We start from the raw sequence: 56,736 nt of genomic DNA on the forward strand, positions 1-56,736 counted from the left end.
GCGGCGGTCAATGGCAGCTTTTGCAATCAGATCGTTTGTCATCGGACTTTCAGGCATAAAAAAACGGGCGCGCGGCCCGTAACAAGTATCGGTGGAGCGTTTGGTTTGGACCCGAACGCACCGCTGTTGAAGTCGATATACGCTCAGCGCGGCGAGTCTGCAACCCCTGATCGCGTCAGCCCATCCACCAACGCTCGGCTGCGCGGAAATTATCCAATGGTGCGCGGGTACCCACAGCCAACGGCATGCGCAGCTTCTCATGCGCGGCAGTGCTGGCATGGCGCGCATCGGGCAGCAATGCGAACCCTGCCAACCCCTGCGACAAATCCGTGCCTGACACGTCCGCCACATCAACAAACCCGTCCTGCAAGGCCTCGATCCGCACCAGATCCGACGGGATAGACACCAATTCCACCGTATCAAACCACCCGGCCGTGCCGTCTTTGTAGTGCCGGTCAACCCGCTGGCCAATCACCTGCCGGCCGGGCAAAAACCGGTGCAGGCGGTATACCCCGGTGCCGATGCCATCCCGCATCGCCTGTTCGACATCATCAGCAGGATAGATCACCAGCCGCGCATCGGACAGACGGTAAGGAAAATCGGAATCCGGTAATTTTAGATGTATGCGCAATTGGGTATCATTGATGGTCTCGATCCTGTCGAGATCCGTCAGCAGCCCCGCGCGATGCATTTCAAGTGACGCCGCGACATCGCGCGCCGTAAAATGCGCCCCATTGTGGAACTGCACAGCGCGGCGCAGGTCAAATGTCCAGCTTCGGGCATCGGCGCTGCCCTGCCACGCCGTCGCAAGCTCACCACGCAACGTGCCGTCGGCTGCAACCTCGGTCAGGGTATCAAACACCAACCCAGCCATCGCGACCTGCATGAACACGCCCATCTTCAGCCGCGAATCGAACTGGTCTGTGCGGGCAGCGCCCGACAATGCCATGCGCAAACGACCACCCCGCACCGGCGATGGCCCCGCCGACACACCGGTGGCCGCCAGCAACGCCGCCGCCGCACCCGACGCAAAAAGCGCGCGTCGTTCGATATGTCGGGACGCGCGGCTCACTTGCCTGCGATCCTATCCATGGTGCGCACCAATTCTGCGCTGATGCCCGGCTCTGACAACGCGTGCCCCGCATGGCGCACCATCTTCAAATCGCAATTGTCCCAGCTTTGCGCCAAGGCATATGCACTGTCGGGGGGGCAAATCATATCGTACCGGCCCTGTACGATCACGCCAGGGATATGCGCAATACGCCCGACATGTGCCAAAATCTGGCCGTCAAATTCCAGAAAACCTGCGTTGATGAAATAATGGTTTTCCAACCGGGCAAAGGCGCGTGCATAGTCGCCAGGGCTGTCGCCCATGGACCCGGTGGATTGGATCGACGCCAGCGCATTTTCCCAGGCAGACCATGCTTTGGCAAACCGGGTTTCAATACTGATATCGCCCGAAAACAGCCGCCGATGGTAGGCTTGGATCAGGTCGCCGCGTTCGTCTTCGGGTACCAGCGCCACAAACCGCGCCCAAACCTCGGGCCAGAATTTACCGGCTCCACCACCGTAGAACCAATCCAATTCGGTGCGGGTCATCAAAAATACACCGCGTAAGACGATATGACGCACGTGGTCGGGATGCGCCTGCGCATAGACCAACGCTAGCGTCGCACCCCAGCTGCCGCCAAAGACGATCCATTGATCAACGCCCAGTTCGCGGCGGATCAGTTCGATGTCATCAACCAAATGCCACGTGGTGTTGTGCGTCACGCTGGCATGAGGCCGCGACCGTCCGCAACCGCGTTGATCAAACAGAATCACGCGGTACACGTCTGGGTCAAAATACCGCCGCATCGCAGAGCTGCACCCACCGCCCGGACCGCCGTGCAGCACCACAACAGGGATGCCCTGCGGATTGCCGCATTGCTCTACGTACACCTTGTGGCCTTGGCCAACATCAAGCATCCGTTGATCAAACGGATCAACCGGCGGATACAGATATTGGACTGCGCGCTTTTGGTCCGGGTATTTGTCCATTACAGGCCTATATAATACGAAACTGCACTTGATCATATGGAGACCAGAATGCAAGCGCCCCAAACCACAGTTGACCCATCTGAAATCGCAAAATTTGAGGCGATGGCGGCCGATTGGTGGGATGAAAACGGTAAATTCAAACCGTTACACATGCTGAACCCGTGCCGGTTGGATTATATCACTTCCCAGATTGCTGCTGAATTTGACCGCGATCTGACGGCGCCAGAGCCGTTCAAGGGACTGCGGATTCTCGATATTGGGTGCGGCGGCGGGCTGTTGGCCGAACCGATGGCGCGGTTGGGGGCCGATGTCGTTGGTGCCGATGCCGCCGAGCGGAACATCCCCGTGGCGCAAATTCATGCCGAACAATCCGGGCTAAAGATCGACTACCGCCACACCACCGCCGAAGACATGGCCGACGCGGGCGAACAATTCGATGCGGTGCTCAATATGGAGGTCGTTGAACATGTTGCGTCCCCCATCGATTATCTGGTGGCCTGTCGCATGCTGTTGAAACCCGGCGGGCTGCATATTTGTTCGACGTTGAACCGCAATCCAAAATCCTACGTTGTGGCGATCATTGGCGCCGAACACGTCATGCGCTGGCTGCCCAAAGGCACCCACGACTGGACGAAATTCATCACACCGGATGAACTATATGATTTGCTGCAAAATGCGGGCCTTGATCCGGTGGATCGCAAGGGGTTTGTGTTTAACCCGGTTGCGTGGTCTTGGCGGCTGTCGGATCGGGATCTAAGCGTGAACTACGTGACCGCCAGCGTAAAGCGGGCCTAAACTTCGCTGCCCAATTGGCGACGCATCTCGCGCAAGATCGGCAGGGCCTCGCGGACTTTGGTGTCGCCCAATTTTTCAACCACCTGGTTGATAAGCGGGGTCAACGCGCCCACCGCATGGTCGCGCGCCTGCCGGCCTGCAGGGCTAATCGCGATCATCTTGCGCCGCGCGTCGTCCCAATCGGGGCGGATATGCACGTACCCCGCCCATTCCAATTTGCTCAGCGTGTTGGTCATAGCGCCGCGCGTGACGTGAAATGTTTCAGCCAACTGCGCGGGCGTTCGTTCAACCTGCGCGCCTGCAAGGTGGTTCAGCACCGAAAAATGAGAGATCTCCATACCCTTAGGCAACACCTTGCTCAGCCGGGCGCGCACCATCTGGTCCGCGGCCAATACCTCACTAAAAAGTGCAATCGCCAAAGAGTTTCGGTCGTCGTTCATTAAGGTCCATCGAATGGTCGTGCGTTTTCAAGACTGGGGACACGGCCCCGCGCCTTTGACACTTCTCCCATATCGAGGTCTGTCATGTAAACGCCCGGCGCGACACCTGCGTCCATTTGGATCTCTCCCCAAGGGGCGACAACCAAGGAATGGCCATAGGTTCGGCGGGTCTTGTGGTGGGCACTTGCGTGTTCGCCGGTTTGGGCAGGCGCCAGTACAAAACACCCTGTTTCAATGGCGCGTGCGCGCAATAACGCGTGCCAATGTGCAGCACCAGTGACCGGCGAAAACGCCGCCGGAACCGTCAAAATTTGCGCCCCGGCATTGGCCAAGGCCGCGTGCAATTTCGGAAACCGCAAATCGTAGCAGATCGTCAAACCGATCGGTGCAAAAGGCGCCGTAGCCACAACAGCCTGCGCGCCCGGACGGTATCCTTCTGATTCGCGCCAGGTTTCTTCGGGGCTGACATCCACGTCGAACATGTGGATTTTATCGTAGCGCGCAACAATCGTGCCATCCGGCCCAATCAGGAAACACCGGTTGGCAAACCGCCCGTCCGCGTCGGCGGTTTTTAACGCCAACGATCCGATCAACAGCCAGATACCGTGCATCTTTGCCTCGCCGCGCAAAGCGGCAAGGGTGATGTCGTCGTCTTCGTGCTGCAAAACGCTGTTTTGATGGACCCGGCTGGTCGAAATGCAATTCGTGACCTCGGGGGTCAGAATAAATTCCGCCCCCGCTTCGGCGGCCTCGCGCACGTAGGCCAAGGTCACCGCAAGATTGGCCGCCGGGTCATCCGACACGTTCAATTGCAGCAGCGCGGTTTTCATCAAGCCGCGAGCAATGCGTCGAGTTTACCTGCGCGTTCCAGTGCGTACAGATCATCACACCCGCCAACATGGATATCGCCCACGAAGATCTGCGGCACTGTGCGCCCGCCATTGGCACGTTTGATCATCTCGGGCTTGCGGTCTGGGTTGCTCAGAACGTTTACCTCAGAAAAGGAAACGCCCTTTTGGTCTAGCAGACGTTTGGCCGCATGACAGAAACCGCACAGAGGCGAGGTATAAATATCGACAGTTTGCATCTTCGTTCCTTGCTGTGTCTTGTATCACGAAGGTATCTAAGCATCCTTGACCGCCCGCGCTAGTGTTACGACGTAAACAGGGCCTGATCCCGCAGCAAGACAGGCATCCGCGGCCACTGCAAGGGTCGCACCAGACGTCAGGACGTCATCCACCAACAAAACCGGACGGGACACCAATCGGTGCCGCCGTCGCGGGTGGATCGCAATGGCCCCCTTGACCGATGAAAACCGAACCTCGCGGGTCATTCCCTCCAACGGGGCGGTTCTGGTGGGGCGTTGCAACAGATCCGGGCACACCGGCAGCCCCGTATGTTTCGCCAATGCCTGCGCCAACAACGCCGATTGATTATACCGACGTTTGACCATGCGGGTCCAATGCAGAGGTACGGGTGCTACAATCATGTTTTCTTTTGGAAAATCGGCAATAGCTTGGGCCATCCATTGCCCTGCGGGTTTTGCGATCTCTTGACGGTCGCCGTGTTTCAGCGCCAACACCAAATTGCGGCCATTCCCCTTATACACCAACGCAGATCGCCCGCGGGTCCAGGGGCGCGGCGTGCGCATGCAGTCATCGCAGGTCAAATTTTCGCCCTCATCCTGACCGGGCAATGGCGTGCCGCAACAATCGCACACAGCACCACCAATAAACAACGTATCACGCCAACATGTGCCGCACAGGCCAAAGTCGCTCATGACTTTTCCACCGCACCCCAGACAGCGCGGCGGATAAATTGCTGAAACTGCCGTTTGAAAATTCAACGCCACCGTCCTATTTCCCCCATATGAATGACCCAAGAATATTAACTGATGTCACCGCCCTGCAGCAGCACCGTGCGCAGGCCAAAACGTTCTTTTTGCAAGAGGCGGCAGCCGACGAGGTCCAAGATCGCCTCTCCATGGTTAACAGGGCGTTTAATTCGTCGGCGGTCGTGACGCCTTTTCCAAATCTTTGGACGCCCCGAATGCCCAGCGCTGAAATATGCGCCGATGGCGATGTTTTGCCCCTGCAAAAGGGCCAGCACGACCTTGTTATACACGCGATGGGGCTGCATTGGGCCAACGACCCAGTGGGACAAATTATCCAATGTCGCAGGGCGCTAAAACCCGATGGCATGTTGATCATGGCGACGCTGGGCGGGCAAACCTTGCAAGAACTGCGCGCCTGTTTGGGTCAGGCAGAGGCCGCGATCACCGGCGGCATGTCGCCCCGCGTCGCCCCAATGGGAGAGATTCGCGATTTGGGCGCATTGCTGCAACGGGCGGGGCTGGCCTTGCCTGTGGCAGACAGCCTGAACCTAACCGCGGAATACCGTGATGCTTGGCACCTGATGCACGATCTGCGTGCCTTGGGCGAAAACAACGCGCTGGCCGCCCGGCAGCGTCATCCCACCAAACGGCAAATTTTCGAAGAAACCGCCCGGCTTTATTCTGACCATTACGCCACCGCCGAAGGCCGTATCTCTGCGACATTCGAACTGGTGTTCCTGACCGGCTGGGCACCCGACGACAGCCAACAAAAACCCTTACGGCCCGGCTCTGCCAAACACCGCCTTGCAGATGCATTGGCCGTACCAGAAACCCCGCTGCGCGATTGACCCGCGCGTAAAACCGTCTATCTCAGGCACAACTTTGCTTCACAAGGACACCCAAGATGCTGGACAGCAGCGACTCTGCGCCCCTGGCCGTTCGCCCACCGCACGCCAAAGACGATCATCCCGCGATCACCAAGCCCAAGGTGGGGATCCTGCTTGCCAATCTCGGCACGCCGGACAACTACGACTATTGGTCGATGCGGCGCTATCTGAACGAGTTTCTATCAGACCGCCGGGTGATCGATTACAGCCCGTGGATCTGGCAGCCGCTGTTGCAGTTGATCATCCTCAGCAAGCGCCCGTTTTCCAGCGGGGCCGCGTATAAGTCGATCTGGAACGAAGAGGCCAACGAAAGCCCCTTGATGACCATCACCAAGGCGCAAACCATCAAGATCAAAGCCGAGATGCAGCAGCGTCACGGGGATGACGTGATGGTCGATTATTGCATGCGGTATGGCAACCCATCCACCCGCTCCAAAGTGGCCGAAATGACCGCCGCCGGATGCCGTAAGATCCTGTTTTTCCCACTGTATCCGCAATACGCTGGAGCAACATCCGCCACCGCCAATGATGAATTTTTCCGGGCGTTGACCTATGAAAAATGGCAACCAACGACCCGCACCGTTGATCCGTATTTTGACCGTACCGATTACATCGACGCCTTGGCGCAATCAATCGAACGCGCCTACGGGATGATGGACAAAAAGCCCGATATTTTGGTCTGTTCCTATCACGGTGTGCCCATTCGCTACCTGATGGAGGGCGATCCGTATCATTGCCAATGTCAGAAAACGACGCGGCTGTTGAAGGAACGTCTGGGTTGGGAAGACACCGAAATCACGACGACGTTCCAGTCTAAGTTCGGCCCTGAAGAATGGCTACAGCCCTATACCGTCGAAGAGGTCGCGCGGTTGGCCGAGGCTGGCAAAAAGAACATCGCGGTCTGTGCACCTGCGTTTTCGGCCGATTGCATCGAGACGCTCGAAGAGATCAACGAAGAGATCAAGGAGAGCTTTGAAGAGGCCGGCGGCCAGCATTTTACCTATATCCCGTGTCTCAATGATGATGATGCCCACATTACAGCGCTCTCAAATATTATCGATGAGAATATTGTTGGTTGGACAGGCTAATCCTTGATGAAACGAAAAAAGGCGGCGCACTGGGCACCGCCTTTTTAATAAGTAGAACCGAGTTCCGATTAGGAAACGGCAGCAGCAACAATCAGCAGCAGCAGGATTGGCAGCAGTACGCCTGTGGACGAACCTTCTGCTTCTTCTACGATGACCACTGGTTCAACAACTGGCTCGGCCAGCGAACCGGCGTATGCTGTCGAAGCGGCGGCTGTCAGTGCAGCGGCGAGAACGAGTTTCTTCATATCATAACCTCCAGAAAAGGCGTGCGACACAATGTGGCGGCACGCACCTAAAACTAACCTCGTGAGTGCCGGTAAAACATCATAAGATGATGTTTGTAAACTTGTTTCCCAAAGAGCCTCACATATCCGGTTTGATGTCGTCAAATTAGCAACACTTGCGTGCCAACTTTAGTCAATTCAAACAGCTCTGCGATGTGCTCGTTGTACAGCCCAACACACCCATTAGAGGACTGCCGCCCGATTTTGCGGGTGTCGTGCGTGCCGTGGATACGGTAGTATGTCCAGCTCAGGTAAAGCGCGTGTGTTCCCATTGGGTTATCCGGGCCGGGGCCGATAAATGCAGGCCACTCGGGGTTGCGTTCCAGCATGGATGGGGTCGGCCGCCAGCTGGGGCCTTCGACCTTGCGCACGATTTTGGTACGACCACGGCGCGTTAGCTCTTCTGTCAGCGGCACACTGGACGGGTAAAGCTTGTAAAAGCTCTCATCCTCGGCCCAATAGTGTAACGCGCGGCTGTCGATATCGACCAAAACGGCGCCATTCTTGAGGTCAGAGAAATAAGGCTGCCAATCAAGCGCCCGGAAACTAGAGATATTCCGCTGCACCGACTCGGTCAGGTCGCGTTCTCCCTGCGTGGTGTCCGCCGAATTGACAGACGTCGTATCTTGGGCAACGGCGGGCGCGGCCACCATCGCGGCGCTCCCGGCCAAAAACGACCGGCGGCTGGGTTTCAAAAAGCGTTGATCAGACATCGACGGCCTCCATGGCTAAGTGGTCGGGTAGAATTGCTGCGCAGTTTATTGCGCGAAAGTCGCGGTCGCAAATCAAACACTTGTCATCCTCGCCAAGGACGCTGATGTGCGTTTGAAATGCAACGCATTGCGCGGTATGCGTTGGGTTAACGTTTTAGGAGTACGAAATGATCCGTTTGATATCCATTTTTTTCGCATTGGGCGTAACTTTGGCGGCCTGCGGGCAAAGTACCGGAACATTTGACGGGTCAAGCAACGGCGGTGTCTATCGAATTGGCCGCGGTGATGTCGACAAAGTCCAGTTCCGGATGCTGGATTCGGTTAACGCCTTGCGCAATGCCTCGGGTCAGGCACCCCTTGTGTTTGACGCCAATCTGAATGCCGCCGCCGCAACGCATTCGCGCGACATGTCCATTCAAAACCGCCCTTGGCATTTTGGATCTGACGGCTCTTCGCCCATCGACCGGGTTCAGCGCGTTGGATACGGGGGCACATTGATTGGCGAAAACATCTCTGAAACCTACGAATCAGAGCTGGAAACGCTGGCGGCCTGGATGGAACAACCCGACACGCGCCGGGTGATTTTATCGGCAGATGCGACGCAAATGGGGTTTGCGTGGTTTCAGGAAGACAACGGTAAAATCTGGTGGACGATGGTCACCGGGGCGCCGGCTGTCGTGCCTGCCCCCGTGTAAAAATCACGGGTTGATGGCGATCAACGTGTCATTGGCAACCATCGCGTAGATTTCTTCGATTTCTTCGTTGGTGACTGCAATACAGCCCCACGTCCAATCCCCTGACGACAGCTTAAAGGGATTTTTCTGGCCGTGAATAAAGATATCACCGCCCGGTGATTGACCCAGCGCCTTGGCCGCAGCGACATCATTTACGTTGGGGTAGTTGATGCCCAACGACAGGTGAAATCGCGAATTCGGATTGCGGCGGTCGATGCGGTACACCCCTTCTGGGGTCTTCCCGTCGCCCTCGATCTCTTTGTCACCAATCGGCGCGAACCCAAGCTGAATATCGTAGCTTTTCAACACGGTATCATTGTGCAGCAAATGCATCCGCCGCTGCCCTTTGTTGACCACCACAAACGTGACTTCGGGGCCGTCGTACCGGCGGAATTTCGACCCACCGGCACATCCCGCCAACACCATCGCGGCGGTGGACGTGAGTATTAATTCTCTGCGACGCATTTTATGCTGTCCTGTATGTCTTTTCGACGTTCTGCTCTTGTGTCACGGCTACCATGGAGAATTGGTTAAACCACTTCACAAATTTGTTAAGTATCCGATTTATCCGCAAGCTGCTTTTCGATCGCGATCAACCGGTTCAACACCTCATCTCGGTAGGCATCGGTCACGGCGCCCGCCTCTTCTTGGTGGGCATCTTGCATCGAATTCACGATCAAACCCACCAACAAATTCACCACCGCAAAGGTCGTGATCATGATGAAAGGCACGAAAAACGCCCACGCGTAGGGGTATATTTCCATCACCGGGCGCACGATCCCCATCGACCAGCTTTCCAAGGTCATAATCTGGAACAACGTGTACCCGCTCGACGCCAGTGATCCAAACCATTCGGGGAAACTGGCCCCAAAGAGCTTGGTTGCGATCACCGCACCGATATAGAAAATGATCGCCATCAGCAGGAACACGCTGGCCATGCCCGGCAGTGCGGTCACAAACCCTTCGACCACGCGGCGCAATCGTGGTGCCACCGAAATAACGCGCAACACGCGCAAAATGCGCAGCGCCCGCAGCACCGACATGGTTTGCGATCCGGGCACAAGCGCCGCGGCCACGATGGCAAAATCAAACAGGTTCCAGCCGTTTTTGAAAAACCGCCCACCCCGCGCAACGATTTTCAGCAAGATTTCAGCGATGAAAAATCCCAGACAGGCCACATCCAACGCGACGATCACCGGGCCCATCTGCGCCATGACTGTGGTGGATGTTTCCAGCCCCAACAGAATGGCGTTAAAGATAATCACCACCATAACCGTGGTCGTAACCCAAGGCTGGTCCAGCCAAATGTCTAGTTTTTTCCGCAATGTCATGTCTGGCCTCCCACGGGTTATGTGCGCGTATCAGATGGCGTAAAGCTGGCCACCAGTTCCACATGTGCGGCCCAACGAAACTGATCCACGACTTGGATCCAATTCAGGGTAAAGCCCGCATCCACAAGCGTTTTTGCATCCCGCGCAAAGCTCACCGGATTACACGAAACATAGGCGATACGCGCAACGTTCGACTGGCACAGCTCTGCCACCTGCGCTTCGGCACCCGCGCGGGGTGGGTCCAGAACGACCGCCTGCGCATGGCGCAATTCATCGGACATCAACGGGCGACGAAACAAGTCGCGTGCGACCGCAGTGACGGTTTTGAGGCCCGGCGCCCGGCGCCAGCCCTGATCAAGAGCCGCGATCATATCGGCGTCACCTTCAACCGCATGCACTTCGGCATCCCGCGCCAGTGGCAACGCAAATGTGCCGCACCCCGCGAACAGATCAACCACCTTGGCCGCATCGCCGGTAATTTCACGCACCGCGCGCAGCAACGCGGCCTCGCCATGGGCGGTGGCTTGCAAAAACGCACCGGGCGGCGGGGCGACATCTATGCTATCAAACCCGTGCGTTGGTGGGTTTTCCATCGCGATGATCTCATCGTCCCACGACAAGCGCGCCAGACCGAATTGCGTGCAAATCATCGGCAATTGTTGCCGCAACGGCCCATCCAGCGGTTTGCCATTGGTGACAGCGACATCCAAGCCGGTTTTGGTAGCCGTGACCATCACCGACAGCGCCGCCTTGCGGCTGGCCCCGATCATGGCCAAGGCTTCGGCGATCTTTGGGCCATTGCGCAGATCGGGATCGATCAATGTGCAATCGGGAACCGGGATAATCGTGTCTGATGCCCGCCCATGAAACCCGGCCAAAGCGCCCTTTTTTGTCCGCCGCGCAGCAAAACCCGCGCGCCTGCGGGATTGGGGTGGCGATGTTTCGATGGGCCTAAAAACAGTCTCTAATCCGTGGGCGGCGATCGCCCGGCGCACCAGATCAACCTTCCAATCTGCTACAAATTCATCATCCGCATGCTGCAACTGGCAGCCACCGCAAGATTTAAAATGGCGGCAGGGCGCGGCGACGCGGCGGTCAGATGGCTGCACCACCTTCACGTCGCATAGTTTGGCCCCGTCGACCCGGCCTGTGACGGTTTCGCCCGGCAATGTCAGCGGCGCAAAAAGAGGGCCGTCGGCGACGCCATCCCCCTGCATACCCAAATGTTTGATCAATATGTCTGTCATACCGTTGCAGTACGGGAGGACGCACGCAGACAAAAGCCCCTATTCTGCGGCTTGCGTCCGAATGAACCCACCCGATTGTCTGTCCCAGTATTGCGCATAAAGTCCCCGTTTCTCCAACAGGTCAGTATGGCTGCCATCTTCAACGATCTGGCCTCCGTCCATCACAATGATCCGGTCCATTTCAGTCAGGGTCGAGAGACGATGCGCGATGGCCAGCACGGTTTTGCCCTGCATGACCCGGTCAAGAGCCGCCTGGATTGACGCCTCGACCTCACTGTCGAGCGCGCTCGTTGCTTCGTCCAAGATCAATATGGGCGCGTCCTTAAGGATCGCCCGGGCCAGCGCAATCCGCTGGCGTTGCCCACCCGACAGCTTCACACCGCGTTCGCCAAGGTGCGCGTCATATCCGGTGCGCCCTTCGTGATCGACCAGATTAAGGATGAACTCATGCGCTTCGGCTTTGCGAGCGGCCGCGATCAGATCATCGTCGCTGGCATCTGGGCGGCCATATAAAATGTTATCGCGCGCCGACCGGTTGAACATCGCCGTTTCCTGCGTGACCATCCCGATATTGTGGCGCAAACTATCCTGCGTGACCTCGGTAATGTCTTGACCATCAATTTCGATCACGCCTTTTTCGGAATCATAAAGCCGCAGCAACAGGGCCACGAGAGTCGATTTGCCCACCCCCGACGCCCCGACAAGCCCCAGTTTTTCGCCGGGTTTCATCGTCAGGTTTACGTCATGCACGCCACCAGTTTCGCGCCCATAGCTGAACCCCAAACCGCGCAGTTCGATCTGCCCAGAGGTGACCTGCAAGGGGGGTGCATCGGCGCCGTCTTCGACCCGGTTGCGGGGGGTCAGCGTGCGCATGCCGTCTTCAATCTCGCCGATGTTGGAATAGATCTGCATCAGGGTAAAACTGACCCAGCCGGTCATCTGCGCAATGCGGATCGCCACGGCCCCTGCGGCCACGATATCGCCCTGCGTGGCCTGCCCCGCCTGCCACAACATAACCGTGCCGCCCATCAAGACCACCGGCAAAATCCCGGCCATGGTCATCAATACAAACCGGAAGCCTGCGGCCAGATAGCCGAAATTCACGGCGCGCGTGCGGAACCTTTGCATGGAATCCAACGCGGCTTGGTCTTCGTGATCCGCGTGGGAAAACAGCTTGACCGTCTTGATATTCGTGATTGTATCAACCACTTGACCCGACACCATCGCCCGCGCGGCGGCACGCCCCGCCGACCGTTCGCGAATGCGCGGCAAGAACCAGTTGATCATCGCGAAATAGCCGACCAACCAAACGCCGAACCCCAGTGCGACGCGCCAGTCGATGGCCAACAGCAACAAAACCGACCCCGCCAGCGACGCCAGTGCAAAAGCGACCACGTTGATCACCTCTGACACCACGTCCGTCACCGCGCGCGCCGTTTGCATTTGCTTTTGCGCGATACGTCCGGCGAAATCATCGTCAAAAAACCCAACCGTCTGGCCCAGCGTCCACCGATGGAGCCGCGACAACACCAACGGGTTCACATTGGGCTGCACGATGATCGCATTGGCCGATGCAGACAGGCCAAAAAACAACGGGCGGGCGATCAAGAAAAACGCGATCGACCCCAAAATCAACGCAGCATTTGCGCCATCAAAGACCCCATCAGGCCCGGCAGAAGACGTCGCATCAATGACATGACCCAAGATCAACGCCGTCACTGCTTCCATCGCGCCTGCGGCTGCCGACAAAACCGCAGCCAACACCAACGCGGGCCACGCCCCCGACAAACACCACCGGAAAAAAGCACCCAATGTCTGGGGCGGTGGCCCTTCGGCGGGGCGAAAGGCGTTGATCCAATTCGATATATTCAAGGTGTATCCTCGGTGTTTTCGGTGGCCAGAAATCCGCCCGACTGCCGGGCCCAAAAATCTGCGTAGAGTCCGCCCTGCGCCAAAAGCGCGTCGTGGGTGCCGTCTTGCACGACCTGCCCGCGATCAAGCACCAAGATACGGTCCATTTGCGCAATGGTCGAGAGCCGGTGCGCAATGGCGATCACGGTTTTGCCCTCCATCATGCCATAAAGCGTGTCTTGAATCGCGGCTTCGACCTCGCTGTCTAGGGCGCTGGTGGCTTCGTCCAACAGCAAAATCGGCGCGTCCTTTAAGATAACACGCGCCAAAGTGACCCGTTGCCGTTGCCCGCCAGACAGCTTCACGCCCCGTTCACCCACCTGCGCATCATACCCGCGCCGGCCTTGTGGGTCCTGTAAATCAAGGATGAAATCATGGGCCTGTGCCTGCCGCGCGGCTGCGTAAATGGCATCATCGCTGGCCTCGGCACGGCCATAACGCAGGTTGTCGCGCACCGATCGGTGCAACAACGAACTGTCCTGTTGCACCATGCCAATCGCCAGACGCAGGCTGTCTTGTTGCACCTGCGTGATATCTTGCCCGTCGATTAAAATTTGACCACTTTCAGGGTCGTAGAACCGCAACAGCAGCTTGACCAACGTGGATTTACCCGCGCCTGACCGCCCGACCAGCCCGATCTTTTCGCCGCGCCGGATCGTCAGGGTGACATTTTCCAGCCCCCCGGCGCCCCGCCCATAGTGATGCGATAGCCCGTTGATTTCAATGGTACCGTCGGTCAATGCCAGAGGGGTGGCATCTGCGGTATCAGTCAGGGTAATCGGCTGCGCGATGGTTTCCATGCCTTCGGCCACCACGCCCAATTCGCGGAAAAACGTGGTCAGCGCCCACATGATCCATCCGGTCATTGCATTCAACCGCAACGTCAGCGCCGTGGCTGCCGCGACAACGCCGACGCTGGCCGTGCCCTGCATCCACAAGACCAACCCCCAACCGACCACACCAATGATCAGCAACCCGTTCAGAAACACCAACGTCACGTCCATGACGGTGAAAATCCGCATCTCGGACTGAAAGGTTGTGCGGGTGTCTTCGATGGCCTCTTTGGCATAGTCGAGCTCTTGGTCATGATGCGCAAACATCTTGACGGAATGGATGTTGGTATAGGCATCCACCACACGGCCGGTAACCACCGACCGCGCGTTTGAGGCCGCCTGCGACGCGGGGCCCACGCGCTTGATCGTCCAGCGCAACAACAGACCATAAAGCGCAAACCACACCAGCAGTGGGATCAACAACCGGGGGTCAGACGACGACAGCAAGATCGCCGCACCCAACAAGTACGCCAACGAAAACGAGATCGCGTCAAACACCTGAAAGACGACCTCGCCCGCGGCGGGGGGCGTCTGCATAATGCGGTTGGCCACGCGCCCGGCAAAGTCGTTTTCGAACCACCCTACGGATTGCCGCAACACCTGTCTGTGCGCCCGCCAGCGGATCATCGTGCCAAAATTCGGCAAGATCGCGTTGTTCAGCAACGCCACATCAAGTGCCTGAAACAGCGGCCGCATGATCAGGATAAACAGCGCCACAAGGATCAATTCGGTGCCGTATTGCGCCCACATCATGTGCGGGTCGCCATCCATCAGGTCAACGACCCGCCCCATGTAAAAGATCAGCCAAATCTCGACTGCAGCGACAACAACCGACATGACGCCTGCCAGAATAAACACGCGTTTAAAGGGCTGTGCGTATTGCAACATAAACGGCCAGAGCCGCTGGGGTGGGTGATTTGTTTCGGGATAGGCGCAATAGGGGTCAACAAGACGTTCGAAAAAGCGGAACATGGCGGGGGCCTTTGGTCGAATATGCGAAATGATCAGGCGCTGCGGTGCAGGCCATCGGGTAACGGTTTATGGCAAATTCAGCCGAACCAGATCCCGCGATACATTCCGTATTCCTCCCTCTTGATGGGTACTATCTATACAAGAAAAATGTGTTTGTCGACCATCTCAATCAGATGCCAATAGCGCGTCACGGGTCAGGGTAAAACCAGACGCTATCCACCTGTTTTCTAGCGTCGCCAAACGATCGCCCAGCGCCTTGCCCGACAGACCCGGCATGAGATCTTGCGCCGTTAGGGGCAACCGCGCTTGCGCCGCATGCTGCAAGGGCTGCAGCATATCTTTGCCCATGGGTTGGTTGGCCATAGCCCCGCGCAAAATGGCGACCTGAACCGCGCGGTCAAAACCATGCCTGTAGGCGATCTCATGATCAGGCGTCATGGCCCCTAACATCTCGCGCATTTGTGCCACGGCTTTGGCGTCTTTGTTGGTCAGCCGCAAACGGTCTTGCAGGTCTTCGCCACCCAGCGCGGCCAGCCGCAACCGCCAATCTGGCGGCAAGCACAGATGATCGGCCAGATGCACAACCGGGCCCAGAAATGTCACGTCACTGCCGGGCAAGATCTGCGGCAAGACGCCAATCTGATGCATCACGGCCACTGCGGGCATGGGGTCAGGTGCAGCCAACAGGCGGCACAGTTCTTGGCCGACCCGTTCTGCAGAAAGTGTCTCTAACCCTGCGGAATTTGACGCGATGGCGGCCAGTGCATCAGGGTCAAACCCCTGCGCCGGGTCCGCATATCGGGCATGAAATCGGAAGAACCGCAGAATACGCAGGTAGTCTTCGCGAATACGGGTTTCGGCGTCTTCGATGAACCGAATGCGCCGGGCGTGGCAGTCGGGCAGCCCCCCCAGCGGGTCAACGATATCACCCGCCAGCGTCGCATAAAGCGCGTTGAGTGTGAAATCCCTGCGCCGCGCGTCTTCGGTGATGTCATCCGAAAACGCCACGACGGCACGCCGCCCATCGGTGGCAATATCCTTGCGAAAGCTCGTGATCTCAAACCCGGTGCCGCCCGCGATCACCGTGACTGTGCCATGGTCAATGCCAGTTGGCACCACCTTTAACCCAGCCGCCTGCGCCAGCCGCGACACCTCTTGCGGCAAGACAGGTGTAGCCATATCGACGTCAGACCCAGCGACACCCAAAATGGCATCGCGCACACAGCCACCGACCATGTAAATCGGCGCCCCCTGCGCGGCAATCGCCTGACACACTGCGCGCACTGACGGGTCCGTGAGCCATGGCGTATTTGCAGGGATCATTGTGATAGTTGGTCGGTCCATGCCCGCAACATACGCGCAGTTGCGCCCCAGATGTAATAGGGTCCGTAAGGCACCGCAAAATAGGACCGCATCTGCCCACGCCATTGCCGCGATTGCACCACAAAATTCTCGGGCGTCAGCACGTGTTGCAGGGGCACTGTGAACACCTCGTCGACCTCTCCGGGTTCGGGGCGTATGTCAAAGGGGCGCGTGACGTGGCCAATCACCGGGGTCACGGTGAACCTCGTCACCGTTTCATGCGGGGACAGTGTGCCCAACACATCAACCGCGTCTTGGGGCAGGCCGATTTCTTCGTGCGCCTCGCGCAGGGCGGCGGCGACCACATCGCGGTCGGCTTCATCCTGCTTGCCACCGGGAAAGGCGATTTGGCCGGGGTGGTGTTTGAGCGCGGACGATCGTTTGGTCAGCAGTAGTTGCCAGACGCCGTCCTTGTGCATGATCGGCACCAAAACCCCCGCAGGCCGCAATTTGCGCCCCGCAGGCAACACCGTTTCGGGGTTGAGATCAAAGTCAGATGACGGACGACCCGGCTGGCGAAAGCCCGTGCGGATCGTCTCTAGGTCAAGCGTCATCGCCGTTTGCGTCTGCCTCAAACCCAACGGTTGCGGGGTCAAGGTCGTAGTGCGCACCGCAGAACTGGCAATCAGCCGTAACGCGGCCCGCATCGGTGGTCATCTTTTCGATGTCGCGGGCTGAATAAATCGACAGGCTTTGACGCACACGGTCTTCGGAGCAAGTGCATCCAAACCGGACGATCTGTGTGTCGAACACCCGCGGCGTTTCGTCGTGGAACAACCGCAACAACAGATCATTGGGTGCCAATGTCGGGCCGATCAATTCGATATCTTCGACCGTATCGAGCAAAATGTTCACGCGGTTCCAATTTTCGGCCTCGTCATCCTGCACCAGATCGTCGGCAGACAGGACCTCGCCTGCACCTTCGCCTTGCGCAACAAAGGGCGATGCCTTGGGCATGTGTTGCAACATCACGCCGCCGCCGCGCCAATGTTCGGGCACGCCCGGTTCAGTGGATTTGCCAAAGCTTAGCGAAAAGCGGGTGGGCAATTGTTCGGACTGCGCAAAATAGGTCTCGGCGCAGGCGGCCAGCGACCCGCCTTCTAGCGGGGTGATGCCTTGATAGGGCGTCATACCCTTGCCTTGGTCGATCATGATCGCAAAGTAACCTTCGCCCACCTGATCAAATGGCGCGGCATCCGTCAGCCTGTCGGCGTCATAGCTGGCATAGGCCCTGATTCTTGCCGGTTCGCCGTCTTTTTCGGGGCCGTAATAATCCGTCGCAATCATCCGCACAGCCCCTTTGGACTGCACCTGCAACTGAAGTTTCCAGCGCAATTTGATGGTTTGACCGATCATCGCAGTCAATAACGCCATTTCGGCCACCAAGGCTTCGACCTGCGGCGGGTAATCGTGTTGTTCCAGAATACCATTCAGGGCGCCATCCAACCGTGCAACACGGCCGCGAATGTCGCTGGCATCAAGTTGAAAGGGTAAGACGGTATCGTCCCACGCGATCTGCTGTCCAAGTGTCATGGGGGTTTCCTTATCGCCACCGGGTTGGCATACCGACCCCATATAACCGTCTTGGGTCCGTTGAAAAGAGGGCAAGCCAGAATGATGAGACGTGTCGGCCATGCGCCCCATGCAAATCAACGCTATGTTCAGCGCCCCGGCGCCTATGCGATATTGCCCTTGGGTGGGTCTGTTTTGCTGACTGCGCAACTGGGCGATACGGTCGATATTCAGTTGCCCGGCGGGGGGATCGACCCCGGTGAAAGCGCGATCCATGCGTTGCACCGTGAGGTAATGGAAGAAACCGGCTGGCGCATTGCCGCGCCGCGCAAGCTGGGGGCGTTTCGGCGGTTTATCTATATGCCCGACTACGGATTTCATGCTGAAAAGATCTGTCATATCTATGTCGCCAGACCTGTGCACCGGCTTGGCCCACCTCTGGAGCCGGGCCACGAAACAATCGTAATGTCGCCCAGCGCCGCGGTGGCCACCCTAGGCAATGACGGCGACCGGTTGTTTTTGGCGCGCTATTTCGCCTGACCGGCGCCGTGGAATTCAAACAAAAGCCCCGACACATCGTCAGGAAATTCGGTCAGGCCTGATAATTTTGTCATTGCCGCCAAAATTTCGGTGAACAGCGCAGGCCCCTTAACTGACTGCAGATCATTCAGAATTTTCTCAAGACCTTCTTCTTCTAGCAGCGCGCCTTTGGTGTCGGGGCATTCCGTCACGCCGTCCGACAAAATCAGCAAACGATCGCCCGGCGAAAGCTGTATCTCAAACTGTGAAAAGCTAACGTTTGGCATCAACCCAACGGGGAAGCCCCCCGTGCCGTCCTGTTCCAACGTGCCATCTGCGCGCTGGACAACCGGGTGCGGATGGCCCGCCTGCCCGATGACAACCCGCCCCGTTTCCATATCGATATCGGCGAGCATCATGGTAAAATAATGCTCGGTTTCCATCTCATCCAGCACCAGCTGGTTCAGAATCGCGATGGCATCGCGCGGGGCGCGCGACCGGTAGCCAGTGTCGGTTTTTTCCAGCGCGATATTCTGATCTGGCGCGGTCGCCGACAGATATCCTGCCAATCGCGCCGTCATCAACGCCGAGCTGATCCCATGGCCAGACACATCAATGGCGAACAAACCCAGATGCCCGTCAGACGCAGGAAAGAACCCCACAAGATCGCCGCCCACATGACCGCTGGATTGCAAAAGCAACGCCAGATCGCCGCCATCAAAAGTTTTTTCACGCTCGCGGATCAGGGATTGTTGCAGCTGTTTGGCCTGCACCAGATCACTGTCCAGCGAATCGTACAGCCGCTGCAATTCAACCAAGGTTTCCTTGATCACCCGGTTTTTCAACGTCAGTTCTTGTTGCATTTCGATGATACGCTGGCCCGCGCTAAGCCGGGCGCGCAGTTCGGGGGGGTTGACCGGTTTGGTCAGAAAATCATCCGCGCCCGCATCCAGACCTTCGGCGATATCATCGGTTTCGCTTTTGGAGGTAAGCAGGATGAAATAGCTATAGGTTTCATCTGATAACGCCCGGAATGCTTTGCAAAAATCCAGACCGGACATGCCAGGCATCATCCAATCGCTGAGGATGAGATCCGGGGTATCTTGTTGGCAAATCGCGAGCGCCGCCTCACCGCTGTCGGCTTCGGTCACGTGATACCCCCAGCGTTTGAGCGAACTGGACAAAATCCGGCGTTGCGCGCGACTATCATCCACCACCAACACATGTTTGACACCGTCGGGTAGATCAGCCCGGTGCATGGGGTCCGATGCGGGCACTTCGCTATTCATGGCTTGCTCCACGCTAAATCGCCTAGACGTACCCTTTGAAACACTAAGGCCGCGTTAAAGCGAAATTTTGGTGCAAAAAGCCAAAGGCCGCAAAAACGGAACGTTAGTCTTTGTGGCGTACAAGACCTACACCCACAGCGCCGAGGACAGTATGATTGATTGGAGCAGGGTCGCGACCCTAAGAGAAGAGATCGGAGCAGAGGATTTTGACGATGTTGTTGAGTTATTTCTAGAAGAAGTCGACGCCGCCGTTGATGAACTTGCCGCGCAACAGCACGATAACGACCTCGAAAGCAAACTGCATTTCCTCAAAGGAAGCGCGTTAAGCTTAGGGTTTCAATCTTTTTCCGAGCTGTGCCAAGCCGGTGAAAAAACAGCCGCTATGAACCAAGACACTATCATTGATCTGCAAGAAATCCTGCACTGCTACACCCAATCCCGCACAGTTTTTGTGAATGACCTGCCGGACAAAATGGCCGGTTAGCCGTGGTCAAACCACAAACTGCGCCAGTGTTTCGTTGTTCGTGATATCCGTATAGGTAAACCCTGCGGCGTCAAGTTCGCCCAAAAACCGTGCGAAATTTTCTGGCCGGGTGGTTTCGATCCCGATCAGGACAGACCCAAAATTGCGTGCCGATTTTTTAAGATACTCGAACCGGGCGATATCATCATCTGGGCCAAGAATACCCAGAAAGTCTTTCAACGCTCCGGGTCGCTGCGGCAGCCGCAAAATGAAGTATTTCTTTACGCCCGAATAGCGCTGCGCGCGTTCTTTGACCTCGGGCAACCGCTCAAAGTCAAAATTACCGCCAGAGGCCACGCAAACAACCGACTTGCCGCGAATGTCATCCCGAACGTCATTCAGCGCCTCAATCGACATAGCGCCCGCAGGCTCCAGCACGATGCCCTCGACGTTCAACATTTCGATTATGGTGGTGCAAATACGGTCTTCAGATAAATGAATGGCATCCGCACGGGCCACATCACGCAACCGCGCAAAGGTCCGTTCTCCTAATTTTGCAACGGCCGCGCCATCGACAAAACTATCAATCGGCGACACATTGATCGGCGCACCGTGTTTCAACGCGCGCCCCAAACTTTGCGCGCCCGTGGGTTCAACGAATGTGTAGGCCAGCCGGGGCCCAAAATAGCTGCGCACCCCAGCTGACAAACCACCGCCACCTACCGGCAGAATGATCCGGTCGGGCACACGACCCAGCTGATCTTCGATTTCGACGGCGACAGACGCCTGCCCTTCAATGACGTCTTCATCGTCAAAGGGTGACAGAAAATGCGCGCCCTCTTGTGTGCAAAACGTCTGGGCGGCCCCCAGGGTTTCGTCGAAATAATCCCCAACCAGGCGGATTTCGACGTGATCACCACCAAATATCCGCGTTTTCTGCACCTTTTGCTGTGGCGTCGTTACAGGCATAAAAATGACCCCACGCACCCCAAAATGCCGGCACATAAACGCTACGCCCTGCGCGTGATTTCCCGCACTTGCGCAGACAAACACCGACTGTCCGGGGATAACCTTGCGCATCGCATTGAACGCACCGCGCAATTTATACGACCGCACCGGGCTAAGATCTTCGCGTTTGAGCCAAATATCCGCGTCAAACCGGTCCGACAGGTGGTCGTTGCGCAGCAGCGGTGTGGGCGCGAAGACGGCGCGCATTTCCCGTTCTGCCGCGCGGGCGGCATCTGCAAAGGCGGTGGCGGTCATGAAACGGGTCCTTTTTGGCAATTGTTTGATCAGTAGGCCCGCACGATCAGCCGGTCAACGCGCATCCACCTTGCCGCGCCGCGCAAAACCCGATATCGCAGCCGGGATTTTGAGACGAAGGAACTGTTCATGTCTGCGCCGAAAAAAGTCGTGCTCGCCTACTCTGGCGGTCTGGATACATCGATCATTCTGAAATGGCTGCAAACCGAATATGGCTGTGAGGTTGTCACCTTTACCGCCGATTTGGGTCAGGGTGAAGAACTGGAGCCTGCGCGCAAAAAAGCCGAACAGATGGGCGCAAGCGAGATCTACATCGAAGACGTGCGCGAAGAATTCGTGCGTGACTTTGTGTTCCCGATGTTCCGCGCCAATGCGGTGTACGAAGGGTTGTACCTGCTGGGCACCTCCATCGCGCGGCCGCTGATTTCCAAACGGTTGGTCGAGATCGCCGAAGAAACCGGCGCGGATGCCGTGGCCCACGGTGCGACCGGCAAGGGCAACGACCAAGTGCGGTTTGAACTCGCAGCCTATGCGTTGAACCCCGACATCAAGGTGATCGCACCTTGGCGCGAATGGGATCTGTCGAGCCGCACCAAGCTGATCGACTTTGCCGAGAAAAACCAAATCCCGATTGCCAAAGACAAACGCGGTGAGGCGCCGTTTAGTGTGGACGCCAACCTGCTGCACACATCCTCCGAAGGCAAAGAGCTCGAAGACCCGGCCGTGGATGCCCCAGAATATGTGTACCAACGTACCGTTAGCCCCGAGGACGCCCCCGATACGCCCGAATACATCGAGGTCGGATTTGAACGCGGCGATGCCGTCAGCATCAATGGCGAGGCGATGTCACCTGCGACCATTCTAACCAAGCTAAACGAACTGGGCGGCAAACACGGGTGTGGACGTCTTGATTTGGTTGAAGGCCGGTTCGTTGGCATGAAATCGCGCGGCATCTACGAAACACCCGGCGGCACATTGCTGCTAGAAGCGCACCGCGGGATCGAATCGATCACCCTGGATCGTGGCGCCATGCATCTCAAAGACGAACTGATGCCCCGTTATGCCGAACTGATCTACAACGGGTTCTGGTACAGCCCCGAACGCACCATGTTGCAGGCCGCCGTCGATGCATCGCAAACCCACGTGACGGGCACCGTGCGGTTGAAACTGTACAAAGGTCACGTGCGCACGGTTGGTCGTTGGTCAGATCACAGCCTGTATTCTGAGGCGCATGTTACGTTTGAAGATGACGCAGGCGCCTATGATCAAACAGACGCCGCCGGGTTTATCCAGCTGAATGCACTGCGGTTGAAACTTCTGGCCGCGCGCGAACGCCGCCTGAAATAATGCGGTTCATCGCAATTTAACCGCTTCTAGTTTGCGGTAGTATGGCAGGGCTTGATCCAAAAGCTCTGCCATATTTGTCTCTAACATGGGCAAACTGCCTTCTGTGCCGGAAAATCCCGTACTGCGATGCACCGCGCCGTACCAATGCGCCGCCCAAACACCGTCTTCGGCGCGAGGCCCTGCGGGCCAAGCCAACATTGCAGGGTCAAAGGGCAACCCAACCGCAGTACACAAACGCCGCAACATGCCTTCGGGGTCGGCGCGTATGTCGGTGCTATCGACCACAACCCCGCCAAATTGATCATAGATCCGGCACTGCTGAACGAACCCAATGTCATCTAATGTTGGCGCTTGGCGTTTGGCGGCATAACTGGCGATCACCCGCGCCGGGTGGCGGATCAAATGCACATTGACGCACCCCTGCGCCCAATCCAAAGGGAACCCATCCAACATGTGATGCGGCATATGTTTCATGTACAAATGCGTTGGCGTCTTGCGGGCGCAGACATCGGCAACCGTGGCCGCGTCTGTTTGATGTGTTGCCAATATTTCCGTCCGCATGGGGTGATTCGCGCCAGACGCTGCAAGGAACGGCGCGTAAAATGGCTCATCCATGACCGTGAAATCATCGCGCGCGCCGAAACTATACATCATTGCCGTTGAGAGATTTCGCGGCCCGGACCACATCGCGATTTTCATAAGCGGCCCATTGTTTCAAAAATCACGCGATAATCCCCTGAGATGTTTCAATTTACGGTAAAAACCGCTGCGTCAAAAGCCAAGTCCGTAAATTGATCTCACCTGCCCGTGACATCGCATGCTCGTGAATTGTGGCCTTGCCCGAAAAAAGACACACTTACGTCCAAAGGAGATGCACTATGTTGAAACGTGAAACACTCAAATCTGCGGCTTTGGCCGGTATGATCGTTCTGGGCTTTGTTGCACAAAGTAAAACGGCCATGGCTGAAGACCTGCAAACCCTAACCGTCGCTGGTGGATGTTTTTGGTGCGTCGAAGCCGACTTTGAGAAAGTCGAAGGCGTCAAAAGCGCGGTATCAGGATTTACCGGTGGCACGGTCGCAGACCCCACCTACAAACAAGTAACCGCAGGCGGAACAGGGCATTTCGAAGCCGTGCAAATCACCTTTGACGCCGATGTTGTTGGTCGCCGCGCGTTGCTTGATTTGTTCCTACGGTCGGTCGACGTGACCGATGCGGGCGGCCAATTCTGCGACCGGGGCGAAAGCTACCGCACTGCGATTTTCACGGCGTCATCCGCCGAAAAACAGATCGCAAACGCGGCCAAAGCCCAAGCCGCCGCTGATTTGGGGCAATCCATCGTGACGCCAGTTTTGGCGGCATCCGAATTTTACCCCGCAGACGCGTACCACCAAGATTACTACAAAGGCAGCAAACTGGTGATCACACGCTTTGGCCCCAAACGCCAAGCAGCGGCTTACAAAGCGTACCGCAACGCCTGTGGACGAGATACCCGCGTCAAAGCACTTTGGGGCAGCGCCGCACCGTTTGTTGGTAGCTGATCAGCCGACCTTACACGCCGCCAACACCGCCATGTTCAAGATGTCATTGGCTGTAGACACGGTAGAACAGATCTGGATCGATCCTTCGACACCCGCAAGGATCGGTCCGATCACCGTCGCCCCGGCCATTTCCTGCATCAGCTTTACGGAAATACTGGCCGAATGGCGCGCAGGCACGACCAAAATATTCGCCGGGCCCGTCAGCCGCGAAAACGGATAGCTTTCCTGCGCCGTGGCATTCAGCGCTACATCCACCGTCATCTCGCCTTCGTATTCGAAACTAACGCCGCGTTTGTCTAAAACATGCGCCGCCTTGGCCATTTTTTCCGCCCGTTCGGACACCGGGTACCCAAAATTTGAAAAACTCACAAAGGCCACGCGCGGCTCTAACCCCATGTTTTGGGCAACGGTCGCAGCACGTTCCGCGATATTGGCAAGATCTTCCTCGTCGGGCCACTCGTTCACGATGGTATCCGCAATGAACAAAATACGCCCCTTGTGCAGCACCGCGGTGATACCCGCCGCGCCGTGCTCTTTGTCTGCGTTATAGACGTGGTTGATCCGGTCAAGAATATGCGCCGATTTCCGCGTGGCCCCGGTGACCAACCCATCACCATGCCCATGCTGCAACATCAGCGCCGAAAACACATGACGGTCGCGCGCTGCGAGACGGTGGATGTCTTGGGTGTCGAAACCGCGCCGACCCAGCCGGTCGTGCAGGAATTGTTTGTAGGTGTCCAAATGCTGCGTGTTGGCGGCATTCACCACCTCGATCTCGCGGTGCGCGTCGTCAAGGCCGGCCGCATCCAGTTTGGCCTTCACGTCATCCGCGCGCCCGACGACCAGGGCTTTGCCAAGACCGGCACGTTGATACATCACGGCGGCGCGCAACACGCGGGGGTCGTCGCCTTCGGCGAAGATCATCCGGGCCTGATTGGCGCGCGCACGGGCATTGATGCCCCGCAAAATGCTGGCCGTTGGGTCCATGCGCGATTTCAACGACAGCTCGTAGGCCTCCATGTCGATAATCGGACGCCGCGCCGCACCAGTGTTCATCCCCGCGTGCGCCACTGCGGGTGGCACCCGGTGGATCAACCGCGGATCAAACGGCGTGGGGATGATATAATCGCGTCCAAACGTCAGGTGTTTTCCATAGGCCAGTGCGACCTCATCGGGCACATCCTCGCGCGCGAGATTGGCCAAAGCATGGGCGCAGGCGATCTTCATTTCGTCGTTGATGGCGCGCGCGTTAATATCCAGCGCGCCGCGGAACAGGTAGGGAAAGCCCAGCACATTATTGACCTGATTGGAGTAGTCACTACGCCCGGTGGCCACGATCGCATCGGGCCGAACCTCATGTGCATCTTCGGGTGTGATTTCCGGGTCAGGGTTCGCCATGGCGAAAATAACTGGGTTTTCCGCCATGTTAGAGACCATATCTTGCGTCACAGCCCCTTTGACCGAAACGCCCAGAAACACATCGGCCCCCTTCATCGCGTCACTTAATGTGCGCAAATCGGTCGACACGGCGTGGGCCGATTTCCACTGGTTCATGCCCTCGGTACGGCCTTGATAGATCACGCCTTTGGTGTCGCACATGATACAGTTTTGATGGCGTGCACCCATCGCCTTGAGCAACTCAAGACAGGCGATGCCTGCCGCCCCTGCCCCGTTCAAAACAATCCGGACGTCTTCGATGTTTTTGCCAGATAGCTTGAGCGCGTTCAGCAGACCCGCCGCGCAAATCACCGCCGTGCCGTGTTGGTCATCATGAAAAACGGGGATGTCCATCTCTTCTTTGAGACGTTGCTCAATGATGAAACATTCCGGCGCCTTGATGTCTTCTAGGTTGATGCCGCCAAATGTGGGGCCCATCAGTTTGACCGCATTGATAAAGGCATCAGTGTCTTCGGTGTCCAATTCGATGTCGATACTGTTCACATCCGCGAACCGTTTGAACAAAACCGCCTTGCCTTCCATCACCGGCTTGGACGCCAGCGCACCCAAGTTCCCCAGCCCCAAAACCGCCGTGCCATTGGAGATCACGGCGACCAGATTGCCCTTGTTGGTGTAATCATAAGCCGTCTCGGGGTTTTCCGCGATCGCCTCGCAGGGTACGGCGACACCCGGCGAATACGCCAGGCTAAGATCCCGTTGCGTGGTCATCGGGACGGTCGCGGTGATTTCGAATTTTCCGGGGGTGGGTTCAAGGTGAAAGGCCAACGCCTCTTCGGGTGTCACGCGGTTTTTGGACATTCGGCAGGACCTTTCAGGGGATGACAGGACCTAACATTTAGCTCAGGCCTCATGCGTTCTCAAGCGTCCGCTATTTGAGGCTTTTACCTGCCGTCGTGCATTTGTAAGGTCTGCGGAAACTGCCGGGGGGCTCTTATGACCGTCACGCCGATGATGGCGCAATATCTCGAATTGAAATCAGGCTATGCGGATGCGCTGCTGTTCTACCGCATGGGCGATTTCTACGAGATGTTCTTTGATGACGCCGTTGCCGCGGCCGAAGCGTTGGATATTGCACTGACCAAACGGGGCAAACACGACGGCGCGGATATTCCCATGTGCGGCGTGCCCGTGCACGCGGCCGAAGGGTACCTGCTGACGTTGATACGCAAGGGGTTTCGCGTTGCGGTTTGCGAACAAATGGAAAGCCCCGCCGAGGCCAAAAAGCGTGGCTATAAATCGGTGGTAAAACGTGACGTCGTGCGATTGGTCACGCCCGGCACTCTCACCGAAGAAACCCTGCTAGAAGCGCGGCGCCACAACTACCTGACCGCCTTTGCCGAAGTTCGCGATGCGCAGGCCTTGGCGTGGGTCGATATCTCCACCGGTGCGTTTCATGTGATGCCTCTAAGCGATCTGAGGTTGGGTCCCGAATTGGCCCGTCTGGCCCCGTCCGAATTGATCGTGCCGGAAAACAAGGAAACGGATCTGCGCGAAATTGCCGATGATTTTGGTATCGCGCTAACGGGTCTTGCACGGTCTGCGTTTGATAGCACTGGCGGTGAACAACGGCTTTGCGCCTTGTTTAGTGTCGAAACACTGGATGCCTACGGGGCATTCACCCGCGCCGAAATTGCGGCGATGGGCGCTATCCTTCAATACCTCGACATCACGCAAAAGGGCAAACTACCCCTGCTGCGCCCGCCCCAAAAAGAGGCCGAAGCCCGTACCGTGCAGATCGACGCGGCAACCCGGCGCAACCTTGAACTGACGCAGGCCTTGTCAGGCGGACGGGCCGGGTCGTTGCTATCAGTGGTTGATAAAACCGTAACCGCAGGTGGGGCGCGCCTGTTGGAACGGCGGCTGTCCAGCCCGTCACGTGTGTTGGATTTGATCCAAGACCGTCTGAATGCGGTTACATGGTTTACCACAGAGCCCCAGTTTAGAGACGATATTCGCGATGGATTACGCAAAACACCTGATCTCGATCGCGCGCTATCGCGTCTGTCGATGGACCGCAGCGGACCACGGGATTTGGCCGCGATCCGCAACGCGCTTATTCAGGCAGACGTCATTCATAACGGGCTAAATGACCATGATATCCCCGATCTGCTCACGCGCGCCATGGGGTCATTGACCGGTCATGCGGACTTGATTGATAGGTTAGATGCGACCCTTGTGGCCGAACCGCCCTTACTAATCCGCGACGGTGGTTTTATTGCACCAGACCATGACCCAGAACTGGATGAGGCCCGTCAACTGCGTGACGAAGGACGCGCAGTTATCGCCAGAATGCAGGCGGATTTCGTCACTAACACGGGAATTTCGTCGCTCAAAATCAAACACAACAACGTTTTGGGCTATTTCATCGAGACACCTGCAACCCACGCAGAAAAGATGCTGTCCCCACCCCTGTCAGAAACATTTATCCACCGGCAGACCACCGCAAATCAGGTACGCTTTACCACCGTTGAGCTATCGGAGATGGAGACAAAGATCCTCAATGCAGGTGCCCGTGCGCTTGAGATCGAAAAGCGCCTGTTTGAACAATTAGCCTCCGCAACGATGGCGTGCGCCGCGAATATCGCGCAAACGTCCGCCGCATTGGCAGAGCTGGATCTAGCGAGCGCATTGGCGCATCTGGCAACATCTGAAAACTGGTCCGCGCCTCAAATAGACAACAGCCGCGCGTTTGAGATCAAAGGTGGGCGCCACCCCGTTGTGGAACATGCGTTGAAACAAGGTGGCGGTCAGGCGTTCATCGCGAATGACTGCGACCTTGGTGCGGCGGAAGGTGACGCGCATGTATGGCTGTTAACCGGGCCAAACATGGCGGGTAAATCGACATTTTTGCGGCAAAACGCGATCATCGCGTTGCTAGCGCAAATGGGCAGCTTTGTCCCTGCGGACACCGCGCATATCGGGCTGGTTAGCCAATTGTTCAGCCGCGTGGGCGCATCCGATGACCTGGCGCGGGGGCGGTCGACGTTTATGGTGGAAATGGTCGAAACCGCTGCGATCCTTAATCAGGCGGACGACCATGCCTTAGTCATTTTAGACGAAATCGGGCGTGGAACGGCCACCTACGATGGCCTGTCGATTGCCTGGGCGACGCTGGAACACCTGCATGATGTGAACCAAAGCCGCGCGTTATTTGCCACGCATTATCACGAGATGACCGCTCTTGCCGGAAAACTGCCGGGCGTCGAAAACGCGACAGTCGCCGTCAAAGAATGGGACGGCGAGGTGATCTTTTTGCACGAGGTACACAAAGGTGCGGCAGACCGATCTTATGGCGTGCAAGTCGCGCAACTGGCGGGCCTGCCATCATCGGTGATTGCCCGCGCGCGGGTGGTTCTGGATGCGTTGGAACAAGGCGAACGCGAAGGTGGGGCCAAACAAAAGACGCTGATCGATGATCTGCCGCTGTTTTCTGCGGTCCATACGGCGCCTATGCCCGCGCCAGAAAAATCAGCCCTAGAAGGCGCATTGGAAAGCGTGCACCCGGACGATCTGAGCCCGAAGGAAGCGTTGGACATTCTGTACCGTCTCAAAGAAACGGCAAAGCGCTGATCATCGCGCTTTGCCGTACATTATGGGGGTTAACCGGGTGTCGATGACACGCCAACCTGCGCAGGGCGCAACAACCGGTCGTGCAACATGAAGCCTTCGGCAGCGACCTGAATGATATCGCCGGCTTTGGTGCCCGGCACAGGAGCCTCGAACATCGCCTGATGTTGCTGTGGGTCAAAACGATCACCAACTTCGGGTTTGATCATGTCGATCCCGTGCTTTTTAAAGACACTCAGCAATTCGCGCATCGTCAGTTCGATCCCTTCGATCAGCGCACTGTTGGCCTCTTTTTGTTCGGCGGTGATGGTTTCCATCGCGCGTTTCATGTTGTCGTACACCGGCAACATGTCACGGGACAGTTTGGACCCACCGTAGTTTTCAGCCTCGCGGCGGTCACGGTCCGACCGTTTGCGTGCATTTTCGGCGTCGGCCAGCGCGCGGATAAAGCGGTCTTTTAACTGGTCGCGTTCTGCCCGCAGTTGATCAAGCTCCAGCGCTTCATCATCAATCTCTTCCATCTCGTCGGCAAAAGCCTCGGCTTCTGCGTCATCAATGTCATCAAGAAAATCGTTGTTCTTTGGGTCTGCCATATTTCACCTCTAGCTCCGGTCAGAGATCAGCTTTCCAACCAGCTGCGCCGTGTAATTCACAATCGGCACAATGCGTCCATAATTCAATCGCGTCGGACCAATGACACCCACGGCGCCAATGATCTTTCGATCAGCGTTCATATATGGGGAAACCACCAGAGAGGAACCCGAAAGTGAGAAAAGTTTGTTCTCAGAACCGATAAAAATGCGCACACCGTCACCATCTTCAGCAAGTTCAAGGAATTCCGCGATATCACGTTTGCGTTCTAGGTCATCAAACAGGCGGCGGATCCGGTCAAGATCTTCGGCTTCGCCCTCGTCACTGAGCAGATTTGACCGACCTCGGACAATCAAACGTTCGATCTGGTCGCCCTCGCCTTCCCAGACGGCCAACCCGCTTTCGACCAGGTCGCGCGCCAACGAATCGATCTCTTGGCGGCGGTTCTTGATCTCGACCGCAATAACGGCGTGCAGTTCTGACAGGGTTTTACCCTCGATCAGGGCATTCAGGAAATTCGCAGCCTCGCGCATAGAGCTCGGCGTTTGACCGGGCGGCGGCGTGAACAGCCGGTTTTCCACGTGGCCATCGGCAAATACCAACACGACCAGCGACCGATCCGGCGACAGCGACACAAATTCGATATGCTTGATCGGCGCTTCATGTTTGGGGGTCAAAACCAACGACGCACCCTGCGTGACCCCCGATAGCGCAGACCCAACACGGTCCAGCAACCCGCTGACCCCTTCGGTGTTGGACGCCATCGTTGCATCTATCCGGCCACGGTCGGTTTCGTCCGGATCGCCGATTTCCAGCAACCCATCGACAAACATGCGTAATCCCATCTGGGTCGGGATGCGTCCGGCGCTGACATGTGGGCTGTCCAGCAACCCTAGATATTCCAGATCTTGCATCACATTGCGGATCGTCGCGGCGCTGACCTTTTCGCTAAAGTCCCGCGTTAACGTCCGCGACCCCACCGGCGCGCCATCTTGCAGGTATCCCTCGACGACGCGGCGGAACACCTCGCGCGAGCGATCGTTCATTTCGCCAAGGATGTTGTTTGCGTCAACCATAACCGAACCTCAATTGGACCGTCACAAAAGCACGAAATGCGCAGAATTCGATCGGGGTTGCATAAGTATACTGGGGAACGGTATCGGAGAGTATACAAAAAGAGGATATCCCATGCGCCCTTCTGGTCGAGCTCTGGACGAAATGCGCGCTGTTTCTATCGAAACAGATTTCACGAAACATGCCGAGGGCTGCGCCCTGATCAAGATGGGCGACACGCATGTCTTGTGTACGGCCACCATCGAAGACCGCGTGCCACCGTTTATCAAAGGGTCCGGTCTGGGATGGGTCACCGCGGAATACGGTATGCTGCCCCGTGCCACGAACACCCGCATGCGCCGCGAGGCCGCGATGGGCAAACAAGGGGGCCGTACCGTCGAAATCCAACGTTTGATCGGGCGGTCATTGCGCGCAGGCGTTGACCGGGTGGCCTTGGGTGAACGTCAGATCACCGTGGATTGCGATGTGTTGCAGGCCGACGGCGGCACGCGGTGTGCGTCTATCACCGGCGGCTGGATTGCGCTGCGTTTGGCGGTGAACAAGTTGATGAAGGCCGGTGACGTGATCAGCGACCCGATGGAAGACCCGGTTGCCGCAATCAGCTGTGGCATCTACGCGGGCCAACCCGTGCTGGATCTGGACTACCCCGAAGATTCCGAAGCGGGTGTTGATGGGAATTTCATCATGACCGAATCCCGCAAGCTGATCGAAATCCAGATGAGCGCCGAAGGCTCGACCTATTCGCGTGATCAGATGAACCAGCTGATGGATCTCGCCGAAAAAGGCGTGTTGGAATTGGCCGCCGCACAAAAGGCCGCCACAGCATGACGCGACGATTCGACGGCAAACGCATTTTGGTGGCCACGCACAACGCAGGCAAACTGGACGAAATACGCCAGTTGTTTGGCCCATATGGCGTTGACGTCGTGGGTGCGGCCGAGATGGATCTTGATGAGCCCGAAGAGACAGAAAGCACGTTCATCGGCAACGCCCGGATCAAGGCGCGTGCGGCGGTTGCGGCGACCGGCCTGCCCGCGCTTGCCGATGATTCTGGCATTGAGGTCGACGCGTTGGACAATCAGCCCGGCGTCTATACCGCCGATTGGGCCGAAACACCCAACGGACGTGATTTCATCATGGCGATGACCAAAACCCACACGATGCTCGAAGAGAAAAACGCACCTCACCCACGGCACGCGCGGTTTTGTGCGACCTTTGTGTTGGCTTGGCCCGATGGTCACGAGGAAATTTTCGAAGGCACCGTTGCGGGCCATCTTGTCTGGCCTATTCGCGGCGAAATTGGTCATGGCTATGACCCGATGTTCCAGCCCGACGGGCATGATATAACCTTCGCAGAAATGGACGCCGCCGCGAAAAACCGCATCAGCCACCGTGCTGACGCCTTTAACAAACTGATCGAAGGTTGTTTTGGCTGACGATTGGGAAAACGGCGGGTTCGGGCTTTATATTCACTGGCCCTATTGCGAATCCAAATGTCCTTATTGCGATTTCAACAGCCACGTCACGCAGCACATAGACCATGCCGCGTGGCGTGACGCCTACCTGTCCGAACTTGACCGTGCTGCGGCTGAAACCAAGGGCCGTGTGTTGCGGTCTGTGTTTTTTGGCGGCGGCACACCTAGCCTGATGGCTCCTGACACCGTTGCGCAGATTATCGAGCGCATTCGGCGCAATTGGCCCTGCTCCAACGACCTAGAGATCACATTAGAAGCCAATCCCGGTTCCGTAGAGGCCGGCCGTTTTGCCGCATTTCGCGATGCGGGCGTCAATCGGATTTCTATGGGGGTCCAAGCGCTCAACGATGATGATCTTCGGCGGCTTGGGCGGTTACACAGCGCCGATGACGCTATGCGCGCCTTTGAAATTGCGCGCGGGTGTTTTGAACGGGTGAGTTTTGATCTGATCTACGCGCGGCAGGGTCAAACACTGGCCGATTGGCGTGCCGAACTGACCCAAGCGCTGTCAATGGCGGTCGATCATCTGTCGCTGTATCAGCTGACAATTGAACAAGGCACCGCGTTTGGTGACAGGTACAACGCGGGCAAACTTCGCGACCTGCCCGACGAAGACCTGGGCGCTGATTTGTTTTCCCTGACCCAAGATCTGTGCGGCGAACACGGCCTACCCGCGTATGAGGTATCGAACCACGCGCGGGATGGTGCGCAATCTCGGCACAATTTGATCTATTGGCGATATGGTGACTATGTCGGCATCGGACCGGGTGCGCACGGGCGGCTGACCGTCGGCAGGCAACGATATGCGACGGAATGCTATTCAAACCCCAAACGGTGGCTGGACGAAGCCACATCGGCGCGACCTGAAAATCCACGTACGGTGCTGTCACTGGACGATCAAGCCAACGAATTCATACTGATGGGGCTGCGGTTGACCGAAGGGGTCGACCTAAAGCGGTTTGAACGCCTTGCTGGGCGGCAGTTGGCACCCAACAAGGTAAAATCTCTGCAGGACCTAGGGCTGATTTCAGTTCAAGCTGATAGATTAACCGTTAAAGATCAAGGAGTTATGGTCTTAAACGCCATAATTTCCGATCTTCTGATCGGTTAAGAACCACTTAGAACCCGGCACAATTCATCAAGTTCATCCAGCGTTTTGTAGTGCAAAACAACCTGCCCAGATTCGTGGCCTGATTTGTGATTTAGCTCTACTTTTACGCCCAAAGACGCCGAAAGATCACCTTCCAAAGCTTTTGTATCAGCATCTTTGGTGTCAAGTACTGCCTTAGGCGTCTTGCTTTGAAACGGTTTATTATCGTCGGCAGTGCTTTTTTTGACCAACGATTCTGTCGCCCGCACAGACAACCCGCCCTTGATGATCTGCTGCGCCAGCTTCATAGGGTCCCGCGCAGGAACCAACGCCCGCGCGTGTCCCGAGCTAAGATCACCAGTGCGCACCATCTCTAACACAGGCGCAGGCAGGTTCAAAAGGCGCAATAGATTGGCGATATGGCTTCGGCTTTTACCTAGGGCTTCGGCCATTTTCTCTTGGGTGTGCCCAAACCGGTCCATCAGTTGCCGGTATCCAGCGGCTTCTTCGATAGGGTTCAAATCGGCACGTTGGATGTTTTCGATGATGGCAACTTCCAGCACCTCAACATCCGTGAAATGGCGAACAACAACTGGTAATTCATGCAAATTGGCGATTTGCGCAGCGCGCCAACGGCGTTCACCCGCGACGATTTCATATTTATCGTCAGCAATCGACCGGACAATGAGCGGTTGGATCACGCCTTTTTCTTTGATTGATGACGACAAATCACTTAGGTCGTCATCCGCAAATCGTTTCCGCGGTTGATCTGGGTTTGGTATGATTTGCTCGATGGGAACCAACCGCTCAGCGGCCGATGGGCCTGCGTTTGTGGCCTTTTCCGTTTCGGCCACGTCGGACATCAATGCCGATAGCCCACGGCCAAGCCCACGTTTTCGATCTGCTACACCCGCCATTTCGACCCCCTAAGCCGCCGTCTTCATATTTTTAGTCAATACTTCTTGCGCGAGCGCCCGATATGCTTGCGCCCCTTTTGACGCCGTATCGTAGGTCAAAACTGGCATCGCAAAAGACGGCGCTTCGCTGACACGTACATTACGTGGAATTCTGGTGGCGAAGACCAGTTCACCAAGGTTATCGCGCGCGTCTTGTTCCACCTGCAATGATAGGTTGTTGCGGGTGTCATACATCGTCAACACGATGCCTTCGATCCGTAAATCTTTATTGCCGCTTTGACGCACCTCACGGATAGTCAGCATGAGTTGCGACAGCCCTTCCAGCGCAAAAAACTCGCTTTGCAGTGGGACTAAAACAGAATCAGCCGCTATCATCGCGTTTACGGTCAAAAGATTAAGCGAAGGCGGACAATCGATTAGAATATAGTCTAATGCGTAGATATCCATCTCTGGCTGACGAAGTGCATCGTGCAAAAGAAAGCTGCGTTTTTCGTTTGAAATCAATTCGATATCGGCTGAACTAAGATCAACAGTCGCAGGAACAATCGCCAACCCTGGTGTAGCCGTAGGCGTTACAACCGACGTTAACGCTACATCCCCTAGGATAAGGTCATATGTTGTGAATTCACGGTCATCAACCTCAATACCTAGTCCGGTTGACGCGTTTCCTTGCGGATCCAAATCAACGACCAGCACCTTTTTTCCAGCCTCCGCCATTGCGGCGGCCAAGTTGATAGTTGTGGTGGTTTTACCTACACCACCTTTTTGATTGGCCACGGCGATAATTTTGGGAGCGTTTGGGCGGGACAGATCAGGCATGTTGGATATCTCTCACCTCCAGGATAGCAGATTGGGCGCTTGTTTTACTTGTATGAGCCTTCAGCTCAAATGACCATGATTTCCGTGCAATTTCGACTTCTTTTTCCCAAGTCACGCCTTTGAAGAGCAATGCGACACCACTTGGCTTCAGGTGCCTTTGCGCAAGGGGTAAAAGAGCGCTAAGATCCGCCAGTGCGCGTGCAGACAAGACGTCGCTTTGTGCTGGCGACGTCGATTCAATGCGCGACACGGTTACCTCTGCATTTAGATCCAACTCACGGATAACAGTACGTAAAAAGACCGCTTTACGCATATCACTTTCAATTAATTTTACCCGCATCACAGGATTGTTCTCTCGGGATAATATCGCGATCACCAACCCTGGTAACCCTCCCCCGCTCCCAATATCTGTCCAAGTGCGACCAAGATCAACGAGGTTATAGGCTTGGGCCGAATCCCAGATATGGCGATCCCAAAGATCACGATAGCTAGATTTGGATATCAAATTGATCTTTTGCGACCACTTCAACAGAAGGTCGTGGTAGCACTGCAAACGGTCAAATGTTTCACGTGAAACATTTAGGTGTGAACTGGTCATGCACTTTTTAACTTACTTAGTTGACGAACACGCAACAAAACAATGTTCATCGCGGCAGGTGTCATCCCATCAATACCTGACATTTGCCCGATCGAAGCAGGCCGCGCCTTATCCAACTTAGCCTTAAGTTCATTCGATAATCCATCCACCAATGAGTAATCAAATTCCTTCGGGATAAGGTGACGCTCATCTCTTTGCAACAACTCTATATCTTTCGCTTGCCGCGCAATATAATTCGCGTAAAGCGCTTCGCGCTCCATTTGCAATGCGATTTCCATGTCAATCGAACCGAGACTTGAATCCAACTTTCCAACATCGTCGAAGGTAACTTCAGGAAACGCCAACAACTGTAGTCCTGTGCGCTTCTGGCCGTCTTGGTTAATCTTAATCCCAACTGCCGCCGCTTGAGTTGGTGTAAATTTCCGATCAGTCAAAAATCCGCGAGCTGCGTCAAGCCGTTCAACCTTATTCAGAAAAATATCCGCCCGATGTTGGCCAACACATCCCAATTCAATTCCAAGGTTGGTCAGCCGTTGATCTGCGTTATCAGCACGTAAAGACAATCTAAACTCCGCTCGCGATGTAAACATCCGATAAGGCTCGCTAACACCTCGCGTCGTTAAGTCGTCTATCATAACCCCAATATAGCTCTGTGACCGAGAGAAAATAACAGGCTCGCGTCCTTGTGCGCGTAGAGCAGCATTCAAACCGGCAACAATTCCTTGCGCACCGGCCTCCTCATACCCTGTCGTGCCGTTGATCTGCCCCGCTAAAAATAGGCCCGGTACGCTTGAAAGTTCTAGCGTTTGTTCCAATGCCCGAGGATCCACATAGTCATATTCGATCGCATACCCGGGTGTAAGGATAACCGCGTTCTCGAGACCAAATATAGATTGAACATACTCCTTTTGCACAGTCTCTGGCAAAGACGTCGAAATTCCATTTGGATAGATCTGATTACTCGTAAGCCCCTCCGGCTCCAAGAAAACCTGATGCGAGTCTTTATCTGAAAAGCGAACAACCTTATCTTCGATAGACGGGCAATAACGCGGTCCAACACCGTCAATATGCCCCCCGTACATAGCCGATCTATTAAGGTTTTTCTGAATTATCTCATGAGTTTGAGGATTCGTATGGGTGATTCCACATGGTACCTGCTTCAAGTGCGTACCGGTCGACATAAATGAAAATAGAACAGGTTCATCATCACCGGGCTGATTTTCCAAAACATCCCATCGGATACTCTTTTTCTCTAGCCTAGGGGGTGTACCAGTCTTTAATCGGCCCAGAGGTAGCCCAAAGGAATCTATACGATCGGCAAGCCTAATTGACGCCTTCTCACCCATCCGCCCACCGGATCGGGATTCATTCCCAATATGGATAACCCCACGTAAAAAAGTGCCTGTCGTCAGAATGACCTGATTGGACAAAATCTCCGACCCGTCTTGCAGTACGACGCCGGAAATACATCCCTGATCCATAATAAAATCAACGACTTCGCCCGATATCACACGCAGGCGGTCCTGCGCTAATGTCTCAGCAAGAACTTCGCGCCGGTACACATCACGGTCGGATTGCGCGCGAGGTCCCTGGACAGCTGGACCCTTACGCCGATTAAGCAAGCGAAATTGAATACCCGCTTTATCTGCCACGCGACCCATGACACCATCCAGTGCGTCAATTTCTCTAACGAGATGCCCTTTGCCGAGCCCCCCTATCGCAGGATTGCAGGACATAACTCCTATACTGGATTGTGAAATAGTGACCAGTGCGGTTTCAACGCCCATTCGCGCAGAGGCATGGGCAGCTTCGACGCCCGCATGCCCGCCTCCGACGACAATGACATCAAAATGTTTCACGTGAAACACTCCATTACTTACCTAAACAAAAACTAGAAAAGACCTCATCAAGCAGGTTTTCAACGTTGATCCGCCCAGTAAGAACTTCCAACTGCCGAATCGCACTTCGTAACTCTTCCGCGGCTATATCATATTGATCAGGTCCATCGTTAACGACCTCTAATGCTCTCGTTAGACCAATTTGTGCCTCTTCCATCGCACTACGATGGCGTTCGTGTGTCGCCAAGCCTGCCCCAGCAGACTTTATAGTTAGAAACTTCTCAATTTTTTCAATGAGATCTGCAACGCCCAACCCTGTTAACCCCGATACACCTTCAATATTATCATCGGATAAATCAGCTTTCGGCAACAAAATAATATCGTCACCGCCGGGCTCTAACATTAACTTTTGACCTAACTCCATAAGAAATATGCGAACATCTGCCGCCCTTGCCCGTTCGATACCTCGTGCAACCCCGACCGCTTCGATCACGTCGTCACTATCTCTCAATCCCGCCGTGTCCAAAAATGTGACCGGTAGACCGCTCAGATCCATCCGCACCTCAATAACGTCGCGCGTCGTCCCAGCTATTTCCGATGTAATCGCGGCATCTCGACCAGCAAGCCGATTAAGTAAAGTGGATTTCCCCGCGTTCGGCGCACCAACGATCGCTACCTCAAATCCAACTCTGATCCGTTCCGCGACAAAACTTGCTGATATCTCATCTGTCAGATCGTCTTTAACGCTATTCAAGAGATCCCGAACCTCAGGACTCACATCAACAGGAACATCCTCGTCCGCGAAATCAATCGTCGCTTCTAGCAACGCAGCACTGCGAATTAACTTTTGTCGCCAGCGATCAACCCGATCACCCAAGGCGCCCGAAAAAACCCGAACCGCTTGCTTTCTCTGCGCCTCCGTTTCCGCGTCGATCAGCGCGGCAAGACCCTCAACCTGCGATAAATCAAGTTTCCCATTTTCCAAAGCACGGCGCGTAAATTCACCGGGTTCAGCCAGTCGAGCCCCTTCTGCGACACTCAACTGCCTTAACACAGATCGAACAATGGACACGCTACCGTGCAGATGAAATTCAACAACGTCCTCGCCGGTAAAGCTATTTGGCCCTTGAAACGCCAAGACAAGGCAGTGATCCAACACCTCGCCGCTGCAATCTTTTAAAACACGCATTCCCGCCTTCCGTGGCGCGGGAATAGACCCGGCAAGTTGCGCAGCAATCGACATCGCGTCAGGCCCAGATAACCTAACAACCGAAACGCCAGCGCGCCCTTGTGCCGTTGCCAGTGCAAAAATTGTATCCATAATCTAACTCACTGTTTTTAAACAATAAGTTACGTATTCATTGAATCAAAGAAATCCGAATTCGTTTTGGTCTGCTTCAACTTCGAGATCAGGAATTCGATCGCATCCGTGGTTCCCATTGGGTTAAGGATCCGGCGCAAAACAAAGGTCTTTTGTAAATCAATCTTATCAACCAAAAGGTCTTCTTTCCGCGTACCTGATTTCAAAATATCCATAGCCGGGAACACACGTTTGTCCGCAATCTTACGGTCAAGAACGATTTCAGAATTACCAGTCCCCTTGAATTCCTCAAAGATCACCTCATCCATACGGCTACCCGTATCGATCAATGCAGTCGCGATGATCGTCAGCGACCCACCTTCTTCGATGTTCCGCGCCGCACCAAAGAACCGCTTTGGCCGTTGCAACGCATTGGCGTCAACACCACCAGTCAAAACCTTACCAGACGACGGCACAACGGTGTTAAACGCGCGGCCCAATCGCGTGATTGAATCCAGCAAAATAACCACATCACGCTTATGTTCAACCAACCGCTTGGCTTTTTCAATCACCATATCGGATACCGCGACGTGGCGCGTCGCAGGTTCATCAAAGGTCGATGATACCACCTCGCCCTTAACCGAACGTTGCATATCCGTAACTTCTTCGGGCCGCTCGTCGATCAGCAACACGATCAGATAACATTCAGGATGGTTACGTTCGATCGAATTTGCGATATTTTGCAACAGAACGGTCTTACCCGTACGCGGCGGGGCCACAATCAAAGACCGCTGCCCTTTCCCAATCGGCGATACCAAATCGATAATCCGCGACGACCTGTCTTTGCCTGTCGGATCGTCAGTTTCCATCGTCAGCCGCTCATCCGGGTAGAGTGGCGTCAGGTTCTCGAAGGCAACTTTGTGACGCGCCTTCTCAGGGTCTTCAAAGTTGATCTGAGTCACATCTAACAGCGCAAAATACCGCTCATTATCATCCGGGGCCTTAATCACGCCCTCAATCGTATCCCCGGTGCGCAGTGAAAACTTGCGCGTCATTTCAGGCGATACGTAAATATCATCCGGGCCGGGCAGATAATTCGCCTCAGGAGACCTCAGAAAACCGAACCCATCCTGCAAGACTTCCAACACGCCATCGCCCGAGATTTCCCAGCCTTCATCCGCGCGCTCGCGCAGGATCTGGAACATCATCTCGCCTTTTCGCATGGTCGATGCATTCTCGATCTCGAGATCTTCCGCCATCGATAGCAAATCTTTAGGACTTTTGCGCTTAAGATCCGCGAGATTCAACGTCTCGAGGGTCTCATTGGCTGCCGCGGTGTCGATCGTGTCATTCGTCATGCAAATACCCGTGATCAGCGTCGGGCAAGCCCGGCTGATATCGTGTTTAAAATGTCTGGTCTGCGCCATCCCCGGACGGGGTGGTAATCGCCTCATACGGCGCTGTGGCGCACGAGTCAATTGTTTCAGAACCGGACAACCACCGACAGAACGATCACAACCATCAAAACGGTCGGTACCTCGTTCATCATACGGTACTGGCGGCCCGTCAAAACATTAGAACCCGCGATAAATTCTTTACGACGCAACCCCAGCCAATGATGAAACCACGTCATACCCACTACGCCGGCCGTCTTTGTCCAAGGCCAGATCGCGGACCAATCGACAATACCGGGTACAGAAATCAGACTTACTCCTAAAATCCACGTGGCCATCATGGCCGGATTCATAATCACTCTGAGCAGCTTTAGCTCCATCGTTTGAAACAGCTGATGTGTTTCGCCGTCTTGGCCCACTTGTTCGACGTGATAAACGAACAACCGTGGCAGATAGAACAACCCGGCCATCCACGCGATGACTGCCATGATATGAAACGCTTTGATCCATGGGTAGGCGTTCGAAAGAAAGTCGGACATTGGATATCTCCACTGAGAGACCCTTACTTATTAATTAATAAGAGAAGAAAAAAGATTGATGATTATGTAGGGCTCACATTTTCTGTGGATTACGTGGTTTTACCATTGGTTATGCAGATGGGGAAAACATATTAAGATTTTGTAAATGAATTTACTATTATCGTTTAAAAACAATAGTATAAAATCATATTTTTCCGAAAAATAAAAGGATAACCGTGTGTGTAACCGCCTTAAACCGTAGTTATACACATCTTAAGGTTTATCCTTTTCCGTAGAGGGGCAGATCTTTAATGACCCTGGTTTTCCCACAGAACTTGTCTCCTGTGCGCGATGTGGCCAATTTGATCAGAAGAACATATTAAGGTTTTCTTAATGATGCACACAGGATTACCCACATGGCCCCTCATATCATTCTTGCATCTGCATCCCCGGTACGCGCACAATTGTTGCGTCAGGCCGCCGTCCCGTTCGATGTTCAGCCCGCGCGTGTCGACGAAGATATGGTCCGCGATGCCCTACTGGCTGAAGACGCCTCGCCTCGTGATGTGGCGGATGCGCTTGCTGAACTTAAGGCGCGTAAGATCAGTGAAAAACACCCAGAAGCGCTGGTTATTGGGTGCGATCAGGTGCTGGATCACGGTGGTAAACTGCTGTCAAAACCGACCTCACCCCAAGATGCAGAATATCAGCTGATGGCATTGCGCAATGATCGCCACACATTGCTATCTGCCGCCGTGATTTGCGAGGCCGGGAAACCCATCTGGCGGCATGTCGGTCAGGTTCGTTTACGCATGCGCGCCGCGTCTGACACGTATATATCTGGCTACGTTGCGCGAAACTGGGACAGTATTCAACACGCGGTGGGTGCATATAAGCTTGAAGAAGAAGGAGTGCGCCTGTTCCACCGCATCGACGGTGATTATTTTAACGTGCTGGGCCTGCCGTTGTTGGAACTACTGGCCTATTTGACCCTGCGTGGAGATCTAGAACAATGAATACGGCACCGCTGCCCCCCGCAAAAATCCCGCTGGCAGGTGTCATCGGGTCCCCGATTGCACATTCAAAATCGCCGCAGGTGCACGGTCATTGGCTGGCGACCTATGGTATTCCGGGGTTTTACATCCCAATGGATGTGGCCCCACAAGATTTGCGTACTGTATTGAAAACGTTACCAAAGGCGGGGTTTGTTGGCGTTAACGTTACAATACCCAATAAAGAAGCAGCCCTCGCCATCGCCGATTTGATCACAGACCGGGCGACATTGATCGGTGCGGCCAATACGTTGATCTTCCGAGAAGACGGCAAGATTCACGCCGACAATACGGACGGGTATGGTTTTCTTGAAAACCTCCGCGCAGGCGCGCCCTTGTGGCAACCCGCAAACGGTCCGGCGGCGGTATTGGGTGCTGGCGGTGCAGCGCGCGCGGTGATTGCATCGTTATTAGAAGCAGGCGTGCCAGAGATATATCTGACCAACCGCACCAAAATCAGGGCCGAAAAGCTAAAGGATGATTTTGGCAACCGGGTCACCGTCGTGGACTGGGCGCAAGCGGGTTACATGTTAGAAAATGCCAATCTTGTGGTGAATACAACGTCGCTTGGGATGGTCGGAAAACCGCCACTCGAGGTCCCATTAGAGGGGCTGCCACAGACGGCGACGGTCACGGATTTGGTGTATACGCCGTTGAAAACGCGGTTGCTGGATGTCGCGGCGCAAAAGGGATGCGTCACAGTTGATGGTCTTGGTATGTTGTTGCATCAGGCCGTGCCGGGGTTTGAACGCTGGTTTGGCACCCGCCCAACCGTTGATGCCGCCACGCGGGACGCGGTGCTGCGCTGATGTTCCGCTTGGGGTTAACGGGGTCGATCGGCATGGGAAAATCAACCACCGCGTCGTTTTTTGCCCAAGAAGGTTGCGCGGTTTGGGATGCAGACGCCGCCGTGCACCGTTTATATGCAAAAGACGGTGCGGCCGTCGCCCCAATTGCAGCGATGTTCCCCGATGCGGTGCAAGACGCCGCGATCAGCCGTACGATCCTTAAACAGATCATCGCACAAGACCCCACGGCGATAAAAGCGATTGAACAGATCGTGCACCCGCTGGTCGCCACGGATCGCGCGTCGTTCATAGATACGACCACCGCAGAGATCGCTGTTTTTGACATCCCGCTGTTGTTTGAAACAGGCATTTCCGCAACCATGGATGCGGTCGCTTGCGTCACCATTTCGCCCGACATTCAGGCCGAACGGGTCGCAGAACGGGGCACCATGACCCGCGCGCAATTTGATGTTATTCGGGCCAAACAGATGCCCAATGACGAAAAATGCGCGCGATCCGATTTTGTGATTGTGACCGACACGGTTGAACATGCCCGTGCGCAGGTTCAGGATGTGGTGCGACAGATCAAAGAAAGACAGCCCCATGCGTGAGATCGTGCTTGATACGGAAACCACCGGCTTTGACCCGCAATCGGGTGACCGGATCGTCGAGATCGGCGCGGTCGAATTGATGGGCCACATGGCCACCGGCAAGACGTACCATCAATATATCAACCCCGAACGGGGTATGCCTGACGAAGCGTTTCAAGTGCACGGGCTGGGCGACGAATTTCTGAGCGACAAACCCAAATTCGCCGCCGTCGGTCAGGCGTTTCTTGATTTTATCGGCGATTCAAAACTGGTCATTCACAACGCTGCGTTTGACATCAAGTTCCTGAACGCAGAGCTGGGCTGGATGGGCTTGCCGCAAATTCCGTGGGAACAGGCGATTGATACGTTGGAAATCGCGCGCAAACGCTTTCCCGGGTCGCCCGCATCACTGGATGCGCTGTGCCGGCGGTTTCACATCGACAACACATCGCGCACGCTGCACGGCGCGTTGCTGGATAGTGAAATCCTGGCCGAAGTATATCTGGAATTGATCGGGGGGCGGCAGCCTGATTTTGGCCTGTCGACGGCGCACACGTCTGGATCTGGCGCGCAGGGTGACGCTTGGTCGCCGCGCCCGCGGGCCACACCGTTGGGCACCCGCGTGTCGGCAAAAGAGGCCGCCGCCCATGCCGAATTTGTGGCAACATTGGGCGACGACGCGATGTGGCTTAAACCCTGACGATTATGCGTCGAGCTTGGGCTGTTCTTCGGCCTGACGGCGCGCGATTTCATTGCGGTAAAGCGAGACAAAATCGATGTTTTCGAGGTTCAGCGGCGGGAACCCACCGTCGCGCGTGACGTCGCTGACGATCCGGCGCAGGAACGGGAAAATCATGCGTGGGCATTCGATCAACAAAAACGGGTGCAGTTGATCGTCAGGCACGTTGTCGATGTGGAAAATACCGGCATAGTCGATTTCCAGAACGAACAGCGTCGCATCGCCGTCTTTGGCCTTGGAGGTCACGTTCAGCTTGATCGACGTTTCATATTGCTTGTCGGTCGAACGTTTTTTCGCATCCAGATTAACCTGAACCTGAACGTCCGGCGTTACATCAGCCGGCGCGCCTTTTTGGGCCATGATGTTTTCAAACGACATGTCGCGAATGAATTGTCCAAGAACGCGCATTTGCGGCCCTTGTGGTTGTGCTTCGGCCTCGGCCATCGGTCTCTCCTAGCGTAAAAATCAAATCGCGAGAGCCATATCAGTTTGGGTCTAGGTTCTCAATGGTCGGTCCATTTGGATGGCCCTCTCATTTCTTTATGTTCGGGCGGAACCTCTGAATAGTCCCCGTCGATGACATCGCCATTGGCCTGCGGTCGGTGCGGATGCTGAGGCGCGCCAAACCCCTGCACGTTCACGCGGGCCCGGACGGCCGTAAAAACCGCCACTCGGACGGCAGGCACCAACAGTAAAAACCCGACCGCATCGGTGAAAAACCCCGGCGTCAACAAAAGAGCACCCGAAAACAGGATCATTGCACCATGCACCAAGGGTTCGGTTGGATCCCGCAAATCAGAAAACGACGATTTTAACTGGCCCATTGCCACGAGCCCCTGATTTCGGACCAACCATGTGCCTGCCATCGCCGTCAAAACAACGGTAACAAGCGTCCATCCAAGCCCAATCGCGCCGCCAATTTGGACGAACAGCGTGATTTCTATCAGCGGTACCGCGAGAAAAGCGATAAATAGCCACATTTTGCTATGTCCTTTCATGGCGCCAAGAGTGGACTTGCGCGGGTCTCACACCTACATAAGGGGTATGAACGTCCGTTTCCATGACTTACCCCACATGAGGTGCATATGAATTCGCAACTGATACAGCTCTTGGTGCTCGCTGGCATTGCTGTTTTTCTTATTATGCGTCTGAAAAACGTATTGGGGACACGGGACGGCCACGAACAGCAACCGCAACCCAAACCGCAAGCGCGTGGGGCAACCACGCCCGAATTCGAAGTGATCGAAGGTGGTCCTGATCTGGATATCACCGATCATGTTGACGAAAACAGCGCGGCCGCCAAGGCGTTGTCGTCCATGAAGCGGATCGAGCCGTTCTTTAACGTCACCGAATTTTTGGGCGGTGCGCGCAGTGCCTACGAGATGATCGTGATGGGCTACGAAAAAGGGGAGCTGTCGGATATTCAGCCTTTCCTGGCCGAAGATATATACGAATCCTTCGTTGATGGTATCGCCGCCCGTGAAGATCAGGGTTTGACCGTCGAATCCGATTTCATCGGTGTCCGAGAGTTGACGTTGGTAGATGCGACCTTGGATGCAGACAACCAAGAGGCTGAATTGACCATCCGTTTTGTGGCCGAGCTGACGTCTGTTGTCCGCAATGCCGAGGGCGAGATCATCGATGGCGCCGCCAACGAGATCAAACGTCAAAAAGACACATGGTCCTTCGCGCGTGCGATGGGGACGGATGACCCCAATTGGCTGCTCGTCTCCACAGACGCATGACCCGTGGCCTTGGGGCCGCTGTTTTGGCGGGGATTTTCGGTATGACCGTTTCCGCCAGCTCGGACCCAAGGGTCGAGGTTCTCTCGTTTGACCAGCTTGATGGCTGGGCAACAGATGATCATGCCGCCGCTTTTACCGCGTTTCAAAATACCTGCGTCGATATGGATGACCCCGATTGGCAGGCGATGTGCGGTTACGCGACATCTAACCCCGACCCCAAAGCGTTCTTTGAACTGCTGTTTCGTCCCGTGTTGATCGACGACGGCCAAGAACCACTGTTCACCGGATATTTTGAACCAGAACTGGACGGATCCCGCATCCGCACAGCACGCTATCGATACCCGATTTACGCGATGCCGCCCGAGGCAAAGCGCACCGATGTTTGGCATTCACGCCGACAGATCATTGATGGCGGGGTGCTCGAAGGGCGCGGGTTGGAAATTGCGTGGGTTGATGACCCGGTAGAGCTATTTTTTCTGCAAATCCAAGGGTCAGGCCGTGTGAAACTGCCCGATGGTGGCAAGCTACGGGTCGGATACGGCGGCGCCAACGGGCATGTCTATCGGTCTATCGGGGCAGAACTGGTGCGCCGCGGCACCTACTCCGTGCATCAGGTCAGTGCCGAGGTCATCAAAAACTGGGTGCGCCGTAACCCAAACGACGGCCGGGAATTGCTGTTTCATAACCCATCCTACGTGTTTTTTCGCGAAGTCAGCGAGGTGCCCGCCCACAAAGGTCCGCTTGGGGCGATGAACCGGTCGGTGACGCCGATGCGCAGCATCGCGGTGGACCCGGCGTTTGTGCCGTTGGGCGCGCCAGTTTGGGTGGAAAAAGACGGCGAAAGCCCTCTGCGCCGGTTGATGATCGCACAGGATACAGGATCTGCGATAAAAGGCGCCCAACGCGCCGATGTTTTTTTCGGGACGGGTGATCAGGCAGGCCGTGCGGCGGGTCGGCTGAGAGATCCGGGCCGTATGGTCGTGTTACTGCCCATCCAGCGCGCCTATGCATTGGCCCCTGAGGCCACCCAGTGACACGTCGAAAGCTGTCGGAAGAAGAGGCCGCGCTTTGGCGCATGGTTGCGGACCGCACGACCGCGTTGCATCAGCGTGGCACGTTTGACCCTGACGCCTATGCGCCACAGCCAAAAGCGCCGATACAAGACAAACCGCGGCCCGATTTTGGCAAGCTCGCGAAAACCTTCCCGGCCAAGCCTGAACCGCGCAAAACCAACGTTGATCTGGTGCCGTCACTGCCTGAACGTCTGCAAAAAGCCCCCGTTCAGATGGACCAAAAGACCTTTGGCAAGCTCAAGCGCGGCAAGATGAAACCAGAAGGTCGCGTGGATCTGCACGGTATGACGCTGGACCGTGCGCATGGGGTTTTGACCCGGTTTATTTTGACGTCGCATGGGTCGGGCAAACGGTTGGTCTTGGTGATCACCGGCAAGGGTAAAAACCGCGACGAAGGTGGCCCTATCCCGGTGCGCCACGGCGTTTTGCGCCATCAGGTGCCGCAATGGTTGTCGGGTCCGCCGCTATCGGCTGTCGTGATGCAGGTCGCGCAGGCGCATGTTAGTCATGGCGGCGGCGGTGCCTATTACGTGTATCTCAGGCGGCACCGGTAGGCAGGTCGCGCTGATATCGCAAAACCCCGAACCCGGCGAGAACTGCACCGCCAAAATAAAACGCGGCCATCGGGATCATCTGATCAGGGAAATCCACGCCGAAGTCGATCAACACACCACTGACGCCCGGCCCAATGGCGGATCCGAACACCATCAACGCAGCCACCGCAGCCTTGATCGCGCCAAGGTGCCGCGTGCCATAAAACGCGGCCCAAAACGCAGTGGTTGCGGTGCCTTGTACGCCTTGCCCGGCACCAAATATCACCAGACCAACCCCAGCCATCCAGATGGTATCGGCTGCCGCCAGCACCAAAAAGGCAATGCCAAAGGGGATCAGCTGAAAGGGTACGATCCATTTGACCCCGATGCGGTCAACCGCCCAACCGGTTGCAAAGGTAAACGCCACCGAACATAGCGTTGATAGTGGAAATAACGCGACATAGGCGCCAAGGCTCCAGCCCTTTACCTCCGTCAGGTGAACTTGTTGGAAAAACAACGCAGTCCCCCAAGCGGCGGGGCCGACAACGACGGGTATTAGCGTGTAAAACAATGGGTGGCGCAGTAGGTCGGCGCGCGACCAATGCCGCCCCAACATCCCGGTGCTTTGGGTGTCGTCGGCCATTGATTGGGGTGTGCGCTCTTGGCGCAACAGCCGTTGCATAATGGGAATGGTCGCGATGATGCAAACACCGGCCAGCAGCCACAACAACCGCCAGTCAAAGGTGACAAGCAAGGCAACAAAGACGATGGGCAGCACGGCTTGACCCGCGGCAAATCCCATCGCTGACAGTGAAATCGCCCGCCCCCGCGAAGCCACAAACCAACGTGACATGGCGACGGCGGCCAACTGCGACATCATCCCCTGCCCCATCAGCCGCAGCGCAAAGATAACGGCCACCAATATCACCGCAGATTTGGCCAAGGACATCGCGATACAGGCCGCCGCCAGCAAAACCATGACCGCCAAGGACAATTGACGCACACGGAACTTATCGGTCAGCGTGCCTGCCCAGATCATGGTAATCGCCGAAAGCGTGGTAGCGATGGTGTAGATGCCGCCCCATCCGCCATCCGCCAGGGCAAAGGCGTGCTTAATTTCGCCAGCGAACAGCGAGATGAAATAGGTCTGCCCAAAAGACGACGTGAAGGTTAGCAAAAACCCCGCCAGCAGGAACAATCGGTTGTCGATAAGAAAGCGCAGATACACCATGCGCCTGATGTTGCAGGCAGGCGTTCGGATGAAAAGCGCTTAAAGCACGTAGCGGCTGATATCGGTGGATTTCGTCAGTTCGCCGAGGTTTTTGTCAACAAAGGCGGCATCAACTACGATGCTCTCTCCGGCTTGGTCGGGCGCGTTAAAGGACAGTTCTTCAAACACCCGTTCGATCACCGTATAAAGCCGCCGCGCGCCGATGTTTTCGACCGATTGGTTCACGTCAGCGGCGATTTTCGCCAGCGCCGCAATGCCGTCTTGCTCAAACGTAACGGCGACGTTTTCGGTGCCCATCAAGGCGGTATACTGCAAGGTCAGCGCATTGTCGGTTTCGGTCAGAATGCGGATGAAATCCTCTTCTGTCAGGGCGCGCAGTTCTACGCGGATGGGCAACCGGCCCTGCAATTCGGGCAGCAAATCCGACGGTTTGGCGATATGGAACGCGCCTGACGCAATGAACAGGACGTGGTCGGTTTTCACTGGGCCATGTTTGGTGCTGACGGTGGTGCCTTCGATCAGGGGCAACAGATCGCGCTGCACGCCCTCGCGGCTAACATCACCGCCGCGCGCATCGGACCGGGCACAGACCTTGTCGATCTCGTCCAAAAAGACGATGCCGTTTTGCTCTACCGCTTCGATGGCCGCCTTGTTGACGGTTTCATCATCCAGCAGTTTATCGGCCTCTTCGCCGACCAAAATGTCATAGCTTTCAGCGACTGTAAGACGTTTGCGCGTGGTGCGCCCGCCCATCGCTTTGCCGAAAATATCGCCCAGGTTCAACATGTTCATTCCGCCGGGCTGGCCGGGAATATCCATCGCGGGAAAGGGGCTTGATGTATCGGCGACCTCCAGATCGATCATCTGGTCGTCTAATTCGCCCGCCTTCAGCTTTTTGCGGAACATATCGCGCGTGCCTTCGCGGGCATCCGTCCCGGCGATGGCATCTATCACTCGTTCTTCGGCGGCGTTGCGGGCGTTGGCCTTGACGTCTTCGCGCATGTGGTCGCGGGTCATCGCAATGGCGCTGTCGACCAGATCGCGGATAATCTGTTCGACGTCGCGGCCGACATACCCAACTTCGGTGAATTTTGTCGCCTCGACCTTTAGAAACGGCGCGCGGGCCAGTTTGGCCAACCGGCGGCTGATTTCGGTTTTGCCAACGCCGGTGGGGCCAATCATCAGGATGTTTTTGGGGTAAACTTCGTCGCGCAGATCATCGCCCAACTGCTTGCGCCGCCACCGGTTGCGCAGCGCCACAGCGACGGCACGTTTCGCGTCGTTTTGCCCAATGATGAAACGGTCAAGTTCTGAAACGATCTCGCGGGGGGTCAGGTCAGTCATGGATCAGGCCTTTGTCTGATAAGAAGGAGGAAGCCGGTGCAGCGGGATAAATCCGGGCAGCAGTTTCAACAACCGTGCGCGGATCTTCTCCCAACGGGCCCCAAGAAACAGCAGGACAACGCCGAGGAAAAACACAGTGAACACCGCGCTGTTTTCATCAAAGATCGTCGCAGTCAGGACCACGGTATAGCCAATGGCCGCAATCAGAAATGACCGGCGGTCAATCACGATAGCGATCAGTGCAAAAACCGCCAACATTGTCACCAACAAGGGGTTGGACCATGCCTCTGTGCTTTCGAGAAGCGTCAGCGCCATGGTGTTCATCAACGCGGGCGCGGCGACAACGTGCAGCCAAAACCCGTTTGCACAGCGGCGCGTCACCCTGTGCGGGTCGGACATGTCAAAACCCATGGCGATGGCAAACACGACCACACCCAAGGCAAGCGTGATCCAGGCAAACGGCCCACCGGCGGATAGTAAAAACAGTTGCTCAATTGACTGCGGCGACCCGCTGGTATTGCCCGCCACCAAAATGGCAATGCCAAAGGCGGCCAACGCGATAATAGCCAAGGCAAAGGGCACGCGAAAGCGGATCCAGAACACCAGCAATGCAAGGGTGGCGAGGGCAAAGGGCAAGGGCAGGCTGGTGTTATCGCCCTGCGCCAGCATGAACACTTCGGCAAACGCGCCAGCCAGACCGTAGGCGCTGTTGCCCGCAAACAAGAGCGTTAGCACAATAGCCGGCGCAATCATGCGGCGTTTGCGGATGAAATATTCCGACAGAACCCACAGAAAAACCGCGCCAATCGCGCCCGAAATCATCAGCGTATCGCGGATCTCGATGGGGTCGCGGCTGACCCAAAACGTCACAATGCCGACCCACCCCAACGCAAGGATCGACAGACCCACAACGATGAAAATCTCGTTGAACCCTTTGAATAACTCAAACGGTTCATCCCCCGGATCAAGGTTTTCGCGCGCGCCCTGACGGCTATGGGCAAGGCTCATCAATGCGGCGGCTTGTGCTTCGGTCACGATGCCCGCGCCAACGCCCGCCCGCAGATCGTCTTTTTCGATCATGCGCTGATTGTCTCGACCGTGAGCCTGCCGTTGGTATAGACGCAAATATCTGCGGCAATCGCCATTGCGTCGCGGGCGACCTCTTCGGCGGTGCGGTTGCTGTCCATCATCCCGCGGGCGGCAGCCAGGGCGTAGTTGCCGCCTGAACCTATCGCGGCCACGTCATGTTCAGGTTCCAGCACGTCGCCCGCCCCGGTGATCACGAAAATATCGGTGCCATCTGACACGATCAACATTGCTTCGAGCTTTTGCAGGTATTTGTCGGTGCGCCAGTCCTTGGCCAATTCGACGCTGGCCCGCGCCAGTTGGCCCGGTGTTGCCTCTAATTTGGTCTCTAGCCGTTCAAGCAGCGTAAACGCATCTGCGGTTGATCCGGCGAAACCGGCGACCACGTCAAACCCGCCGGGGCTTAGCCTGCGGACCTTGCGCGCGGTGCCTTTGATGACCGTCTGGCCTAATGACACCTGCCCGTCACCGGCGATCACAACCTCTCCGGCTTTTTTCACTCCGATGATCGTTGTCCCGTGCCATCCGGGGAACTCGTCCTGCGCCATATGGGCCTCCTTTGCCGTGGTGACTATATGGCGTGGCGACTGTGGGCGTACAAGGGTTGCGTGAAAACGGGGACGGGAAACGACAAAGGGCGCCTGCAACAGACGCCCTTTTCGACGGGTCGTGAACGCGTCGCTTAGATGGAGTCTTCGATCCAGCTTTGCAGCGCGGCTTTTGGTTTGGCACCGGCCATGTTTGACACAACCTGACCGTCTTTAAAGATAAACAGCGCCGGAATGCCCCGCACACCCATCTGAGCAGGTGAATTGGGGTTGTCGTCTACGTTGACCTTAACGATCTTCACTTTGCCGTCCATTTCGGCAGACAGCTCTTCTAGTGCCGGGCCGATCTGTTTGCACGGGCCGCACCATTCAGCCCAAAAATCCACGACAACTGGAATGTCGGATTTCTTGACCTCAGACTCAAAGGTTTCGTCGGTTACAGCGAGGGTGGCCATGATGCTCTCCTGACAGGCTACGATTGGATAGCGAACCTATGAACCGGTTGGTCCCGCGTCAAGATGCAGCACGCTTTCTAACATTGCCGTCACGATTTCGTGCGGCAAGATCATCAGGTCTTGCGTGCGGGTCCACAATATCGCGGTCTCAATGCGGTGGTGCGGGTAAATCTGCGCCAAGGCATGGGCGTAGGCCCCCATCTGCCGCAGCAGCCCGTCTGGGCATGTGTCTGGTGTGGTCGGCACGTGGCGGTTTGTTTTGAAATCGACCACTAAGATCCGGTCCGGCATTACGATCAACCGATCCACCACACCGTTTAGACGGCCCTTCCCCCATGGCGCAGAAATCGGAACCTCAGACAGCGTTCCATCGGCAAACAACAGTTCAAGATCGGGGTTTTTCAAAACACCCATGGCCTCAGCGCAGGCCTCGGCATGGTCTGCCGTATCTGGATCGGCGGCGCGCAGTGTCGTCGCAACGGTTGTCCAATCGGCAGGGGCCGTTGCACTTAAGACCTCAAGATACCGATGCACCAATGTGCCATATGCTTTGGCGGCGTCTTCGTCGCGGCCGGTATCACCGGGCAGCGCCTTTGCCCCACCCAGATCCGATGGCGAAATAGTTTCAACAGGGTCGGTGCGGGCAGGCGCCTTGCGCGAAAACATCGGGTCCAACGTGACGCGCGGCGGGGTGTGCGCAACGATGTCGACGTCTGGCAGGTCGTCCCAATCTTGATGCGCATGGCGCCTGATTTCGAGCCCCTGAAATTCGATATGCTGGGTTTCCAGCCCGTCCATCGCGGTTTCGACGATCTGGTACAGGCTGTCATTGCGTTTTGATAACTCGCCCCCTGCGGCGACAATCAACCACTTTTCGGCCCGTGTTAGAGCCACATATAGCAGCCGCATGCGTTCTTCGAGCTGTGCTGCCTTCATGTCATCGATGCGTTGCGTCATCGCTTGCGGCATGTCGGCAGTGTTCGTTTTCCACAAAGGTCGGTCGTCGATAACAATGATGTCGTCTTTGATCTGGATGTCGCGCCGACCCATATCTGGCAAGATCACGATAGGCGCCTCCAGACCTTTGGCACCATGGATCGTCATCACCCGGATCTGGTCAGACGCACTGTCGATCTGGCGCTTTACTTCTAGGTCGTCTGTTTCCATCCACACCAAAAAGCCCGTCAGGCTGGGGATCGCGTTGCGTTCATAGGCCAGGGCTTGCGACAGCAGCGCATTGACCCCGTCTTCGGCCTCGCGGCCCAACCGCGCCAGCAGCCGTTTGCGCCCACCATGGCGGGTCAAAATACGTTCGATCAGGTCGTAGGGGCGCAGAAAATCCACATTGGCCCGCAGATCATTCAAGATGGCCAGTGTTTCGGCATAGGTATCGGGTTGGCGGCGCAGTGTTTGCCACAGATGGTCTTCTGTACGACCATGCGCCAGATCAAACAGCTGTTTTTCGGTCCACCCAAACAACGGGGATCGCAACGCCGTGGCTAACGATAGGCTGTCTTCGGCGACAGCCAAAAACGACAACAACGCGGCAAGGTCGCGCACGGCCAATTCACCCCCAACCTTGAGCCGATCGGCGCCGGCAATGGGTAGCTCGTGGGTTTTGCAGGCGCGGATGATTTCGGCAAACAGATCTGACCGGCGCTGCACCAAGATGAGAAAATCACCGGGTCGCACGGGACGTTTCGCATGCCCCCCATCTGCGTCTACCGGTACCGTGACGCGGGTGTTGACCATCTGTTTGATTTGCGCGGCGATCTGTTCTGCCAAGATCACCGTGTGGCGCCGGGCGTCCCGCCTGTCGAGGGGTTCGTACCACTTGCGGTCATCCGGGGTGGTTTGTGTTTCGATCACGGGCCACAAATCGACGCGCCCCGGCAACATCGATTTGAACGCGAAATGTTGGGTGCCATCACCGAAGCCCGCATCGGGTTGGGCGGCAAAGGCCGCATCAACCGCATCCAGTACGGCGCGGGACGACCGGAACGAATATGCTAATGTTAGGCTCTGAAATTGCTGGTCTGCGGCTTCTAACTTGGCCTTGAATTCGGCTTGCATTCGGTCAAATTCACGGGGGTCTGCCCCCTGAAATGAATAGATCGACTGTTTTTTATCGCCCACAACAAACAAGGTGCGCGCCACGTCTTTGCGTGCGCCTTCGCCGCTGGAAAATTCATCGGCCAGTTTGCGGATCACATCCCATTGCGTGGGGCTGGTGTCTTGAGCTTCGTCCACCAAAATATGGTCGATCCCGCCGTCAATCCGGAACAACACCCAAGCCGCGACCGCAGGATCCGTCAGCAGATCGCGCGCCTTAAAGATCAGGTCGTCAAAATCGAGCCACCCGCGCAGCATCTTTTGGTCTTCGTACAGCGCGATAAACCGAGCGGCAAAACCATGCAATGCGGCGCTGCGCGTGGTTGCATTCAGCGCCAGACGGGCATCGCGTGCGTCTTCGATGCGCTGCATAAATGCGGTGAGCGCAGGCATATAGGCGTCGATCACCTTTTGCGTGGCTTTGGTGGGAAAGCTGCCCAGTTTTGCGGTAAAGGGTGATTTTGCCGTTGGTCCGGTTAGAAAAATAGTCTCTAACTTGGGCAATTGATTGAAACCCATCGCACCCAAAGACGCCAGCTTATCCGCCGCTTTTGCGTCATTTCCGCCCTTGGCCCGCATAGCTGGCAGGATAGCGGTGATCAGGTCATCCTCGTCACCGTCAAACACGGCTTGTGTAATCGACGTTTCCGACAAGTTGGACGGCTGATCAAACAGCGCCAAGATATCCGCCCGCGTGGTGGGTTGCGCAAACCGTTCGCGGTGCTGGACAAGGGCGCGGGTCAGTTTGCTGAAATCATCGCCAGTGTAATGCCGTGCGATGGCGTCGATTAGCGCAACATCCGGGCCTTCTGCCATTTGGTCCACGATCTCGGCGCGCAACAGATCTGCGGCGCGATCTTCGATTTCGGTGAATTGGGGGCTGACACGGGCTTCAAGAGGAAACCGCCTTAATAGAGCCGCACAAAACGAATGAATCGTCTGAATTTTCAGCCCACCGGGGGTTTCAATCGCGCGGGCAAACAGGGTTCGGGCGTCACGCAAACGGGTGCTGTCGATATCGCCCTCGATCCCCAGTTCGCGCAGTGACATCTGCAACGCCGCTTCGGGCAGCATCGCCCACGCGCCAAGCCGTCGAAACAACCGGTTTTGCATTTCTGACGCGGCGGCCTTGGTGTAGGTCAAACACAGGATATGTTGCGGTTCTACCCCGTTCAACAACAGCCGCGCGACTCTGTCGGTGAGCACCCGCGTCTTGCCAGACCCAGCATTTGCAGCCAACCATGTGGATGTTTCAGGCCGCGCGGCCATGACTTGCGCGCGGGTCGCGTCATCTCGTTGGGTCATGACAAATCCTCGGGGGCGGCATCGTCGGTGGCGTCCCATTCCCCAAATCGTGCCAATTGATCGTAGTCGCCTGCGATTTTGTCCTCCATCATCATGCGGCGTGACGTGAACCCTTGATCCGGTTGCAAATACGCCTCGATCAGTTCGCGCAGGTTCGCCAAAACCTCGGCGGGGGGTTCGGTATCAAGCGGCGCACCGACCTCAACAGGATCAGCGCCCAAACCGATAAACACCGCAAGCGCCACTTGCGCGACGCCGAGGGTTTCAAACGCACCCTGTTCGACCATCGCCGCCTCGATCAACAGTTGTTTGTCAAACGTCGCTTGTTGACGTGGCGTTGGGGGCTTGCCGGTTTTGTAGTCGTAGATCTGCACCCGGCCGTCCGACGATTGGTCAATGCGGTCGGCGCGCGCGTTTAGTGTGACGCCAATGTCAGGCCAGACCAACTTGCCCTTGGCTTGATCTTCGAACACCACGGGCGTTGCTGTGGACTGGCGTTGGGCTTCTCGTGCGACAAACCAATTGGCAATTTTGTCCAGCCGCGCCAGCCACAGGGATCGCGCGGCGGGCCACGGAACCTCGGATTGCATGACGTTGCGGGCGATATCCATCATATGCGCCGTCGTTAACAATGCGGGGTCTTTGAGTGTATCCTTGACGAACCGTTCCAAGATCGTGTGCGCGACCGTCCCACGCATTAGCGCATCTGGGCTTTGCACCAACGGGCCAAGCCGCGCCAGTTTCAACACGTGTTTGGCGTAAACAGCGTAAGGATCGCGGATCAGCCGTTTGATTTCTGTCACCGACAAAACATGCGGTCGCGCGGCGCGTGGCGGCATCGGAGAGGGGCGTTTTGCACCCGGCACATCCACGACCTGCTCAAATTCGGTCACGCGGGCGATCCATTGATCCCCCCGCGCCAACATCCCGCGCAACGCTTCTGCGCCGCCTTGATCGCGCAACCCATCCAGCAAATTGCGCAACCGGTTTAGCCACCGCGATACCACGGTTTCGGCGTCATCCGACCGGATAGAACGGGTCAGCCAAACCTCATCCGCACCGATGGCTTGTTGATAATCATGCGCCGACAA

Annotated in this window: 58 protein-coding genes (2 of these 58 cut by a window edge); 19 read left to right on the forward strand and 39 right to left on the reverse strand. The window is 56.3% G+C overall.

Going from position 1 to position 56,736, the window contains the following annotated elements; translation table 11 throughout:
• The 3 genes from rimP to pip all read right to left on the reverse strand — a co-directional run.
• On the reverse strand, positions 1-42 hold the start of the coding sequence (gene rimP / locus ABJH13_RS17145) for a ribosome maturation factor RimP (protein ID WP_348407431.1). 549 nt of this gene lie to the left of the window's left edge; 42 of the gene's 591 nt are visible here — the first part of the coding sequence; the start codon lies at positions 40-42; its stop codon lies beyond the left edge, outside the window.
• Positions 43-175: 133 nt separating this feature from the next.
• Positions 176-1,072, reverse strand: a complete 897-nt coding sequence (locus ABJH13_RS17150) for an ABC transporter substrate-binding protein (RefSeq protein ID WP_348407432.1) — start codon at positions 1,070-1,072, stop codon at positions 176-178.
• A complete protein-coding gene (pip, locus tag ABJH13_RS17155) occupies positions 1,069-2,040 on the reverse strand; it encodes a prolyl aminopeptidase (RefSeq protein WP_348407433.1) in 972 nt (323 codons plus the stop codon). Before pip ends, ABJH13_RS17150 begins: the two co-directional genes overlap by 4 nt.
• Positions 2,041-2,088: 48 nt before the next feature.
• On the opposite strand from pip, the gene ubiG reads away from it, so the two are divergent.
• The gene (gene ubiG / locus ABJH13_RS17160) at positions 2,089-2,835 is read left to right on the forward strand and encodes a bifunctional 2-polyprenyl-6-hydroxyphenol methylase/3-demethylubiquinol 3-O-methyltransferase UbiG (RefSeq protein WP_348407434.1); all 747 of its coding nucleotides are present in this window, start codon (positions 2,089-2,091) and stop codon (positions 2,833-2,835) included.
• Here the strand turns inward: ubiG and ABJH13_RS17165 are convergent.
• The 4 genes from ABJH13_RS17165 to ABJH13_RS17180 are packed head-to-tail and all read right to left on the reverse strand — an operon-like array spanning position 2,832 to position 5,055.
• Positions 2,832-3,275 (reverse strand): MarR family winged helix-turn-helix transcriptional regulator, encoded by a 444-nt coding sequence (locus tag ABJH13_RS17165; RefSeq protein WP_348407435.1) that lies wholly within the window; start codon positions 3,273-3,275, stop codon positions 2,832-2,834. The two genes, ubiG and ABJH13_RS17165, sit on opposite strands and share 4 nt — an antisense overlap.
• On the reverse strand, positions 3,275-4,105 hold the full coding sequence (locus ABJH13_RS17170; protein WP_348407436.1) for a carbon-nitrogen hydrolase family protein: 831 nt from the start codon (positions 4,103-4,105) through the stop codon (positions 3,275-3,277). The genes ABJH13_RS17165 and ABJH13_RS17170 overlap by 1 nt, the downstream gene beginning before the upstream one ends.
• Positions 4,105-4,362, reverse strand: a complete 258-nt coding sequence (grxC, locus tag ABJH13_RS17175) for a glutaredoxin 3 (RefSeq protein ID WP_348407437.1) — start codon at positions 4,360-4,362, stop codon at positions 4,105-4,107. The genes ABJH13_RS17170 and grxC overlap by 1 nt, the downstream gene beginning before the upstream one ends.
• Positions 4,363-4,398: 36 nt before the next feature.
• Positions 4,399-5,055, reverse strand: a complete 657-nt coding sequence (locus ABJH13_RS17180) for a ComF family protein (protein ID WP_348407438.1) — start codon at positions 5,053-5,055, stop codon at positions 4,399-4,401.
• A 269-nt stretch (positions 5,056-5,324) separates the two neighbouring features.
• On the opposite strand from ABJH13_RS17180, the gene ABJH13_RS17185 reads away from it, so the two are divergent.
• Entirely contained in the window at positions 5,325-5,957 is a 633-nt protein-coding gene (locus tag ABJH13_RS17185) for a methyltransferase domain-containing protein (RefSeq protein WP_348407439.1), read from the forward strand.
• Between the two features lie 56 nt (positions 5,958-6,013).
• Entirely contained in the window at positions 6,014-7,084 is a 1,071-nt protein-coding gene (hemH, locus tag ABJH13_RS17190; RefSeq protein ID WP_348407440.1) for a ferrochelatase, read from the forward strand.
• Positions 7,085-7,152: 68 nt separating this feature from the next.
• Here hemH and ABJH13_RS17195 read toward each other — a convergent pair whose 3' ends face one another.
• A complete protein-coding gene (locus ABJH13_RS17195; protein WP_348407441.1) occupies positions 7,153-7,329 on the reverse strand; it encodes a hypothetical protein in 177 nt (58 codons plus the stop codon).
• A 140-nt stretch (positions 7,330-7,469) separates the two neighbouring features.
• Entirely contained in the window at positions 7,470-8,081 is a 612-nt protein-coding gene (locus ABJH13_RS17200) for a L,D-transpeptidase (RefSeq protein ID WP_348407442.1), read from the reverse strand.
• 167 nt (positions 8,082-8,248) lie between these two features.
• Between ABJH13_RS17200 and ABJH13_RS17205 the strand changes: the two genes are divergently transcribed.
• Positions 8,249-8,776 (forward strand): CAP domain-containing protein, encoded by a 528-nt coding sequence (locus ABJH13_RS17205; protein WP_348407443.1) that lies wholly within the window; start codon positions 8,249-8,251, stop codon positions 8,774-8,776.
• A 3-nt stretch (positions 8,777-8,779) separates the two neighbouring features.
• Here ABJH13_RS17205 and ABJH13_RS17210 read toward each other — a convergent pair whose 3' ends face one another.
• The 8 genes from ABJH13_RS17210 to ABJH13_RS17245 form a co-directional block, all read right to left on the reverse strand.
• Entirely contained in the window at positions 8,780-9,280 is a 501-nt protein-coding gene (locus tag ABJH13_RS17210) for a L,D-transpeptidase family protein (RefSeq protein ID WP_348407444.1), read from the reverse strand.
• Between the two features lie 86 nt (positions 9,281-9,366).
• The gene (locus tag ABJH13_RS17215) at positions 9,367-10,146 is read right to left on the reverse strand and encodes an ion transporter (protein WP_348407445.1); all 780 of its coding nucleotides are present in this window, start codon (positions 10,144-10,146) and stop codon (positions 9,367-9,369) included.
• Between the two features lie 17 nt (positions 10,147-10,163).
• Entirely contained in the window at positions 10,164-11,393 is a 1,230-nt protein-coding gene (locus ABJH13_RS17220) for a class I SAM-dependent RNA methyltransferase (protein ID WP_348407446.1), read from the reverse strand.
• A 39-nt stretch (positions 11,394-11,432) separates the two neighbouring features.
• On the reverse strand, positions 11,433-13,265 hold the full coding sequence (locus tag ABJH13_RS17225; protein ID WP_348407447.1) for an ABC transporter ATP-binding protein: 1,833 nt from the start codon (positions 13,263-13,265) through the stop codon (positions 11,433-11,435).
• On the reverse strand, positions 13,262-15,109 hold the full coding sequence (locus tag ABJH13_RS17230; RefSeq protein ID WP_348407448.1) for an ABC transporter ATP-binding protein: 1,848 nt from the start codon (positions 15,107-15,109) through the stop codon (positions 13,262-13,264). Before ABJH13_RS17230 ends, ABJH13_RS17225 begins: the two co-directional genes overlap by 4 nt.
• A 165-nt stretch (positions 15,110-15,274) precedes the next feature.
• Positions 15,275-16,453, reverse strand: a complete 1,179-nt coding sequence (locus tag ABJH13_RS17235) for a CCA tRNA nucleotidyltransferase (RefSeq protein ID WP_348407449.1) — start codon at positions 16,451-16,453, stop codon at positions 15,275-15,277.
• Positions 16,429-17,025 (reverse strand): CoA pyrophosphatase, encoded by a 597-nt coding sequence (locus ABJH13_RS17240; RefSeq protein ID WP_348407450.1) that lies wholly within the window; start codon positions 17,023-17,025, stop codon positions 16,429-16,431. The genes ABJH13_RS17235 and ABJH13_RS17240 overlap by 25 nt, the downstream gene beginning before the upstream one ends.
• Entirely contained in the window at positions 17,015-18,004 is a 990-nt protein-coding gene (locus ABJH13_RS17245) for an Hsp33 family molecular chaperone HslO (protein ID WP_348407451.1), read from the reverse strand. Before ABJH13_RS17245 ends, ABJH13_RS17240 begins: the two co-directional genes overlap by 11 nt.
• 81 nt (positions 18,005-18,085) lie before the next feature.
• On the opposite strand from ABJH13_RS17245, the gene ABJH13_RS17250 reads away from it, so the two are divergent.
• The gene (locus ABJH13_RS17250; RefSeq protein WP_348407452.1) at positions 18,086-18,523 is read left to right on the forward strand and encodes an NUDIX hydrolase; all 438 of its coding nucleotides are present in this window, start codon (positions 18,086-18,088) and stop codon (positions 18,521-18,523) included.
• Here the strand turns inward: ABJH13_RS17250 and ABJH13_RS17255 are convergent.
• Entirely contained in the window at positions 18,511-19,791 is a 1,281-nt protein-coding gene (locus ABJH13_RS17255; protein ID WP_348407453.1) for a SpoIIE family protein phosphatase, read from the reverse strand. The two genes, ABJH13_RS17250 and ABJH13_RS17255, sit on opposite strands and share 13 nt — an antisense overlap.
• A 70-nt stretch (positions 19,792-19,861) precedes the next feature.
• Here ABJH13_RS17255 and ABJH13_RS17260 point away from each other — a divergent pair, with 70 nt between their 5' ends.
• On the forward strand, positions 19,862-20,275 hold the full coding sequence (locus tag ABJH13_RS17260; protein ID WP_348407529.1) for an Hpt domain-containing protein: 414 nt from the start codon (positions 19,862-19,864) through the stop codon (positions 20,273-20,275).
• A 6-nt stretch (positions 20,276-20,281) separates the two neighbouring features.
• Here the strand turns inward: ABJH13_RS17260 and ilvA are convergent, their stop codons facing one another.
• Positions 20,282-21,517 carry a threonine ammonia-lyase IlvA gene (gene ilvA, locus ABJH13_RS17265; RefSeq protein WP_348407454.1) on the reverse strand — a complete coding sequence of 412 codons (1,236 nt, stop codon included), beginning with the start codon at positions 21,515-21,517 and terminating at the stop codon, positions 20,282-20,284.
• 129 nt (positions 21,518-21,646) lie between these two features.
• Here ilvA and ABJH13_RS17270 point away from each other — a divergent pair, with 129 nt between their 5' ends.
• Positions 21,647-22,864 (forward strand): argininosuccinate synthase, encoded by a 1,218-nt coding sequence (locus ABJH13_RS17270; RefSeq protein ID WP_348407455.1) that lies wholly within the window; start codon positions 21,647-21,649, stop codon positions 22,862-22,864.
• Between the two features lie 6 nt (positions 22,865-22,870).
• On the opposite strand, the gene ABJH13_RS17275 is transcribed toward ABJH13_RS17270, so the two are convergent.
• A complete protein-coding gene (locus tag ABJH13_RS17275) occupies positions 22,871-23,563 on the reverse strand; it encodes an HAD family hydrolase (RefSeq protein ID WP_348407456.1) in 693 nt (230 codons plus the stop codon).
• Between the two features lie 179 nt (positions 23,564-23,742).
• On the opposite strand from ABJH13_RS17275, the gene msrA reads away from it, so the two are divergent.
• On the forward strand, positions 23,743-24,405 hold the full coding sequence (msrA, locus tag ABJH13_RS17280; RefSeq protein ID WP_348407457.1) for a peptide-methionine (S)-S-oxide reductase MsrA: 663 nt from the start codon (positions 23,743-23,745) through the stop codon (positions 24,403-24,405).
• Here msrA and ABJH13_RS17285 read toward each other — a convergent pair whose 3' ends face one another.
• The gene (locus ABJH13_RS17285; RefSeq protein ID WP_348407458.1) at positions 24,406-26,661 is read right to left on the reverse strand and encodes an NADP-dependent malic enzyme; all 2,256 of its coding nucleotides are present in this window, start codon (positions 26,659-26,661) and stop codon (positions 24,406-24,408) included. It lies immediately after the preceding gene.
• Between the two features lie 135 nt (positions 26,662-26,796).
• Between ABJH13_RS17285 and mutS the strand changes: the two genes are divergently transcribed.
• Positions 26,797-29,433, forward strand: a complete 2,637-nt coding sequence (gene mutS, locus ABJH13_RS17290; RefSeq protein ID WP_348407459.1) for a DNA mismatch repair protein MutS — start codon at positions 26,797-26,799, stop codon at positions 29,431-29,433.
• 29 nt (positions 29,434-29,462) lie between these two features.
• On the opposite strand, the gene ABJH13_RS17295 is transcribed toward mutS, so the two are convergent.
• Together ABJH13_RS17295 and hrcA are read right to left on the reverse strand one after the other, a co-directional pair.
• A complete protein-coding gene (locus ABJH13_RS17295) occupies positions 29,463-30,023 on the reverse strand; it encodes a nucleotide exchange factor GrpE (protein WP_348407460.1) in 561 nt (186 codons plus the stop codon).
• Between the two features lie 9 nt (positions 30,024-30,032).
• Complete coding sequence (gene hrcA, locus ABJH13_RS17300) at positions 30,033-31,097, reverse strand: heat-inducible transcriptional repressor HrcA (RefSeq protein ID WP_348407461.1); 1,065 nt, start codon at positions 31,095-31,097, stop codon at positions 30,033-30,035.
• A gap of 112 nt (positions 31,098-31,209) precedes the next feature.
• On the opposite strand from hrcA, the gene rph reads away from it, so the two are divergent.
• Genes rph through hemW form a run of 3 tightly spaced genes read left to right on the forward strand, consistent with a single transcriptional unit; the run spans position 31,210 to position 33,681 of the window.
• Positions 31,210-31,923: a ribonuclease PH gene (rph, locus tag ABJH13_RS17305; RefSeq protein ID WP_348407462.1), complete on the forward strand. Its 714-nt coding sequence runs from the start codon at positions 31,210-31,212 to the stop codon at positions 31,921-31,923.
• Positions 31,920-32,531: an RdgB/HAM1 family non-canonical purine NTP pyrophosphatase gene (gene rdgB, locus ABJH13_RS17310; protein WP_348407463.1), complete on the forward strand. Its 612-nt coding sequence runs from the start codon at positions 31,920-31,922 to the stop codon at positions 32,529-32,531. Before rph ends, rdgB begins: the two co-directional genes overlap by 4 nt.
• Positions 32,524-33,681, forward strand: coding sequence for a radical SAM family heme chaperone HemW (gene hemW / locus ABJH13_RS17315; RefSeq protein ID WP_348407464.1), 1,158 nt, complete (start codon positions 32,524-32,526; stop codon positions 33,679-33,681). Before rdgB ends, hemW begins: the two co-directional genes overlap by 8 nt.
• Here hemW and ABJH13_RS17320 read toward each other — a convergent pair.
• The 7 genes from ABJH13_RS17320 to hemJ all read right to left on the reverse strand — a co-directional run bounded on the left by ABJH13_RS17320 (position 33,678) and on the right by hemJ (position 41,065).
• On the reverse strand, positions 33,678-34,577 hold the full coding sequence (locus ABJH13_RS17320) for a ParB/RepB/Spo0J family partition protein (RefSeq protein WP_348407465.1): 900 nt from the start codon (positions 34,575-34,577) through the stop codon (positions 33,678-33,680). The genes hemW and ABJH13_RS17320 overlap by 4 nt on opposite strands.
• Positions 34,578-34,586: 9 nt before the next feature.
• Positions 34,587-35,396 (reverse strand): AAA family ATPase, encoded by an 810-nt coding sequence (locus ABJH13_RS17325; RefSeq protein WP_348407466.1) that lies wholly within the window; start codon positions 35,394-35,396, stop codon positions 34,587-34,589.
• A complete protein-coding gene (gene rsmG / locus ABJH13_RS17330) occupies positions 35,389-35,994 on the reverse strand; it encodes a 16S rRNA (guanine(527)-N(7))-methyltransferase RsmG (RefSeq protein ID WP_348407467.1) in 606 nt (201 codons plus the stop codon). The genes ABJH13_RS17325 and rsmG overlap by 8 nt, the downstream gene beginning before the upstream one ends.
• A complete protein-coding gene (gene mnmG / locus ABJH13_RS17335) occupies positions 35,991-37,862 on the reverse strand; it encodes a tRNA uridine-5-carboxymethylaminomethyl(34) synthesis enzyme MnmG (protein WP_348407468.1) in 1,872 nt (623 codons plus the stop codon). Before mnmG ends, rsmG begins: the two co-directional genes overlap by 4 nt.
• Positions 37,863-37,866: 4 nt before the next feature.
• On the reverse strand, positions 37,867-39,153 hold the full coding sequence (gene mnmE / locus ABJH13_RS17340; protein WP_348407469.1) for a tRNA uridine-5-carboxymethylaminomethyl(34) synthesis GTPase MnmE: 1,287 nt from the start codon (positions 39,151-39,153) through the stop codon (positions 37,867-37,869).
• A 29-nt stretch (positions 39,154-39,182) separates the two neighbouring features.
• Positions 39,183-40,490, reverse strand: coding sequence for a transcription termination factor Rho (rho, locus tag ABJH13_RS17345; protein WP_348407470.1), 1,308 nt, complete (start codon positions 40,488-40,490; stop codon positions 39,183-39,185).
• Positions 40,491-40,615: 125 nt separating this feature from the next.
• Entirely contained in the window at positions 40,616-41,065 is a 450-nt protein-coding gene (hemJ, locus tag ABJH13_RS17350) for a protoporphyrinogen oxidase HemJ (protein ID WP_348407471.1), read from the reverse strand.
• 395 nt (positions 41,066-41,460) lie between these two features.
• On the opposite strand from hemJ, the gene ABJH13_RS17355 reads away from it, so the two are divergent.
• From ABJH13_RS17355 to dnaQ, 4 genes are read left to right on the forward strand one after another with little or no spacing between them, the layout of a single operon-like run.
• Positions 41,461-42,060: a nucleoside triphosphate pyrophosphatase gene (locus ABJH13_RS17355; RefSeq protein WP_348407472.1), complete on the forward strand. Its 600-nt coding sequence runs from the start codon at positions 41,461-41,463 to the stop codon at positions 42,058-42,060.
• A gap of 11 nt (positions 42,061-42,071) precedes the next feature.
• Positions 42,072-42,905, forward strand: coding sequence for a shikimate dehydrogenase (locus ABJH13_RS17360; protein WP_348407530.1), 834 nt, complete (start codon positions 42,072-42,074; stop codon positions 42,903-42,905).
• A complete protein-coding gene (gene coaE, locus ABJH13_RS17365) occupies positions 42,902-43,495 on the forward strand; it encodes a dephospho-CoA kinase (RefSeq protein WP_348407531.1) in 594 nt (197 codons plus the stop codon). The genes ABJH13_RS17360 and coaE overlap by 4 nt, the downstream gene beginning before the upstream one ends.
• On the forward strand, positions 43,488-44,174 hold the full coding sequence (gene dnaQ, locus ABJH13_RS17370; protein ID WP_348407473.1) for a DNA polymerase III subunit epsilon: 687 nt from the start codon (positions 43,488-43,490) through the stop codon (positions 44,172-44,174). The genes coaE and dnaQ overlap by 8 nt, the downstream gene beginning before the upstream one ends.
• A 3-nt stretch (positions 44,175-44,177) precedes the next feature.
• On the opposite strand, the gene secB is transcribed toward dnaQ, so the two are convergent.
• Positions 44,178-44,657: a protein-export chaperone SecB gene (gene secB, locus ABJH13_RS17375; RefSeq protein WP_348407474.1), complete on the reverse strand. Its 480-nt coding sequence runs from the start codon at positions 44,655-44,657 to the stop codon at positions 44,178-44,180.
• A 59-nt stretch (positions 44,658-44,716) separates the two neighbouring features.
• Entirely contained in the window at positions 44,717-45,193 is a 477-nt protein-coding gene (locus tag ABJH13_RS17380) for an FxsA family protein (protein WP_348407475.1), read from the reverse strand.
• A 105-nt stretch (positions 45,194-45,298) separates the two neighbouring features.
• Here ABJH13_RS17380 and ABJH13_RS17385 point away from each other — a divergent pair, with 105 nt between their 5' ends.
• From ABJH13_RS17385 to ABJH13_RS17395, 3 genes are read left to right on the forward strand one after another with little or no spacing between them, the layout of a single operon-like run.
• Entirely contained in the window at positions 45,299-45,958 is a 660-nt protein-coding gene (locus tag ABJH13_RS17385; protein WP_348407476.1) for a Tim44/TimA family putative adaptor protein, read from the forward strand.
• Positions 45,959-45,999: 41 nt separating this feature from the next.
• Positions 46,000-46,992, forward strand: coding sequence for an MltA domain-containing protein (locus ABJH13_RS17390; protein WP_348407477.1), 993 nt, complete (start codon positions 46,000-46,002; stop codon positions 46,990-46,992).
• Positions 46,989-47,585 carry a Smr/MutS family protein gene (locus ABJH13_RS17395; RefSeq protein ID WP_348407478.1) on the forward strand — a complete coding sequence of 199 codons (597 nt, stop codon included), beginning with the start codon at positions 46,989-46,991 and terminating at the stop codon, positions 47,583-47,585. Before ABJH13_RS17390 ends, ABJH13_RS17395 begins: the two co-directional genes overlap by 4 nt.
• On the opposite strand, the gene ABJH13_RS17400 is transcribed toward ABJH13_RS17395, so the two are convergent.
• The 7 genes from ABJH13_RS17400 to addB form a co-directional block, all read right to left on the reverse strand.
• Positions 47,569-48,795 (reverse strand): MFS transporter, encoded by a 1,227-nt coding sequence (locus tag ABJH13_RS17400; protein WP_348407479.1) that lies wholly within the window; start codon positions 48,793-48,795, stop codon positions 47,569-47,571. The genes ABJH13_RS17395 and ABJH13_RS17400 overlap by 17 nt on opposite strands.
• A 39-nt stretch (positions 48,796-48,834) precedes the next feature.
• Positions 48,835-50,139 carry an ATP-dependent protease ATPase subunit HslU gene (gene hslU, locus ABJH13_RS17405; RefSeq protein WP_348407480.1) on the reverse strand — a complete coding sequence of 435 codons (1,305 nt, stop codon included), beginning with the start codon at positions 50,137-50,139 and terminating at the stop codon, positions 48,835-48,837.
• A 3-nt stretch (positions 50,140-50,142) separates the two neighbouring features.
• Positions 50,143-51,219 (reverse strand): hypothetical protein, encoded by a 1,077-nt coding sequence (locus ABJH13_RS17410; protein ID WP_348407481.1) that lies wholly within the window; start codon positions 51,217-51,219, stop codon positions 50,143-50,145.
• Entirely contained in the window at positions 51,216-51,773 is a 558-nt protein-coding gene (gene hslV / locus ABJH13_RS17415; protein WP_348407482.1) for an ATP-dependent protease subunit HslV, read from the reverse strand. The genes ABJH13_RS17410 and hslV overlap by 4 nt, the downstream gene beginning before the upstream one ends.
• Positions 51,774-51,907: 134 nt before the next feature.
• Positions 51,908-52,228, reverse strand: a complete 321-nt coding sequence (gene trxA / locus ABJH13_RS17420) for a thioredoxin (RefSeq protein ID WP_348407483.1) — start codon at positions 52,226-52,228, stop codon at positions 51,908-51,910.
• Between the two features lie 36 nt (positions 52,229-52,264).
• Positions 52,265-55,645, reverse strand: coding sequence for a double-strand break repair helicase AddA (gene addA / locus ABJH13_RS17425; RefSeq protein WP_348407484.1), 3,381 nt, complete (start codon positions 55,643-55,645; stop codon positions 52,265-52,267).
• A protein-coding gene (gene addB, locus ABJH13_RS17430) for a double-strand break repair protein AddB (RefSeq protein ID WP_348407485.1) crosses the window boundary here: on the reverse strand, positions 55,642-56,736 show its 3' portion. Its footprint extends 1,863 nt past the window's final position; 1,095 of the gene's 2,958 nt are visible here — the last part of the coding sequence; its start codon lies off the right edge, out of view; the stop codon is at positions 55,642-55,644. Before addB ends, addA begins: the two co-directional genes overlap by 4 nt.

It is taken from the genome of Roseobacter sp. (assembly GCF_039970775.1).
Taxonomy (GTDB): domain Bacteria; phylum Pseudomonadota; class Alphaproteobacteria; order Rhodobacterales; family Rhodobacteraceae; genus Roseobacter.

Excerpts from the sequence above, each read along its gene's own strand:
- grxC (WP_348407437.1), bottom strand. The coding sequence starts at position 4,362 with ATGCAAACTGTCGATATTTATACCTCGCCTCTGTGCGGTTTCTGTCAT.
- ABJH13_RS17245 (WP_348407451.1), bottom strand. The coding sequence starts at position 18,004 with ATGACACTTGGACAGCAGATCGCGTGGGACGATACCGTCTTACCCTTT.
- ABJH13_RS17170 (WP_348407436.1), bottom strand. The coding sequence starts at position 4,105 with ATGAAAACCGCGCTGCTGCAATTGAACGTGTCGGATGACCCGGCGGCC.
- dnaQ (WP_348407473.1), top strand. The coding sequence starts at position 43,488 with ATGCGTGAGATCGTGCTTGATACGGAAACCACCGGCTTTGACCCGCAA.
- ABJH13_RS17240 (WP_348407450.1), bottom strand. The coding sequence starts at position 17,025 with ATGACGCTTGACCTAGAGACGATCCGCACGGGCTTTCGCCAGCCGGGT.
- ABJH13_RS17385 (WP_348407476.1), top strand. The coding sequence starts at position 45,299 with ATGAATTCGCAACTGATACAGCTCTTGGTGCTCGCTGGCATTGCTGTT.
- ABJH13_RS17355 (WP_348407472.1), top strand. The coding sequence starts at position 41,461 with ATGGCCCCTCATATCATTCTTGCATCTGCATCCCCGGTACGCGCACAA.
- msrA (WP_348407457.1), top strand. The coding sequence starts at position 23,743 with ATGTTGAAACGTGAAACACTCAAATCTGCGGCTTTGGCCGGTATGATC.
- ABJH13_RS17285 (WP_348407458.1), bottom strand. The coding sequence starts at position 26,661 with ATGTCCAAAAACCGCGTGACACCCGAAGAGGCGTTGGCCTTTCACCTT.
- ABJH13_RS17230 (WP_348407448.1), bottom strand. The coding sequence starts at position 15,109 with ATGTTCCGCTTTTTCGAACGTCTTGTTGACCCCTATTGCGCCTATCCC.
- hslV (WP_348407482.1), bottom strand. The coding sequence starts at position 51,773 with ATGGCGCAGGACGAGTTCCCCGGATGGCACGGGACAACGATCATCGGA.
- rho (WP_348407470.1), bottom strand. The coding sequence starts at position 40,490 with ATGACGAATGACACGATCGACACCGCGGCAGCCAATGAGACCCTCGAG.
- ABJH13_RS17235 (WP_348407449.1), bottom strand. The coding sequence starts at position 16,453 with ATGGACCGACCAACTATCACAATGATCCCTGCAAATACGCCATGGCTC.
- ABJH13_RS17205 (WP_348407443.1), top strand. The coding sequence starts at position 8,249 with ATGATCCGTTTGATATCCATTTTTTTCGCATTGGGCGTAACTTTGGCG.
- hemH (WP_348407440.1), top strand. The coding sequence starts at position 6,014 with ATGCTGGACAGCAGCGACTCTGCGCCCCTGGCCGTTCGCCCACCGCAC.
- ABJH13_RS17255 (WP_348407453.1), bottom strand. The coding sequence starts at position 19,791 with ATGAATAGCGAAGTGCCCGCATCGGACCCCATGCACCGGGCTGATCTA.
- hrcA (WP_348407461.1), bottom strand. The coding sequence starts at position 31,097 with ATGGTTGACGCAAACAACATCCTTGGCGAAATGAACGATCGCTCGCGC.
- ABJH13_RS17270 (WP_348407455.1), top strand. The coding sequence starts at position 21,647 with ATGTCTGCGCCGAAAAAAGTCGTGCTCGCCTACTCTGGCGGTCTGGAT.
- ABJH13_RS17200 (WP_348407442.1), bottom strand. The coding sequence starts at position 8,081 with ATGTCTGATCAACGCTTTTTGAAACCCAGCCGCCGGTCGTTTTTGGCC.
- ABJH13_RS17380 (WP_348407475.1), bottom strand. The coding sequence starts at position 45,193 with ATGTGGCTATTTATCGCTTTTCTCGCGGTACCGCTGATAGAAATCACG.
- rdgB (WP_348407463.1), top strand. The coding sequence starts at position 31,920 with ATGACGCGACGATTCGACGGCAAACGCATTTTGGTGGCCACGCACAAC.
- ABJH13_RS17165 (WP_348407435.1), bottom strand. The coding sequence starts at position 3,275 with ATGAACGACGACCGAAACTCTTTGGCGATTGCACTTTTTAGTGAGGTA.
- ABJH13_RS17220 (WP_348407446.1), bottom strand. The coding sequence starts at position 11,393 with ATGACAGACATATTGATCAAACATTTGGGTATGCAGGGGGATGGCGTC.
- rsmG (WP_348407467.1), bottom strand. The coding sequence starts at position 35,994 with ATGACCAGTTCACACCTAAATGTTTCACGTGAAACATTTGACCGTTTG.
- mnmE (WP_348407469.1), bottom strand. The coding sequence starts at position 39,153 with ATGGATACAATTTTTGCACTGGCAACGGCACAAGGGCGCGCTGGCGTT.
- secB (WP_348407474.1), bottom strand. The coding sequence starts at position 44,657 with ATGGCCGAGGCCGAAGCACAACCACAAGGGCCGCAAATGCGCGTTCTT.
- ABJH13_RS17185 (WP_348407439.1), top strand. The coding sequence starts at position 5,325 with ATGCCCAGCGCTGAAATATGCGCCGATGGCGATGTTTTGCCCCTGCAA.
- ilvA (WP_348407454.1), bottom strand. The coding sequence starts at position 21,517 with ATGACCGCCACCGCCTTTGCAGATGCCGCCCGCGCGGCAGAACGGGAA.
- ABJH13_RS17325 (WP_348407466.1), bottom strand. The coding sequence starts at position 35,396 with ATGCCTGATCTGTCCCGCCCAAACGCTCCCAAAATTATCGCCGTGGCC.
- hslU (WP_348407480.1), bottom strand. The coding sequence starts at position 50,139 with ATGACTGACCTGACCCCCCGCGAGATCGTTTCAGAACTTGACCGTTTC.
- ABJH13_RS17295 (WP_348407460.1), bottom strand. The coding sequence starts at position 30,023 with ATGGCAGACCCAAAGAACAACGATTTTCTTGATGACATTGATGACGCA.
- ABJH13_RS17275 (WP_348407456.1), bottom strand. The coding sequence starts at position 23,563 with ATGAAAATCGCGATGTGGTCCGGGCCGCGAAATCTCTCAACGGCAATG.
- ABJH13_RS17180 (WP_348407438.1), bottom strand. The coding sequence starts at position 5,055 with ATGAGCGACTTTGGCCTGTGCGGCACATGTTGGCGTGATACGTTGTTT.
- ABJH13_RS17400 (WP_348407479.1), bottom strand. The coding sequence starts at position 48,795 with ATGGTGTATCTGCGCTTTCTTATCGACAACCGATTGTTCCTGCTGGCG.
- ABJH13_RS17390 (WP_348407477.1), top strand. The coding sequence starts at position 46,000 with ATGACCGTTTCCGCCAGCTCGGACCCAAGGGTCGAGGTTCTCTCGTTT.
- ABJH13_RS17410 (WP_348407481.1), bottom strand. The coding sequence starts at position 51,219 with ATGATCGAAAAAGACGATCTGCGGGCGGGCGTTGGCGCGGGCATCGTG.
- ABJH13_RS17320 (WP_348407465.1), bottom strand. The coding sequence starts at position 34,577 with ATGGCGGGTGTAGCAGATCGAAAACGTGGGCTTGGCCGTGGGCTATCG.
- ABJH13_RS17195 (WP_348407441.1), bottom strand. The coding sequence starts at position 7,329 with ATGAAGAAACTCGTTCTCGCCGCTGCACTGACAGCCGCCGCTTCGACA.
- ubiG (WP_348407434.1), top strand. The coding sequence starts at position 2,089 with ATGCAAGCGCCCCAAACCACAGTTGACCCATCTGAAATCGCAAAATTT.
- hemJ (WP_348407471.1), bottom strand. The coding sequence starts at position 41,065 with ATGTCCGACTTTCTTTCGAACGCCTACCCATGGATCAAAGCGTTTCAT.
- addA (WP_348407484.1), bottom strand. The coding sequence starts at position 55,645 with ATGACCCAACGAGATGACGCGACCCGCGCGCAAGTCATGGCCGCGCGG.
- mutS (WP_348407459.1), top strand. The coding sequence starts at position 26,797 with ATGACCGTCACGCCGATGATGGCGCAATATCTCGAATTGAAATCAGGC.
- ABJH13_RS17210 (WP_348407444.1), bottom strand. The coding sequence starts at position 9,280 with ATGCGTCGCAGAGAATTAATACTCACGTCCACCGCCGCGATGGTGTTG.
- trxA (WP_348407483.1), bottom strand. The coding sequence starts at position 52,228 with ATGGCCACCCTCGCTGTAACCGACGAAACCTTTGAGTCTGAGGTCAAG.
- ABJH13_RS17215 (WP_348407445.1), bottom strand. The coding sequence starts at position 10,146 with ATGACATTGCGGAAAAAACTAGACATTTGGCTGGACCAGCCTTGGGTT.
- rph (WP_348407462.1), top strand. The coding sequence starts at position 31,210 with ATGCGCCCTTCTGGTCGAGCTCTGGACGAAATGCGCGCTGTTTCTATC.
- ABJH13_RS17250 (WP_348407452.1), top strand. The coding sequence starts at position 18,086 with ATGATGAGACGTGTCGGCCATGCGCCCCATGCAAATCAACGCTATGTT.
- pip (WP_348407433.1), bottom strand. The coding sequence starts at position 2,040 with ATGGACAAATACCCGGACCAAAAGCGCGCAGTCCAATATCTGTATCCG.